53 protein-coding genes (2 of these 53 cut by a window edge) are annotated in these 56003 nt (G+C 65.7%); 34 read left to right on the plus strand and 19 right to left on the minus strand.

The window, feature by feature from the left end; all coding sequences use genetic code 11:
• Window positions 1–13, minus strand: partial view of a DUF4239 domain-containing protein gene (locus AB8841_RS25170; protein WP_370438491.1) — the 5' portion only. The gene continues 776 nt to the left of window position 1, outside the view; 13 of the gene's 789 nt are visible here — the first part of the coding sequence; it begins with the start codon at window positions 11–13; its stop codon lies off the left edge, out of view.
• 339 nt (window positions 14–352) lie between these two features.
• Here AB8841_RS25170 and AB8841_RS25175 point away from each other — a divergent pair, with 339 nt between their 5' ends.
• Entirely contained in the window at window positions 353–2302 is a 1950-nt protein-coding gene (locus AB8841_RS25175) for an APC family permease (protein WP_370438492.1), read from the plus strand.
• A 71-nt stretch (window positions 2303–2373) separates the two neighbouring features.
• Complete coding sequence (locus AB8841_RS25180; RefSeq protein ID WP_370438493.1) at window positions 2374–3876, plus strand: DHA2 family efflux MFS transporter permease subunit; 1503 nt, start codon at window positions 2374–2376, stop codon at window positions 3874–3876.
• A 180-nt stretch (window positions 3877–4056) separates the two neighbouring features.
• On the opposite strand, the gene AB8841_RS25185 is transcribed toward AB8841_RS25180, so the two are convergent.
• Window positions 4057–6288 carry a heavy metal translocating P-type ATPase gene (locus AB8841_RS25185; RefSeq protein ID WP_370439364.1) on the minus strand — a complete coding sequence of 744 codons (2232 nt, stop codon included), beginning with the start codon at window positions 6286–6288 and terminating at the stop codon, window positions 4057–4059.
• A gap of 165 nt (window positions 6289–6453) precedes the next feature.
• Between AB8841_RS25185 and AB8841_RS25190 the strand changes: the two genes are divergently transcribed.
• Complete coding sequence (locus tag AB8841_RS25190; protein WP_370438494.1) at window positions 6454–6870, plus strand: helix-turn-helix domain-containing protein; 417 nt, start codon at window positions 6454–6456, stop codon at window positions 6868–6870.
• Between the two features lie 140 nt (window positions 6871–7010).
• Here AB8841_RS25190 and AB8841_RS25195 read toward each other — a convergent pair whose 3' ends face one another.
• Window positions 7011–7688: a hypothetical protein gene (locus tag AB8841_RS25195; RefSeq protein ID WP_370438495.1), complete on the minus strand. Its 678-nt coding sequence runs from the start codon at window positions 7686–7688 to the stop codon at window positions 7011–7013.
• A gap of 272 nt (window positions 7689–7960) precedes the next feature.
• Here AB8841_RS25195 and AB8841_RS25200 point away from each other — a divergent pair, with 272 nt between their 5' ends.
• The 4 genes from AB8841_RS25200 to AB8841_RS25215 all read left to right on the plus strand — a co-directional run bounded on the left by AB8841_RS25200 (window position 7961) and on the right by AB8841_RS25215 (window position 12734).
• Window positions 7961–9883, plus strand: a complete 1923-nt coding sequence (locus AB8841_RS25200; protein WP_370438496.1) for an FUSC family protein — start codon at window positions 7961–7963, stop codon at window positions 9881–9883.
• Between the two features lie 300 nt (window positions 9884–10183).
• Entirely contained in the window at window positions 10184–11158 is a 975-nt protein-coding gene (locus AB8841_RS25205; RefSeq protein ID WP_370438497.1) for an ABC transporter substrate-binding protein, read from the plus strand.
• A complete protein-coding gene (locus tag AB8841_RS25210) occupies window positions 11158–11964 on the plus strand; it encodes an ABC transporter ATP-binding protein (protein WP_370438498.1) in 807 nt (268 codons plus the stop codon). Before AB8841_RS25205 ends, AB8841_RS25210 begins: the two co-directional genes overlap by 1 nt.
• Entirely contained in the window at window positions 11961–12734 is a 774-nt protein-coding gene (locus AB8841_RS25215) for an ABC transporter permease (protein ID WP_370438499.1), read from the plus strand. The genes AB8841_RS25210 and AB8841_RS25215 overlap by 4 nt, the downstream gene beginning before the upstream one ends.
• 84 nt (window positions 12735–12818) lie before the next feature.
• Here the strand turns inward: AB8841_RS25215 and AB8841_RS25220 are convergent, their stop codons facing one another.
• Complete coding sequence (locus tag AB8841_RS25220) at window positions 12819–13751, minus strand: DUF5996 family protein (RefSeq protein WP_370438500.1); 933 nt, start codon at window positions 13749–13751, stop codon at window positions 12819–12821.
• Between the two features lie 216 nt (window positions 13752–13967).
• The gene (locus AB8841_RS25225; protein ID WP_370438501.1) at window positions 13968–15002 is read right to left on the minus strand and encodes a hemerythrin domain-containing protein; all 1035 of its coding nucleotides are present in this window, start codon (window positions 15000–15002) and stop codon (window positions 13968–13970) included.
• A gap of 281 nt (window positions 15003–15283) precedes the next feature.
• Between AB8841_RS25225 and AB8841_RS25230 the strand changes: the two genes are divergently transcribed.
• A complete protein-coding gene (locus AB8841_RS25230; protein WP_370438502.1) occupies window positions 15284–16294 on the plus strand; it encodes a threo-3-hydroxy-L-aspartate ammonia-lyase in 1011 nt (336 codons plus the stop codon).
• 212 nt (window positions 16295–16506) lie between these two features.
• Here the strand turns inward: AB8841_RS25230 and AB8841_RS25235 are convergent, their stop codons facing one another.
• The 3 genes from AB8841_RS25235 to AB8841_RS25245 form a co-directional block, all read right to left on the minus strand.
• Window positions 16507–17193, minus strand: coding sequence for a hypothetical protein (locus AB8841_RS25235; RefSeq protein WP_370438503.1), 687 nt, complete (start codon window positions 17191–17193; stop codon window positions 16507–16509).
• Window positions 17190–17450 (minus strand): hypothetical protein, encoded by a 261-nt coding sequence (locus AB8841_RS25240; protein WP_370438504.1) that lies wholly within the window; start codon window positions 17448–17450, stop codon window positions 17190–17192. The genes AB8841_RS25235 and AB8841_RS25240 overlap by 4 nt, the downstream gene beginning before the upstream one ends.
• A gap of 296 nt (window positions 17451–17746) precedes the next feature.
• Window positions 17747–18220, minus strand: a complete 474-nt coding sequence (locus AB8841_RS25245) for a MarR family winged helix-turn-helix transcriptional regulator (RefSeq protein ID WP_370438505.1) — start codon at window positions 18218–18220, stop codon at window positions 17747–17749.
• Between the two features lie 67 nt (window positions 18221–18287).
• Between AB8841_RS25245 and AB8841_RS25250 the strand changes: the two genes are divergently transcribed.
• The 3 genes from AB8841_RS25250 to AB8841_RS25260 all read left to right on the plus strand — a co-directional run bounded on the left by AB8841_RS25250 (window position 18288) and on the right by AB8841_RS25260 (window position 19835).
• Window positions 18288–18638 carry a DUF1428 domain-containing protein gene (locus AB8841_RS25250; RefSeq protein ID WP_370439365.1) on the plus strand — a complete coding sequence of 117 codons (351 nt, stop codon included), beginning with the start codon at window positions 18288–18290 and terminating at the stop codon, window positions 18636–18638.
• 10 nt (window positions 18639–18648) lie between these two features.
• Window positions 18649–19437 carry a VOC family protein gene (locus tag AB8841_RS25255; RefSeq protein WP_370438506.1) on the plus strand — a complete coding sequence of 263 codons (789 nt, stop codon included), beginning with the start codon at window positions 18649–18651 and terminating at the stop codon, window positions 19435–19437.
• Between the two features lie 152 nt (window positions 19438–19589).
• The gene (locus tag AB8841_RS25260) at window positions 19590–19835 is read left to right on the plus strand and encodes a hypothetical protein (RefSeq protein ID WP_370438507.1); all 246 of its coding nucleotides are present in this window, start codon (window positions 19590–19592) and stop codon (window positions 19833–19835) included.
• Window positions 19836–19859: 24 nt separating this feature from the next.
• On the opposite strand, the gene AB8841_RS25265 is transcribed toward AB8841_RS25260, so the two are convergent.
• Entirely contained in the window at window positions 19860–20102 is a 243-nt protein-coding gene (locus tag AB8841_RS25265) for a DUF3297 family protein (RefSeq protein WP_370438508.1), read from the minus strand.
• A 171-nt stretch (window positions 20103–20273) separates the two neighbouring features.
• Between AB8841_RS25265 and kynA the strand changes: the two genes are divergently transcribed.
• The 4 genes from kynA (at window position 20274) to AB8841_RS25285 (ending at window position 26182) form a co-directional block, all read left to right on the plus strand.
• Window positions 20274–21098 carry a tryptophan 2,3-dioxygenase gene (gene kynA, locus AB8841_RS25270; protein ID WP_370438509.1) on the plus strand — a complete coding sequence of 275 codons (825 nt, stop codon included), beginning with the start codon at window positions 20274–20276 and terminating at the stop codon, window positions 21096–21098.
• Between the two features lie 29 nt (window positions 21099–21127).
• On the plus strand, window positions 21128–22294 hold the full coding sequence (locus AB8841_RS25275; protein ID WP_370438510.1) for an aminotransferase class V-fold PLP-dependent enzyme: 1167 nt from the start codon (window positions 21128–21130) through the stop codon (window positions 22292–22294).
• Window positions 22295–22417: 123 nt separating this feature from the next.
• Window positions 22418–25561, plus strand: coding sequence for a hypothetical protein (locus AB8841_RS25280; protein ID WP_370438511.1), 3144 nt, complete (start codon window positions 22418–22420; stop codon window positions 25559–25561).
• Window positions 25562–25690: 129 nt separating this feature from the next.
• Window positions 25691–26182 carry a hypothetical protein gene (locus AB8841_RS25285; protein ID WP_370438512.1) on the plus strand — a complete coding sequence of 164 codons (492 nt, stop codon included), beginning with the start codon at window positions 25691–25693 and terminating at the stop codon, window positions 26180–26182.
• 358 nt (window positions 26183–26540) lie between these two features.
• Here AB8841_RS25285 and AB8841_RS25290 read toward each other — a convergent pair whose 3' ends face one another.
• A complete protein-coding gene (locus AB8841_RS25290) occupies window positions 26541–27521 on the minus strand; it encodes an aldo/keto reductase (protein WP_370438513.1) in 981 nt (326 codons plus the stop codon).
• A gap of 125 nt (window positions 27522–27646) precedes the next feature.
• Window positions 27647–28825 (minus strand): NAD(P)/FAD-dependent oxidoreductase, encoded by a 1179-nt coding sequence (locus AB8841_RS25295; RefSeq protein WP_370438514.1) that lies wholly within the window; start codon window positions 28823–28825, stop codon window positions 27647–27649.
• Window positions 28826–29002: 177 nt separating this feature from the next.
• Here AB8841_RS25295 and AB8841_RS25300 point away from each other — a divergent pair, with 177 nt between their 5' ends.
• Window positions 29003–29440 (plus strand): YqaA family protein, encoded by a 438-nt coding sequence (locus tag AB8841_RS25300; protein WP_370438515.1) that lies wholly within the window; start codon window positions 29003–29005, stop codon window positions 29438–29440.
• A gap of 39 nt (window positions 29441–29479) precedes the next feature.
• Here AB8841_RS25300 and AB8841_RS25305 read toward each other — a convergent pair whose 3' ends face one another.
• Window positions 29480–29725: a hypothetical protein gene (locus AB8841_RS25305; RefSeq protein WP_370438516.1), complete on the minus strand. Its 246-nt coding sequence runs from the start codon at window positions 29723–29725 to the stop codon at window positions 29480–29482.
• A gap of 229 nt (window positions 29726–29954) precedes the next feature.
• Between AB8841_RS25305 and ilvD the strand changes: the two genes are divergently transcribed.
• The 5 genes from ilvD to AB8841_RS25330 all read left to right on the plus strand — a co-directional run bounded on the left by ilvD (window position 29955) and on the right by AB8841_RS25330 (window position 36460).
• Complete coding sequence (gene ilvD / locus AB8841_RS25310; RefSeq protein WP_370438517.1) at window positions 29955–31784, plus strand: dihydroxy-acid dehydratase; 1830 nt, start codon at window positions 29955–29957, stop codon at window positions 31782–31784.
• Between the two features lie 323 nt (window positions 31785–32107).
• Complete coding sequence (locus AB8841_RS25315; RefSeq protein WP_370438518.1) at window positions 32108–33850, plus strand: hypothetical protein; 1743 nt, start codon at window positions 32108–32110, stop codon at window positions 33848–33850.
• Between the two features lie 328 nt (window positions 33851–34178).
• Window positions 34179–34481, plus strand: coding sequence for a hypothetical protein (locus tag AB8841_RS25320; RefSeq protein ID WP_370438519.1), 303 nt, complete (start codon window positions 34179–34181; stop codon window positions 34479–34481).
• 158 nt (window positions 34482–34639) lie between these two features.
• Window positions 34640–34957, plus strand: coding sequence for a quaternary ammonium compound efflux SMR transporter SugE (gene sugE / locus AB8841_RS25325; protein WP_370438520.1), 318 nt, complete (start codon window positions 34640–34642; stop codon window positions 34955–34957).
• Window positions 34958–34972: 15 nt separating this feature from the next.
• Window positions 34973–36460 (plus strand): sensor domain-containing diguanylate cyclase, encoded by a 1488-nt coding sequence (locus AB8841_RS25330; protein WP_370438521.1) that lies wholly within the window; start codon window positions 34973–34975, stop codon window positions 36458–36460.
• A gap of 9 nt (window positions 36461–36469) precedes the next feature.
• On the opposite strand, the gene AB8841_RS25335 is transcribed toward AB8841_RS25330, so the two are convergent.
• The 3 genes from AB8841_RS25335 to AB8841_RS25345 form a co-directional block, all read right to left on the minus strand.
• Complete coding sequence (locus AB8841_RS25335) at window positions 36470–37840, minus strand: glutamate--cysteine ligase (RefSeq protein ID WP_370438522.1); 1371 nt, start codon at window positions 37838–37840, stop codon at window positions 36470–36472.
• A gap of 121 nt (window positions 37841–37961) precedes the next feature.
• A complete protein-coding gene (locus AB8841_RS25340) occupies window positions 37962–39101 on the minus strand; it encodes a carboxylate-amine ligase (protein WP_370438523.1) in 1140 nt (379 codons plus the stop codon).
• Between the two features lie 167 nt (window positions 39102–39268).
• Window positions 39269–40015, minus strand: coding sequence for a 16S rRNA (uracil(1498)-N(3))-methyltransferase (locus AB8841_RS25345; protein WP_370438524.1), 747 nt, complete (start codon window positions 40013–40015; stop codon window positions 39269–39271).
• 238 nt (window positions 40016–40253) lie between these two features.
• Here AB8841_RS25345 and AB8841_RS25350 point away from each other — a divergent pair, with 238 nt between their 5' ends.
• The 7 genes from AB8841_RS25350 (at window position 40254) to lpxK (ending at window position 45934) form a co-directional block, all read left to right on the plus strand.
• A complete protein-coding gene (locus AB8841_RS25350; protein ID WP_370438525.1) occupies window positions 40254–40718 on the plus strand; it encodes a hypothetical protein in 465 nt (154 codons plus the stop codon).
• A gap of 17 nt (window positions 40719–40735) precedes the next feature.
• Window positions 40736–41665, plus strand: coding sequence for a 4-hydroxybenzoate octaprenyltransferase (gene ubiA, locus AB8841_RS25355; RefSeq protein ID WP_370438526.1), 930 nt, complete (start codon window positions 40736–40738; stop codon window positions 41663–41665).
• Window positions 41666–41784: 119 nt separating this feature from the next.
• Window positions 41785–42588, plus strand: a complete 804-nt coding sequence (locus AB8841_RS25360; RefSeq protein WP_370438527.1) for an inositol monophosphatase — start codon at window positions 41785–41787, stop codon at window positions 42586–42588.
• Window positions 42589–42647: 59 nt separating this feature from the next.
• The gene (locus tag AB8841_RS25365; RefSeq protein WP_370438528.1) at window positions 42648–42878 is read left to right on the plus strand and encodes a DUF4170 domain-containing protein; all 231 of its coding nucleotides are present in this window, start codon (window positions 42648–42650) and stop codon (window positions 42876–42878) included.
• 16 nt (window positions 42879–42894) lie between these two features.
• Window positions 42895–43635, plus strand: coding sequence for a lysophospholipid acyltransferase family protein (locus AB8841_RS25370; RefSeq protein WP_370438529.1), 741 nt, complete (start codon window positions 42895–42897; stop codon window positions 43633–43635).
• Window positions 43632–44921, plus strand: coding sequence for a 3-deoxy-D-manno-octulosonic acid transferase (locus tag AB8841_RS25375; protein WP_370438530.1), 1290 nt, complete (start codon window positions 43632–43634; stop codon window positions 44919–44921). Before AB8841_RS25370 ends, AB8841_RS25375 begins: the two co-directional genes overlap by 4 nt.
• Window positions 44921–45934, plus strand: coding sequence for a tetraacyldisaccharide 4'-kinase (gene lpxK, locus AB8841_RS25380; RefSeq protein WP_370438531.1), 1014 nt, complete (start codon window positions 44921–44923; stop codon window positions 45932–45934). The genes AB8841_RS25375 and lpxK overlap by 1 nt, the downstream gene beginning before the upstream one ends.
• Before the next feature lie 12 nt (window positions 45935–45946).
• Here lpxK and AB8841_RS25385 read toward each other — a convergent pair whose 3' ends face one another.
• Complete coding sequence (locus AB8841_RS25385; protein WP_370438532.1) at window positions 45947–46171, minus strand: DUF2093 domain-containing protein; 225 nt, start codon at window positions 46169–46171, stop codon at window positions 45947–45949.
• A 94-nt stretch (window positions 46172–46265) separates the two neighbouring features.
• On the minus strand, window positions 46266–47840 hold the full coding sequence (gene xseA / locus AB8841_RS25390) for an exodeoxyribonuclease VII large subunit (RefSeq protein WP_370438533.1): 1575 nt from the start codon (window positions 47838–47840) through the stop codon (window positions 46266–46268).
• Window positions 47841–48149: 309 nt separating this feature from the next.
• On the opposite strand from xseA, the gene purD reads away from it, so the two are divergent.
• The 3 genes from purD (at window position 48150) to AB8841_RS25405 (ending at window position 51194) form a co-directional block, all read left to right on the plus strand.
• Window positions 48150–49427 carry a phosphoribosylamine--glycine ligase gene (purD, locus tag AB8841_RS25395; protein WP_370438534.1) on the plus strand — a complete coding sequence of 426 codons (1278 nt, stop codon included), beginning with the start codon at window positions 48150–48152 and terminating at the stop codon, window positions 49425–49427.
• A gap of 140 nt (window positions 49428–49567) precedes the next feature.
• Window positions 49568–50473, plus strand: a complete 906-nt coding sequence (locus AB8841_RS25400) for an alpha/beta fold hydrolase (RefSeq protein ID WP_370438535.1) — start codon at window positions 49568–49570, stop codon at window positions 50471–50473.
• A 34-nt stretch (window positions 50474–50507) separates the two neighbouring features.
• On the plus strand, window positions 50508–51194 hold the full coding sequence (locus AB8841_RS25405; RefSeq protein ID WP_370438536.1) for a GH25 family lysozyme: 687 nt from the start codon (window positions 50508–50510) through the stop codon (window positions 51192–51194).
• A gap of 124 nt (window positions 51195–51318) precedes the next feature.
• On the opposite strand, the gene AB8841_RS25410 is transcribed toward AB8841_RS25405, so the two are convergent.
• The gene (locus AB8841_RS25410) at window positions 51319–51795 is read right to left on the minus strand and encodes a nucleoside deaminase (RefSeq protein ID WP_370438537.1); all 477 of its coding nucleotides are present in this window, start codon (window positions 51793–51795) and stop codon (window positions 51319–51321) included.
• 40 nt (window positions 51796–51835) lie between these two features.
• On the opposite strand from AB8841_RS25410, the gene AB8841_RS25415 reads away from it, so the two are divergent.
• From AB8841_RS25415 to AB8841_RS25425, 3 genes are all read left to right on the plus strand, one after another.
• A complete protein-coding gene (locus AB8841_RS25415) occupies window positions 51836–53851 on the plus strand; it encodes a pseudouridine synthase (RefSeq protein WP_370438538.1) in 2016 nt (671 codons plus the stop codon).
• A 13-nt stretch (window positions 53852–53864) separates the two neighbouring features.
• Entirely contained in the window at window positions 53865–54422 is a 558-nt protein-coding gene (gene rsmD / locus AB8841_RS25420; protein ID WP_370438539.1) for a 16S rRNA (guanine(966)-N(2))-methyltransferase RsmD, read from the plus strand.
• Window positions 54423–54553: 131 nt separating this feature from the next.
• Window positions 54554–55594 (plus strand): zinc-dependent alcohol dehydrogenase family protein, encoded by a 1041-nt coding sequence (locus AB8841_RS25425; RefSeq protein WP_370438540.1) that lies wholly within the window; start codon window positions 54554–54556, stop codon window positions 55592–55594.
• A gap of 51 nt (window positions 55595–55645) precedes the next feature.
• Here the strand turns inward: AB8841_RS25425 and AB8841_RS25430 are convergent, their stop codons facing one another.
• A protein-coding gene (locus AB8841_RS25430) for a glucose/quinate/shikimate family membrane-bound PQQ-dependent dehydrogenase (protein ID WP_370438541.1) crosses the window boundary here: on the minus strand, window positions 55646–56003 show its 3' end. The gene runs 2126 nt beyond the window's last position; the window shows 358 of its 2484 coding nt (coding positions 2127–2484); its start codon lies beyond the right edge, outside the window; it ends in the stop codon at window positions 55646–55648.

Here is a 56003-nt window from a genome sequence, read left to right on the forward strand (position 1 = left end):
CCAGGAGGATCATGTGTCACCGCCTGCTTTCCTGCTCCCACTGTATCAGCGACCAACGCTTCCGTCTGGATAACTGCCGCAGGGAACCCGAGGAAATCCCCTGCCCTTCAGGAGGGTCCAGTGCTCTGACCAGCTGCCTCCTGAAGCGGCACGGATCCTGGCGCTCGGAGGCTTTCCTGATCTGACCAGGAAAGACCCCTTGTGGAACATCCGTCGGCGAAGGCGGGTTATTCGAGGCCCGCTCCCGGGGGCTGCCCTGATCGACCCGATGAGTTCGCCCGGAAACACGAGTCAAGCAGCGCGGCGGCAATTCAATTCCTGGCTTCTCGGGAGGCCTGCACCCAGGGCGACCATGTTCCTTAAACGTCTCATCCTTGGCCGCCCCCTTCCCAACCGCGAATACGGCGAGCGTAAGATCGGCGCCTTCGAGGGCGTGCCGACCATGGGCCTTGATGGGCTGGGCTCGTCGGCTTACGGCCCGGAGGCGGCTCTCACGGTTCTGATTCCGCTCGGGGCACTCAGCCTCGCCTATATCGGGCCGATCACAGCCGTCATCGTTGCGCTGCTGGCGATCCTGTACGTCTCCTATCGCCAGACCATTCGGGCCTATCCCAGCAACGGTGGAGCTTACACGGTCTCCAAGGAAAACCTGGGCCGAAACGCCAGCCTTCTTGCGGCTGCCGCCTTGATGATCGATTACGTGCTCAACGTGGCCGTCGGAATTTCGGCAGGCGTCGGCGCTCTCGTCTCGGCCATGCCCGCACTGTATCCCTACACGCTCTGGCTCTGCCTCGGCATTCTGACCCTCATCACGCTGGTGAATCTACGAGGCACCCTTGATGCCGGTCGGTTGTTCGCGCTGCCGACCTATACGTTCGTGATAAGCTTCATCCTGCTTCTGGGACTGGGGCTTTATCGGGTCGTCATCTCGGGCGGCGAGCCTCGGCCGGTGGTGCCGCCACCGGCTCTTGCCCCGACCACGGCCGCCGCGTCCCTGTGGTTGCTGATGCATGCCTTCGCGAGCGGCTGCACGGCCATGACTGGAGTCGAGGCTGTCAGCAACGGCGTGAGCGCCTTTCGGGAACCCAAAGTCAAGTACGCCCATCGCACCCTGACCGCCATCGTCGTCATTCTGGGGCTTCTCCTCGCGGGCATCGCCTACCTGGCCAGCTCCTATGGCATCGGTGCCATGGACCAAACCCAGAAAGGTTACCAGAGCGTGCTGTCGCAACTGGCGCAGTCGGTGGTCGGCCGTGGGATCTTCTACTCCGTGGCCATCGGCAGCCTTCTCTGCGTCCTGGCTCTCTCGGCCAATACGAGCTTCACGGACTTTCCACGGCTGTGCCGCACCATCGCCGAAGACGACTTCCTGCCCCGCCCGTTCGCGGTGGTCGGCCGGCGTCTCGTCTTCTCCGTCGGCATTCTTTACTTGGCCGTCACCGCGGGCGGCCTGCTGATCGCGTTCGGCGGCATTACCGAGCGTCTGATCCCGCTCTTCGCCATCGGGGCCTTTCTCACCTTCACTCTGTCTCAGGCCGGCATGGTCGTGCACTGGCGCCGCGAGCGGCGCAAGAATCCCTCGGCCAAGCACGAATGGCGGCTGGCGATCAACGGGCTAGGAGCGCTGGTGACCGGCCTTGCGCTTGTCGTCATCATCACTGCAAAGTTCACCGAGGGAGCCTGGATCACGCTTCTCGTGATTCCATGCGTGATTCTGCTGCTACGCTCTTTCCGGCGCTATTACGACGGAGTGAATGCGCGGATCCGCGAGGACGCGCCATTGGACCTGAGCGAAACGGCTCCGCCGATTGTGCTGGTCGTCACCGAGGAGTGGAGCCGACTGACCGATAAGGCCCTCCACTTTGCCATTCGCCTCTCGCCCGACGTGGTGGCCGTTCACATGGTCGCTCTTTCGGGCCCCGAGAGCGAAGACAAGGAGAAGACGCTGCAGCAGCAGTGGACCCGATTTGTGGAAGAGCCGGCCCGCAGAGCCGGCCTGAAACCGCCTCGCCTGCTCCTGCTGCAGGCACAGTATCGGCGCATGCACGGGCCCCTGCTCAAGCTGGTCCGCCAGATCGAGGCGGAGCATCCGGAGCGCATGGTGGCAATCCTCATTCCGGAGCTCGTAAAGCGGAGCTGGTGGCAGTACCTGCTCCATACCCATCGGGCGCGGCGTCTGCGCTCGAGGCTGCTCCAGTACGGCGGTGCGCAGGTCGTGGTGATCAACGTGCCCTGGTATTTGGAGGAGCCCCGGCTTGAGGATGCCCTCGTGGAATCCGAGGTGTCGTCAGGGCCGGCATGACGAAACCCTGCTGAAAAATGCTATGAAGGCTTCCAAGCCGATGTTTCCGTGAGGTCCTTGGAACGCCCGCGATGACAGCCCAAGATGAACGCCGCCCATCCCGCTCGGATTCCGTCAAATCCTTCGTCGTATGGACGGCTATTCTGGCGTCCAGCCTCGCTTTCATCGATGGGACCGTCGTCACGGTCGCCATGCCGCAGATGCGCGAGAACCTCGCCGCCTCGCTTTCGCAGATCCAGTGGATCACCAATGCCTACGGGCTCACGCTTTCGGCCTTCCTCCTGCTGGGCGGGGCAGCCGGGGATACTTATGGCCTGAAACGTATCTTCATGATCGGCATCGGCCTGTTCGGACTTGCGTCTCTCTGGTGCGGCCTCTCCCGATCCGCAGACGTTTTGATTGCGGCCAGAACCTTTCAGGGGATTGGCGGGGCCTTGATGATCCCCGGTTCATTGGCACTGATCAGCGTCAATTTTCCCTCAGAGGAGCGCGGAACGGCCATCGGAACCTGGGCCGCGGCATCGGGCATCGCAGCGGCGCTTGGCCCCATTCTCGGTGGCTGGCTCATCGACATTGCCCCATGGCAGTCGATTTTCTGGATCAACATTCCGGTTGCGTGTCTGGCACTTTGGATGTGCTGGAAGCATGTGCCGGACGTGCCCCCCTCGCAACCGGTCGGCATGGACTGGCTTGGGAGCGGCCTCGCGGTCGCGGGCCTCGGCACATTGGCGTTCGGCTTGACCTCTCTCAGCGCAACGAACGGCACATATGGGCTCGATCTTCTCTTCCTTGTCGTCGGCGCCGTCCTTCTCGGCATGTTCTTGATGCATGAAATGCGCGCCAAAGCGCCGATGATGCCGCTCGAACTGTTCAGGATCAGAGCATTCTCCGGCGTCAACGCTCTGACGCTCCTGTTGTACTTCGCACTCGCCGGAGCACTCTTCTTTCTTCCGTCTACGCTCATCGAGGTCCACGGCTACTCGGCGACCAAAGCCGGCTCGGTCTTCCTGCCCTTCACTCTTGTGATGGCGCTGCTCTCGCGGCTGGGAGGAACCCTTGCCGATCGGTTCGGCGTCCGGATTCTTCTGACCCTGGGCCCTGTCGTTACGGGGATGAGTTTCGGCTTCCTCGTGCTTGCCGCTATCGACGGACGGTACTGGTTCGCCATCGTTCCCGTCATGACTTTGATGGGGCTTGGAATGGGCATTACGGTCGCGCCCCTTTCGACGACGGTGATGAATTCCGTTCCCGCCGACCGGATGGGCGTGGCCTCCGGCATCAACAACGCCATCTCTCGCGTCGCCGGGCTGATCGCCGTTGCCAGCCTGGGCGCCGTCGCGATGCTCGGCTTTCGGTACATCGCCATGTCGGCCGATCCGGCCGTTGCGGAGATCTTGGCCCAGACGACGTTCGGGGCTCCTCCCCCGGATCCGATCGACGCGTCCGCTTCGGCATCAGTCACGAAACTGTATGCGCAGGCAACCCTCGCGGGATTTGGCGCCGTCGCTTCGATCTGCGCGGCGGCGGCCGTTCTCAGCGGCTATTTCGGTTTCCGCTCGACGCAATCTGCATGACGTCATGCGGATTTTCTCTGCGAACGCCGCCGCCTGAACGGGATGCGGAGAGGGGCTTCAGCCCCTCTCCGTTTCAATGCGGAAAAGTGGATCGGGTTTTCGCAAGTACGATGCGCTCTTTCCCAGAAGGGAGCATCGGGGAAATCTCAACAGAGGAAACCCACTGCCCGCGTCGGATGCTCACGTCCGCCCTCCGGCGGCGAGCAGGCGCATGGCGTTGGCGGTGACCAGCACCGTCGCGCCCGTATCGGCCAGGATTGCGGGCCACAGGCCGGTGATGCCGAGAATGGTGGTGACCAGGAACACCGCCTTGAGGCCGAGCGCGATGGTGATGTTCTGGCGGATATTGCCCATCGTGTCCCGCGACAGGCGCACCATGCGGGCAATGTCGAGCACGCGCCCATGCAGGACCGCCGCGTCGGCGGTCTCCAGGGCTACGTCCGTTCCGCCGCCCATGGCGATGCCGACATCCGCTGCGGCCAGACCCGGAGCGTCGTTGATGCCGTCGCCGATCTTGGCCACCACGTGACCGTTGGCCTGAAGCTCCCGGACGATAGCCTGTTTGTCCTGCGGCAGCAGATCGGCCCGGGGCTCGATGCCGAGCCCGGCCGCGATGGCCGTGGCCGTCCGCCGGTTGTCTCCCGTCACCATGAGCGTATCGACACCGGCCCGCTTCAGGGCTTCGAGGCCTTCCTTCGCATCCGGACGCGGCTCGTCGCGCATGGCGATCACCCCGGCGACCTGATCGCCCGCCAGCAGCACCGAGACGGACTTGCCCTCGTCGTTCAGGCCGGTGATCAGCGCCGTCTGCTCGGCCGTGAGCGCCACCGTCTCGGCCGCGGCCTTGGGCGAGCCGAGAAAGAGCGCGACCCCGCCGACGCTGCCGGTGACACCCTTGCCACCGACCGCGCCGGCATTTGCGGCCGGAGGAACCGGAACGCCGGCCTCCGCCGCCTTTGCCAGGATCGCGGCTGCAAGCGGATGGCTCGATCCGGTCTCCAGGGCGGCCGCCAGGGACAGGACCTCGCGCTCCGAGCGGGCGACCGGGACGATGTCCGTCACCTTCGGCTTGCCTTCCGTCAGCGTGCCGGTCTTGTCCAAAGCCGCCATGGTGATCGTGCCAAGCGTCTCCAGCACTGCGCCGCCCTTCATCAGAAGGCCGCGCCGGGCGCCCGCCGCCAATCCGGCCGCGATGGCCGCAGGCGTCGAGATCACCAGCGCGCAGGGGCAGCCGATCAGCAGGATCGCCAGGCCCTTGTAGACCCACTCGCCCCAGGCGGCTCCAAAGAGCAGCGGCGGCACGATGGCGACGAGCGCACCGACCATGAGGACGGCGGGTGTGTAATAGCGTGAGAAGCGATCGATAAAGCGCTCGGTCGGAGCCTTGCTCTCCTGCGCCTCCTCCACCAGACGCACGATGCGCGCGATGGTGTTGTCCCGCGCGGCCGCCGTGACGCGCACGCGCAACGCCCTGTCGCCGTTGATCGTGCCGGCAAAGACGGTCTCGCCATCGCGCTTGCGCTTGGGCACGCTCTCGCCGGTCACTGGCGCCTCGTCGACGGAACTCTCGCCCGAGACGATCTCGCCATCGGCGGGAACCCGATCGCCGGGACGAACCAGGATGACGGAGCCGACCGCGAGGGTTTCGGCCTGAACCTCCTCGGTCCTGCCGTCGCGCTCGATCAGCGCGGTCTTGGGCACCAGCTTGGTCAGCCCCTGGATGCTGGCGCGGGCGCGCCCCGCCGCGACGCCCTCCAAAAGCTCGCCGACCAGAAACAGAAAGACCACCATGGCGGCTTCCTCGGTCGCGCCAATGATCACGGCGCCGACGGCCGCGATGGTCATCAGCATCTCGATGGAGAACGGGGTGCCGAAGCGGGCCGCCACCAGAGCCCGCCGGGCGACGGGCACGAGGCCCACGGCCATGGCGGCCAGGAAGGCCCAATGCCCGGTCTGCGGCAGGAGCTGGCCGATGACATAGGCGGCCACGAGAGCCGCGCCACAGGCGATGGTCAGGAGACCGCGCCGGCTCTTCCACCACGGGCCCTCGCTCGGGCCATGATCGTGCAGATGTCCGTGCAGGCCGGCGGAAGCCTGTTCGTCGTGCCCGCGCTTGTGGTCGTGACCATGATGATGATCGTGACCCTCGTGATCGTGATCATGGCCGCAACCAGGGCCGTGCTCGTGTCCATGATCATGACCGGCCTTCGCGAATGCTCTTGCATCCGCCGGCCCTTGTCCCGTCACCTTGTATCCGAGCGTCGTGATCCTCTTGGCGAGTGCCGCTGGCACGACCGTATCATCGTGGTCGACCGTCACGGTGCCGGCCGGAATCGAGACGTTGACGTCTGCCACGCCCGGAGCGCGCCGCAAGGCCGTGTCGATCTTGGCCGCGCACGACGCGCAGTCCATCCCCGAGACCCGATAGCGGGTGCGTTGCCCCTGCGATGGCACGGTCTCCGGCTTCTCCTCATGGCCGTCGGGCAGATAGCATGCCTCACACATCACAAACCTCTTCACTTTGATTCGGCCGGAGGCTACATCCTCTAGCGGCTAGAGGTTCAAGAGGTTTCTTCGATGTCCCTGACGATCGGCGAGCTGTCGCGGCAGACAGGAGTGAAGGTGCCGACCATCCGCTATTACGAGCAGATCGGCCTGCTGGCCGAGCCGCTCCGGACGGAGGGCCAGCAGCGGCGCTACGAGACCGAGGCTGTCCGCAGGCTCAACTTCATCCGCCATGCCCGGGAACTCGGGTTCGAGGTCGAGGCCATCCGGCAGCTCCTGGACCTGACCGGCACGCCGGACCGCTCCTGCGGCGACGTCCACGAGATCACCAAGGTCCACCTGAAGGAGGTGAAAGACAAGATCGCGCGCCTCACGGCCTTGCGGGACGAACTGGAGGCCATGGTCGCGCACGATCACCGGAAGATTTCGGAATGCCGGATCATCGAGGTGCTGGCCGACCATGCGGAGTGCCTTCACGAACGGCACTGATCCTGCGTGTTTTTCAAGACGTGGATGGCCGGGGATCCCCGGATCAAGTCCGGGGACGGCCATGGGTCGCCATCCGCCCCTCACCTCGCCATCCGTGCCTGCGGCGCCCGGGATGACAGGGACGTGTCGGACCAAGAGGCTTACCGCACCGCCACCTGATCCTTGATCTTCTCGTAGACCGAGCGCCGAACGATCTTGCGCGTGACCAGATCCTCCACCGAGGCGTAGGGGCGCCCCTTGATGATGGCGCGCCCGAGGGGGCCCGCATTGCGCAAGGAGTTCAGTTCTTCGAAGGATGCGGCATTGAGATCGACGAGGTCGCTCGTAGGCTCGGGCTCGGCCGGGGCGCTCGCCACGGTTACGGCGCCCGTCATGTCCGTATCGGAAACCGCCGGTGCGGGCGCACTGGCCTGCACCGCTTGGGGCGGCGCCGGCTCAAGGCCCGAAGCCGCAGGCGCAGAAATGGATTGGTCGGTAAACAGGGAGGCCGACGCGCTCGGCTGCGGGAGAATTTCCTGTGCGGGCGTCGACGCACTCGCGTTGTCGATCGCGGCTTGAGGCAAAGTGGGCTCCGGGTTCGCGACCTGCACCGGGGCCGTCTCGTCCGGCTGGCCGGTCGACAGCGATGCGCTCACGGTTTCGAGCTGCGGGCCGAGGGATGCGGCGGCTTCCGTCTGCGGACCGCGATTTTCCACCGACATGGAGAAGGCGTAAGCACCGGTCGCCGCGAGGGTCACGACGATGAAGACCCGCGCCATTTGAAAGGCGAAGATGCCGCGTGACCGGGTGGACGGTCGGGAAAGATTGCCTATCTGCATTGTGAGACTCGCACGCTGTTCAATTCGTGAGAAGCAAAAGCAAACCTTCAGTATTCCCGTGATATGGCAGATCAGTGGCAGAAAATTCTCAGGTTATAGCGTTGAACTTGGTCAGCCCCGAGCTCGAACGAATGATGCCGGACGTCACTTGAACCTCCCGCAATCCTGAGCACGACGTACGTGACGGCCTTTGTTCCCGTACAGAGCTTGAACGAGCGCGACGGATATGCTCGGAAACGAAGCACATTGCTTATACCGATAAAGTTCACTTCATGATCTCTTCACTCGGACAGCGCCTCGGCCTGGATCGCGCTGCTCTCGCGCATGGGCTGCGTTTGGCGCTTGCCGCATGGCTGGCCTACGCCATCGCGTCTCTCCTGCATGTGGGAAACGCCTACTGGGCCGCGATGCCGATCTGGGTAGTGTCGCAATCGGCCAAGGGTCTCATGATCGAGCGCGGAGTCTTCCGTATCGGCGGAACATTGCTGGGCGCCGCGGCCGGTTTCGGCATTCTGTGGCTCGGGCTCACGCCCTATGCGTCTCTTGCCGTTCTCGGGCTCTGGGTGGCCGCGAACGCATCGCTCGTGCATCTCCTGCGCGGCGTGCACGGTTATGGCGCGCTCATGTCCGGCATGACGGCGGCGGTCGTCGTGCTGCCGTCCATTCTGCATCCGGACCATGCCGCGACCGTCGCGATGGCGCGGGTGGAATGCACGCTGATCGGCGTCGTCGTAGTGACGCTCGTCACCGGCTTCTGGACACCGAGCGCCTCCCGGCGCGACTTCTACGCGCGCGTTCGCCGCCTCGCGCACGATGCCATCGCCCTCGCACTGTCCTTCCCGGTCGACGAGGCTGATGCGCGTGAAGGCGCGATCTTGCAGGAGATGGCCGATCTGCAGGCCAATGCGAGCCTCGTGGCCGCGGGATCGATCGAGGGTTACCGCAGGCTGCACCATGTGGACGCGCTGATCGTCGCCGCCTTGGCTCTCATGGCAGCCGGGAGGACACTCAGCATGCGTCTCAATCGAAAGGGTCTTCCCCCAGGCGTGCTCGACGAGGCCGATGCGCGCAACCTCGCAGCGCGTCTGCTCGCCACTTCGCCCGAGGACCGGCAGGACCGAAAGGCGCAGCTCGCCGGCATCGGACGGGCGGATGCTTCCGTGCTGGACGCCCTCGACCGGGTCGTCCTGGCCGATCGCGCCTTCGATGCGGAGCCGGGCCGCGCGGACGCCCGGTCTTTCCGCCGCAAGGCGACCTATCTCGCGCCGCACCGGGATGGCCGGATCGCATTGGAAACCGGACTGTTCACGGGCGCGGCGACCTTCGGGGCGGGTGCGCTGGGCTACGCATCCGGCTGGTCCATGGGCGAGCTTGCCGCGCTCGGCATCTGCATCTTCTCGATGGTGCTCGGATCGCTGCCGGACCCGAAGGCCATCGCGCCGGTCATGCTCAGAGGCGTCGTGCTCGGCGTGGCCGCCGCCCTGCTCTACCGCCTGACGATCCAGCCCTCCATCGCGACCGTGCCGCAACTCGTTCTTTCGGTCGCCCCCTTCATGCTGGTCGGTGGGCTCGCCAGAGCGAGCCGAAAGACCGCAGGTCCCGCGCTCGACGCCAACATGTGCTTCATGCTGGCGAGCCAGGCCGTGCTTCCGGCGGTGACGGACCGGGTCGTGATCTTCAACGAGGCAGCGGCGCTGCTTCTGAGCGTCAGCGTCGTGACGTCGGGCTTCATGCTGCTGCCCCCGGCGGGCGAACGGCGCGCCCTTCGGGCCGCGCGCGCCATCGGGGCGGATATCATGCGCATTCTCCAAGGAAGCGATACGGCGGCCGCCCTCCGCAGACCGGTCCTGCGCCTGAGCCTGCACATCGAGAAGAGCGCCCATCTCGGCACCCGTCCGGGCTGGAGCCTGCTCGCCGCCCTCAACCTGGGAGAGGCCGTCGGCCGGCTCCGGCGACGCCTTGCGGAACCGAAAGGCGACAGGGCCTCCCGGAGGGTGCTGGAGGAGGCCCTGGCGGATCTCAAGGCAATGCTCGAGAGGCCGGGCGCCACGGCCGACCGGCTGGAGAGCCACGCGCGCACGCTCGCCGATCCGGAAGCCGCCGAGATCCTTCTGGATGCTGCCAATGCCCTGAGGGCGAGCCGGCTGCTCCTCGCCAACGCGGGCGGCGGGTCCAGCCTCTCTCCGTCATCGTGACGCGCACCTCGTCATCCCCGGCCTCGTGCCGGGGAGACACGTCTTCATGGCTCGATCGCGAAGACGGGGATGACCGGGCCAAGCCCGGTCCTGATGGGAAAGGGCCATGGCCAGGAAGGGGCGCGAAGACCGTTGACGTTCTGACCGGATCGCCGAGCGCATCGTACGAAAAAGTGGACCCGGTTTTTCGCCGGAACGATGCGCTCTTGCCAAGAAGGGCGCATCGGATGCGATCCCAAAAGTGGATTCCACTTTTGGGCCCGATGCTCTAGCCTCCCATGGTTCACGGAGGACCATGCGATGCGGCGCGGATGGCGGATCGGTCTTGCGGTCGTGGTGTCGTGGCTGGTGACGCAGTCCTCCGGCCACGCACAGGGAACGACGGCCGTTCGGGTCGGGCATTTTCCCAACATCACCCATGTCCAGGCGCTCGTCGCCCGAGCCATGGAGCGGCAGGGCCGGAACTGGTTCGCCGATCGGCTGGGCCCTGGCGTCAGGATCGAATGGTATGCCTACAATGCCGGCCCGAGCGCCATGGAGGCGATCTTCGCCAAGTCGCTGGACCTCGCCTATGTGGGACCGAACCCGGCGCTGAACGCCTATGCTCGCTCCCGAGGGAGCGAGGTGCGGGTGGTCGCGGGCGCGGTGAACGGCGGCTCGGCCCTCGTGGTGCAGGGCGACTCAAGGCTCTCGAAACCCGCCGACTTCAAGGGCAAGCGCATCGCGACGCCGCAATTCGGCAACACGCAGGACGTGGCGGCCCGTGCCTGGCTCGTGGCGGGTGGCCTCCGCATCACTCAGACGGGCGGCGACGCCCAGGTGGTGCCCACCAGCAACCCCGATCAGCTCTCCCTTTTCAAGAGCAGGCAACTCGATGCGGTGTGGACCGTCGAGCCGTGGGTGTCGCGCCTCGAATCCGAGGCCGGCGGCAAGGTGCTCGTGGAAGAGAATGACGCGATCACCACCGTGCTCGTGTCGAGTGCGGACTTCCTCGGCCGGAGCCGCGACCTCGCCCGGCGCTTCGTGGCGGCGCATCGCGAGCTCACCGAATGGATCCGGCAGAACCCGGACGAGGCGCAGCGTCTCGTCCGCGAGGAGCTGCGGGCGTCGTTCAGGATCGACATGGCGCCGGAACTCGTGGCCCGCGCCTGGCCCCGCATGCAGATCACGCCGGACGTGGCGCTGTCCGCCTTCCAGTCCTTCGTCTCCAGCGCACAGGCCGTGGGCTTCCTGCGCGACACGCCCGATCTCGGCCGCCTGATCGAGGAGCCTTGATGGAGGCGTCCCCTCACACATCGTCCGGCATCCGCCCCGCCAAGCTCGTGATCGAGGGCGTCTCGAAATGGTTCACGCCCAAGCGGCACATCGTACAGGCGCTCGACGACATCTCACTCACGGTCGCGGAGGGCGAGTTCGTCTGCCTTCTCGGCCCCTCCGGCTGCGGAAAATCCACGCTGCTCAACATCGTCGCAGGCCTCACCAGACCCGACCGGGGCCGGGTGCTCGCCGACGGCAAGCCCGTCGCGGGGCCGGGGCAGGAGCGCCTGGTGATGTTTCAGGAATCGGCCTTGTTCCCCTGGCTCGACGCCTTCGGCAACGTCATGTTCGGCCTCAAGCTCAAGCCTGATCTCACCAAGGCCGAGCGCCGCCGCATCGCGGACGAGTATCTGAACCTCGTGGGCCTCGCGAGGTTCAAGCATGCGCAGATCCATGAACTGTCCGGCGGCATGAAGCAGCGCGTGGCGCTCGCCCGCGCGCTTGCTCCCGATCCGCAGGTGCTGCTCATGGACGAGCCTTTCGCCGCGCTCGATGCAATGACGCGTGACCAGCTCTATGACGACATCCAGCGCATCTGGATGGAAAGCCGCAAGACCATCATCTTCGTCACGCACAACGTGCGCGAGGCCGTGTGTCTTGGCGACCGCATCGTGCTCATGTCGCCGTCGCCGGGGCGCATCCAGCAGATCTTCGACATCCCCCTGCCCCGTCCGCGCGACATCAACAGCCCCGAGCTCGCCGCCTACACCTCGAAGATCGCGGCCGCGCTCAAAGGCGTCACGAACGGAGCGGTATCCGAATGAAGCGTCTGGCGGTCGCCCTTCTCTTCTTCGCGGCTCTGATCGCCCTGTGGGATCTCGCGGTGCGCAGCGGGCGCTGGTCCGTGGTGCTGCTGCCCTCTCCGGCCGCCGTGGCGGAATACATCTGGTACGCGCTTCTCGACGGCACCCTCGTCGAGTCCACCTGGGTGACGTTGAAGCGCCTGCTCGTCGGCTATGCCGCCGGCGTGCTCATCGGCCTGCCGCTCGGGCTTCTGACCAGCACGTCGCAATTCCTGGAGGACACCCTGGGGGCACTGGCCCTGGGCTTCCAGACGTTGCCGAGCGTGTGCTGGGTGCCGCTCGCGCTCATCTGGTTCGGGCAGACGGAGGGCGCGATGCTGTTCGTCGTGATCATGGGCACCGTGTGGTCCGTGATCATCGCCACCGATCACGGCGCGCGCAACATCCCGCCGATCTACGCGCGGGCCGCGCGCACCATGGGCTCGGAAGGGTTTCACAAATGGACTCGCGTGATCCTGCCCGCGTCGTTGCCGTTCCTCGTCAGCGGCATGAAGCAGGGCTGGGCCTTCGCCTGGCGCTCCCTGATGGCGGCGGAGATCTACGTCACGATCCTCACCGGGTTCGGCCTCGGCCACCTGCTCCATTACGGACGCGAGCTCAACGCCATGGATCAGGTGATCGGCATCATGATCGTGATCGTGGTGATCGGCCTGCTCGTCGACCGCCTGCTGTTCTCGCCGTGGGAGCGTTTCCTGCACCGGCGCTGGGGCACGAACCTCAAGGAGGCGTGAGGCCCAAGGCGCATCGTTCCTCCCCGTCGTCATCCCTGGCCTTGTGCCGGCCATGACGAGAAGCCCGCCGTTCCGCACGATGCGCTAGATGGCCCTCACCCGTTTCGGAACTCCCAGTTCGCATTCCAGCATCTTGCGGTCCCAGCCGGCCGCATCCGCGGCGGCCGCATAGGTTGTCGAGAGAAAATCGAGCAGCAGCGCGTCGGGATCCGGCGATTTGCACAAGGTGTCGTAAGGCAGGATGAACTCGCTCAGGGTCGTGTCGAAGAACGCGCCCTCCGTAACCTTGGCGTCGCGGAAGCCCGGCGGCTCCGGATAGGCGTAGGAATAGAACGCGGCCCGCGGATAGGCATCGTTCCCCGGCCAGAAACCCGCGCTGCTCACCTCGTCGGAATAGGCCTCCCGCGTCACTGCATCCGGCAGGCCCGGAACGCCGCCGGGGTGGAGCGGCGCCCTGCGCCCCGAGAAGCGCGTGACGGCGAGATCGAAGCTGCCCCAGAAGAAATGCGACGGCGAGGCCTTGCCGAGGAACGAGCTTCGGAAGAGCTTGAAGATGCGGTCCGCCTGCACGAGCGCGCGCCAGAACCGATAGGCCGCATCCGCGTCGTAGCTCGCATGCACCTGATCCTCCGGAAAACGGATGGGATCTGGCACCTCGTTCGGCCTGTCGTTAATCGTCACATGCACGCCGATGCCGCGCATCAGGTCAAGGAGCTCTTCGTAGAAATCCGCGACGCTGCGTGGCTCCAGCGCCATGATGCCGTCATCCCCGCGGCTCGTGCGCACGAGCAGCCGATGTGTGAAGAAATCGAACTCGATCTCCACGATCTCGTGGCCCGCGGGCATCGGCGACGTGGTGAGCCCGCGTGCGCTCACATAGAGCGGCACCTGCCAGCCGTGGTTGAGCCAGGGGGTCAGCGACAGCCGGATCTTGCCGACGATCTGCGTCCAAAGCTGCAGGGTCGCGGCCGTGTCGCGCCATTGCGGATAGGGCAGTTCCGGCCAGACGTCATCCATGGGGCTTCTCCCGCGCGAACGGCTCCGACGACCAATATAGATCAGGCATTCCGGCTGTCACGGGAGCGAGGCGCCGGCGCCTCGCAGGCCATGGCGGGACGGGTATGCTTTCTGTCATGGCCGGGACGCGCCCGGCCATGACGAGAGAGTGGTTCTGACAGGAAAGCGAGCACCGGAACGATCCCAAAGGGGGATCCTCCGATCCTGTGTGATAGCCTACCGCCCGTCGCCCTTGAGGGAGCCGGTTTCGCGGTTCTCGGTCTGGCCGCCTCCGGTTCCGATCGAGCCGACCGACGAGGCGGGGCTCCCGCCCGGAACGGTTCCACCGGGCTGCAGAGGGGTCGAGAGGCCGGAGGGCGCATGGGGCGGGTTGGCCGACGAGAACCATTGCTCGTCCGTCCCCGCGCCCGAGCCGGTCGCGGCTGTGTCGCCGGATACGGACCGAGCCGCGCTCCCCGCCATGGAACCGGCTGAACCGGTCGGACGGGAGGCCCCCATTCCCTGGGGCGCTGCCCTGCCGCCAGCCATGCCCATGGAGCCGGAAGAGGCGCGCCCCTCCATGCCGCGACGGCTCAGGGAGCGGTCGACCACACCGCTGTCGAGGGGAAATGGCGGCTGCGGGCGGCGCGGCGCCGGATGCAAGGGACGATTGGCGCGTGAGCCCGCGCGCATCTGCCCGTTCCGCGACATGCTCCAGGCCAGGGCCGCACCGCCGATGGCGAGCGCACCCGCGAGAAGCCCGAAGGTGATGCCCGTGGGCATGCCGTAGCGACTCGGCATCATCGCATGCGGCATGTGCCAGCGGGAGGCCTCGTAGAATGCGATCTTCTCGCGCTCGTAGGCACGCCGCAGCGTGTCGGCTTCCTGCCGAGAGAAAATGCCGTGCGCCGCGACCAGGGCGCCATTCTCCTCCAGGCTGAAGGCGTGGTAGACTACGCCGACCAGCTCCCTGAAGTCGAGCGCCCATCGCCGGCTGTTCTTGTCGGATTGGGCGGAGAGCGCAGCGAGCCTGCGGCGGATGTCGCGATGCTCGTCGTCGAGCTCGTGCAGGTAGGTCTCCGTGCGCCCGTCACGGGCGAACGCAGGGTAGATCACGTTCTGCTTGGCCGTCATATGACGGTCCAGCTCGTCCTCGAGGTCGGCAAACAGTTCCGCGCGGCTGTTGGGACCATGAGGAGAGGCCCTCAGCACCTCCTGGCAGAGCTCCTCGATATTCGCATGTTCCGACAAGATCATCCGCCACAGGTCCATGGCGCGCCTCCTCTCGAGATGGGGTTCACCGGAGAACGGCTTGAGACGGGTGCTGTTCCGCTGGCGCATCGTGCGAAAAAGTGGCCCCGGTTTTTCGCACGATGCGCTGCTCTATAGTGGGAGCATCGGATCGATCCCAAAAGTGCAAATCCACACTTCCCGCGTCCGATGCTCTAAGGGCGCCGGACCGGTGCCTTTTCCGGAAGAGTCGGCACGGCGCGTGACAAGCCCACGCCGGGATTGGTATGGAAGGATCCGTCTTCCGCAGCAGCGACCGGATCATGAGCACCTCCATCCAGCCAACCCGCCCCTCCTCCCCCTTGCCGACCTATGACGACGTGATGACGGCGGCATGGCGCATCGCAGGGATCGCCCATCGGACGCCGGTGCTCACTTCCCGCACCGCCGACGAACGCACCGGGGCCAAACTCTTCTTCAAGGCGGAAAACCTGCAACGGGGTGGCGCGTTCAAGTTCCGCGGAGCCTACAACGCCATCGCGCGGCTGCCGGATGACGCCAAGACGCGTGGGGTGGTGGCCTTCTCCTCGGGCAATCACGCCCAGGCCATCGCCTATGCCGGCCAGCTCCAGGACGTGCCGACCGTGATCATCATGCCCAAGGATGCGCCTGCCATGAAGGTCGCCGCCACCAAGGGCTATGGGGGCGAGGTGGTGCTCTACGACCGCTACAAGGAGGACCGGGAGGAGATCGGCCGCAAGCTCTCGGCCGAACGGGGCCTCACGCTCATTCCGCCTTACGACCATGAGGACGTGATCGCGGGTCAGGGTACCGCCGCCAAGGAGCTTTTCGAGGAGGTCGGCCCCCTCGACATGCTGCTCGTCTGTGTCGGCGGCGGCGGATTGCTGGCGGGTTCCGCACTGGCTGCCCATGCGCTCTCCCCTGCCTGCCGGATCTACGGCGTGGAGCCGGAAGCCGGAAACGATGCGCAGCAATCCTTCCGTTCGGGAAGCATCGTGCGCATTCCCGTGCCCGTCACCATCGCCGACGGGGCCCAGACCACGTATATCGGCCAGAAGACCTTTCCGATCATCCGCGCCCTCGTGAGCGACATGCTGACCGTGAGCGATGACATGCTGGTGGATACCATGCGCTTCTTCGCCGAGCGCATGAAGATCGTGGTCGAGCCCACCGGCTGCCTGGCGGCGGCGGCAGCCCTTCACGGCGTCGTGCCGTGCAAGGGCAAACGCGTCGGAATCATCATCAGCGGCGGCAATGTGGACCCGAAGGCCTTTGCGGGCTTTCTCGCCGGGACGCTCGCCCGAGAGAGCTAGAGCATGGGACCCAAAAGTGAAATCCACTTTTGAGATCAATTCGATGCTCCTCCTATAGAACAGCGCATCGTTCCTGCGAAAAACCGGGGCCACTTTTCGCACGATGCGCTAAAGCGTCGGACGTGCCATCGAACTCACGTCCGATGCCTTACCCTTTGTGGTTTTGAGCATCTTTTCACGCAAAACCGGTTCCCGCTTTTGCGTTTGATGGTTTAGCGGCCCGCGCGCAGAAGGGCCGCCTTGCCGTCGTGATCTCCCGTCGTCACCGTCGGGTCGTCCTTCAGGTCGTTGTCCAGGGGGACGGACCCCGCCGCCTTGTAGGCCGTGCCGAGATCCAGCCTTCGGGCGAAATCGTCCCGCGCCTCGTTGAAGGACGCGAAGCGATGTCCCGGCCAGCGTAACGGGTCGACCCGCTCGCGGCTGAAGGCTCCCGTGAAGAGGTAGGACTGCCCCAGTTCATAAGGGCCGAAGATCCGGCCATGGTTGTTGCTGAATTCGAACACGTCGTTGGAGAAGGCGTCGTCCCAGCCCTTCGGCAATTGCGCATAGGGCTTCTCGTCGATCACGGCCTGGTAACCGGCGGAATGCCCGAGGCGGACCGGATATCCGGCCTCGGCCGCCGCAGCGAGCAGGCGCGCAGTCGCGTCCTCCCGGCTGATGGCGGCCTCGTCGATGACGATGACGTTGATGGGCTCGCGCAGAAGCTTGCCTTGATAGATCTCCCCGAGCCAATCCGACGGCGCGCCCTGTGCGGTCAGCATCCACTTGCCGATGGGGGGCAGACCCGGAGGGTCGGCGGCTGCGAGATCGGGATCCGGCGGAGGCTGGGGCCAGGACGGCTCGACCCAGGCCCCGAGCAGCGCGAGGCCGGGGATCACGATGCGAAGAACGGCCCTCATGTTTCCCCCTGCGGGGCGAAGAAGCAGATGATCGCCTTGGTGACCGGCTCCTCGCATATGTGGAAATGCCGGTCCGGCGATGGCTTGGCCTGGTCCCGGGTGATCAGGCGGCCGTCCCAGAGGCGGTAGCCCTCCTGCGTTTCGGTGACGGTCTCTCCCTTGGCGGCCAGCAGCTCCCTGCAATCGCGATCGCTGCAGCACCAAGCCGGGTACCAGCTATGGGCCAGCGCCTGAGGCCCCGCGAGAGAGGCCGCCACCGCGACTAAGGTCCAGCTCCACCTATGAGCCCAGCGTGAGGCCATGCAGGACAAGCCTTTCTCGAGGGCGCGCCTCCTTGGGGACGAGCTTGTCTTAAAGCTTGGGCAGACTGCTCCAGCGTCCAGCCCTTGGGACCGCTGCATGTCCATCGGCAGTACCAGGGCCGCACTTTCGTCACGGCCATCCGCGTCTTCGGAGCCGTTGCGCCATCAAGACGTGGATGCCCGGCTCGAGGCCGGGCATGACGGGGTTCGCCGGGCCTGAGGAGAGAGGCGCGCTTGGCCGAATGAAGGCGCTAGGCCCCTTCCCTCTGCGGCCTGGGCCGCGCGAGGCTGTTCAATGCACCGCGCAGATTGTCCGGCTCGAGATCCGACAGGCGCGCTTCGATCGCCGCGTGAAGCTCGCGCCAGACCGGCACCGCGCGGGCCAGCACCTTCTGCCCCTTGTCGGTCAGGTGGAGAAGGCGGCTGCGGCGATCGTCCGGATCCACCGTGACTGCCACGAGCCCGTCCCGTTCGAGCGGCTTCAGGGCCGCCGTCAGCGTCGTCCGGTCCATCGCCAGCAGTTGCGCGACCGGCCCGATGGCAGGCGGCTTCGGACGGTTCAGGGCATTGAGCAGCGAGAACTGCCCGGAGGTGAGGCCGAAGGGCTGAAAGGCCTCGTCGAAGAGCCGCGAGAGGGTCCGCGCGGCTCTCTGCGCATGAAGGCAGAGGCAGGCATCCCGCACGTGGAGAGTCGTTTCGAAAGGAACATCGCGGGTATTTGACATGACCCTATTATGTTGATATCAACTCACATTGTCAAGAAGCGAAAGAGGGAACCAAGGGAGCCGCATGATGAAATACGTCGACGGATTTGTCGTGGCCGTGCCGGCCGACCGGAAGGAGATCTACCGCGCATACGCCGCGAAGGCCGCGCCCCTTTTCAAGGAATTCGGCGCGACCCGCATGGTCGAGTGCTGGGGCGACGACGTGCCGGACGGCAAGCTCACCGACTTTCGCATGGCCGTGAAGGCCAAGGACGATGAGGTCGTGGTGTTCAGCTGGATCGAATACCCCTCGAAGGACGTGCGGGACGCCGCCATGACGAAGATCATGACTGATCCCCGCATGCAGGCCATGGGCGACATGCCCTTCGACGGCAAGCGCATGATCTTCGGCGGCTTCGCCCCGATCCTGGACGTTTAGGAGACGCACCATGGCCAATCAGCATGGCGATTTCGTCTGGTACGAGCTCCTCACCACCGACGCCGACGCGGCCGCCCGGTTCTACGGCGCGGTCGTCGGCTGGCGGAACCGCCGGGCGGAAGGATCGGAGTTCGACTACAGGCTCTTCGACATGAACGGCGCAGATGTCGCCGGTTTCATGACCTGCCCGCCGAGCGCCGGGGACGCGCCCATGCGCCCACGCTGGCTCGGCTATATCGGCGTTCGCGACGTCGATGCGGCGGTCCTGGACATCGTGCGGGCCGGCGGTGTCGAACATATGCCGCCGACCGACATACCGGGCGTCGGCCGTTTCGCGATGCTGGCCGACCCCCAGGGCGTCCTGTTCTATGTGATGCGCGGAGCGATGGAGGGCACGAGCACGTCGTTTGCCCAGACCAAGCCCGGCCATTGCCACTGGAACGAGCTTGCAGCAAGCGATCAGAGCGCCGCGCTCGCCTTCTACACGGGGCTGTTCGGCTGGGAGAAGGGCGACGCGATGCCGATGGGGGCCATGGGCGATTACCGGTTCATCGAGCATGGCGGCCAGACGATCGGCGCAGTGATGAATCGGATGGAGGGCGGCCCTCCCCCGGCCTGGACCTTCTATTTCGGTGTCGAGGACATCGACGCCGCCGCGCAGGCCGTATCCGGCAACGGCGGCACGATCCATTATGGACCCGCCGAGGTTCCCGGCGGCATCCATATCATCGTCGCGAGCGATCCGCAGGGCGCCATGTTCGGCCTCGTCGGCCCGCGCCGAACCCCAGCCGGAGAATGATCGCCATCGTGGTCCCCGGCCCGAGGCCGGGGACCACGGGAGGATCGCAGGGGAGCCGGATGCCCCGGTCCGAATTTTTTGCCGCGCCGCCCGAACCTCCCGCACGGATCCACATTTCCTCGTGAGACACTTACGCAGAACGAGGACAGGCCGTGACAGCGAAGAAAGCGGAAGACGACCTCGTCGATGCAGGCTCGGAATATTCATTCCCGGCCAGCGACCCGCCCTCCTATATGGGCGGCACCCTGGTCACGGGCGCACCTGCACGCGACGGATCTCCGCCACGCGAGCCGGTGAACCACGAGCTCATTGCTCCCGACGAAGCCCTTCCGGATAACGCTCCGGCGGAGGGCGGCAAGGCGCCGCCCCAGCCGGGCTCGGGCAGGAACAACCCTTGAGCAAAGGGTTGCGGGACGGCGGACTTATGCGTCGCTCTGAAGATAGGGCTCGACCTTGCCCTTGAGCTTGATCGTCATGGGATTGCCGAAGCGATCCTTGGCGCTGCCGGCGATCACGCGGACCCAGCCCTCGCTGACGCAATACTCGTCCACGTTGGTCTTCTCGGCCCCATTGAAGCGAATTCCCACGCCCTTGGCCAGCAGCTCCTCGTCGTAATAGGGGCTGTTCGGGTTCGTGGACAGGCGGTCGGGAAGCGTGTCGGACATGCGCGATGGTCTCCGTTCGAGGTCAAATCGGCCGGCAACCTAACCGCTTGCGGCCAGGATGCCAATTCTCGAACTGCCCTCCCGTGACACTGTTCCACTCCGCTCTATTTCCCTTTCGTAATCCTGAGACTGTCAGGATTTCAAACGGAACCGGTTCGGGAGGAGGACGACGTGTCGACCGAGACAGAGGGCGTTCATACGGATTTCACGCAAGCCATGAGCTATGGGGACTATCTCCAGCTCGATACCCTTCTCTCCTCCCAGAAACCCCTGACGGCGGAGCACGACGAGCTTCTCTTCATCACCATCCATCAGGTGATGGAACTGTGGCTCAAGCTTCTCAACCGCGAGCTCGACACGGCCCTTGCGCATCTGCGCGCCGACGAGCTGCAGCCCGCCTTCAAATGCACGGCGCGCATCAACCGGATCCAGGAGCAGCTGATCCAGGCCTGGACGGTGCTTTCCACCATGACGCCGTCCGATTATCTCAGCTTCAGGCCCGCGCTCGGCCGGTCCTCCGGCTTCCAGTCCTGGCAGTACCGCCTGGTGGAATTCAAGCTCGGCGCGAAGGACGAGGCGAAGATGGCGCCGCACAGGCACCGCGGCGATCTCGCGGAGCAGCTGGAAGCTGCCTATCGCGCGCCGAGCCTCTACGACGAGGCGCTGCGCCTTCTGGCGCGCCGAGGCTATCTCGTGCCTGTCGAGGTGCTGAACCGCGACGTGACGCAGCCCTATGTGGCGCATCCGGGCGTGGAGGCGGTGTGGGAAGACATCTACCGCCACTCAAGCGAGCATTTCGATCTCTACGAGCTCGCTGAAGAGCTGGTCGATCTGGAGGACGCGTTCCAGCAATGGCGCTTCAGGCACATGAAGACGGTGGAGCGCATCATCGGCATGCGCAGCGGCACCGGCGGCAGCACCGGGGTCGCCTATCTCCGCAAGGCGCTGGAGCGGTATTTCTTCCCTGAACTCTGGTCCGTACGCGGCAAGCTCTGATCGTCCAAGCCCTGATCATCGAGGCGCACATGCTCGATCTGCGTTCCCACTTCTCCCGCTTTCTCAACGCCGCGCCGGAGCGCCTGCATTTCGCGGCGCACAGCCATCACCCATGGCCCGACGTCACGCGCGAAGCGCACCTGCAGGCCTGGGACGATGCCGCGCGCCTCGTCGACGACAAATGGGAGCATGTGCTCGGCCCCGTCTTCGACGAATTCCGCGCGCATGTGGCGGGCCATCTGGCCCTTCCCGATCCGGGCACGATCGCGGTCGCGCCCAACACGCATGAATTCCTCAAACGCCTTCTCTCCTCGTGTCCGGCGGACAGGCCGGTCCGCATCCTGACCTCGGACGGCGAATTCCATTCCTTCAGCCGGCAGATCGCGCGCCTGGAGGAGGACGAGGCGGTGATCGTCACGCGCGTGCCGACGGAACCCTTCGCGACATTCGAGGATCGCTTCTGCGCGGCGGCGGGCGGCGCGTTCGACCTTGTCTTCGTCAGCCAAGTCTTCTTCAATTCGGGCTTTGCGGCCGATGCGCGAAGGCTCGTGGAGGCCGTGGGATCCGACGCCATGGCGGTGATCGACGGCTATCACGGCTTCATGGCGAGGGCGACGAACCTGAGCACCATCGCGGATCGCGCCTTCTACATGGCGGGCGGCTACAAATACGCCATGGCGGGCGAAGGCGCCTGCTTCATGCATTGCCCGCCGGGATGGGGATTGCGCCCGCGCGACACCGGCTGGTACGCGGCCTTCGGCAACCTCGCGAACGCGCAACGCGGACAGGTCGGCTACAGCGATGACGGCTGGCGCTTCATGGGCGCGACTTTCGATCCATCCGGCCTCTACCGCTTCAACGCGGTGATGCGCTGGCTCAACGACGAGGGCATCACGCCGGCCATCGTCCATGCACATGCGACGGCGCTGCAGCAGCATTTCCTGCAGCAGGTTCTGCATCTTCCGGAACTCGACGGAGCCCGCCTCGTCGTGCCCCAGGACGAGATGCGGCGCGGCAATTTCCTGACCTTCGAAACGCCCGAGGCCCAGCGCCTCTACGCTCTCCTCAAACGGCACCATGTAATCACCGATGTCCGGGGCGACCGCCTGCGGATCGGGTTCGGTCTCTACCAGACGCAGGAAGACGTGAACGAGCTCGTCAGGCGTCTCCATGAGGCCGAAGCGGCGTTCGCCTGACCGCCGGAGACGCGCCCAGGTCCGCGGCTCTCGCGACAGGTCGTCATTGAAATGTTATTCGGTGTCATATAAGAAGCTCCCGAGAAGCTGGACGTGCCGCAGCTGTTCGCGAGGAGCATCGATATGGCCAACCTGAAAATCCTCAATCTCGACGGCGAGAGGCTCGTCCGCGTTTCCAACGGAACGCCCATGCTCATCGACGCCGGCTCCGATGTGGAAGTCGTGCTCGGAGACGGGCCGCTGACGACGTTGGGCGTCGGTTTGCCCGGTTCGGAAACGACGGATTCCCTCGGTATCCTCCTCGGGGGGCCGAGCGGCGTCACGGCTCCGGATGGCATATCGCAAGGGAAGCCGATCCTCGTGGATGGTGTTCAGATCGGCACGATCAACTTTGCAGGTCCGACCACTCTCGACTTCTCTTTCGTCGCGGGGGTCACCAAAGATCAGGTCGAACAGCTCATAAAGGCCATCACCTACACGGATTCTGCGGTTGCGGGCGGATTCGCGGGAGGACATCAAATCGTTCTGAACCTGAGCGATGGCCATCGATTGGCAGCCGCCACGATCGCCATCACCGATAACGTCGTGGGTACGGACTTGGCGGACAGCTTCACCGCGACCGGTCTTACCCTGAACGCGGGCGACAGGCTTTCCGGCCTCGGCGGAGACGATACACTGACCCTGACTGGGGGCGGTGCGTTCAACCTGCATCTGATGGACGGGTTCTCCGGTATCGATACGGTTCGAGGAACGGGAGTCGATGACGAGATCGTCATCGCGGGCACTCAGCTTGGCGACGTACACAGGATAGATGGCGGAGGAGCGGCGACCCAGGACGTGCTGCGGGTCACCGGCAGCGCCGATCTTTCCGATGTCGACATTATCGGCTTCGGCGAGATCAGATTTGGGAGTGACGGCGGGACTCTCACCGTCGGCAATGCCGAACTCGCCAAGCTCGTCACCGGGTACGGCACGACCGGCGACAAGCTGACCGTGACCGGGGGGGTGCTGACGGCACAGGAGCGGCAGGCGCTGCATCTGAGAGGCGTCGACACCATCGTGGCGCGGGAGGTCGCGGGCGGGGACTTCGTGACCACGACCCATCAGGCCCCCAAGGTGACGAACTTCGACGGGAACTACATCAATGCCGCTGTCGGCGGGCCGGTCTTCATCGACGTCAACCGGGATGCCGTCCTGTCGGTGGACGACGGGCGCCTGAAGTCCATCGCCGTTCAGGTGACCGGGCCCTTCCTTCTCGGATCGGTCACGGTGGCTGCGTCGGCGAGTCTGACGTTTTCGAACACCGACGATCCCACGAAGAAAAACCTGCATTACGACGGAACGCTCATCGGCCTCGTCGAGGGCTGGGGAACCGCCTCTCTCTCGATCGGGTTCAACGCCGATTCCACCGCTTCCATGGCACAGGAGGTTCTTCGCTCGCTGACTTTTGTCAGGCCGAACAGTCCCCCCCAGGATACCTGGATCATCACCGTCACGGTGACAGACCTGGGAGAGCGGCGGAGCGAGGGTCATGTCCATGTCCTCTCCGAGGTCACGCAATCATTGACCGAAGGCATCGACAACATCGGCGGGAGCGGACTCGACGAGATTTTCGAGGCAACCTTTGAGAGCCTCAATGATGGCGACCGGATCGACGGCGGAGGAGGGCTCGACGCGCTGCAGTTGAGCGCGTCGAGCAATCGGACATTCGACTTGACCCTTCTGGACAGCCTGGCAGGCATCGAGACAATCCGCGGTTCGACCCACAGCGACATCATCAGGATCGGCGCATCCCAGCTCAACAGAGTAGGTTCCTTCAACGGCGGCGGGAATGACGGCACGTCCGGCGACGCCCTGTCCCTTGCGGCAGGAACAACCTTCGACCTGACCTGGAAAAACATCTCCGGCTTTGAGCGGATCATGCTTGAAGTCGATGGAACGCAGGTGACCACCGATCGCCTTGCGACCGCGCAGCTCATCGACGGCCGTTCCACGAAGAACGACCACCTCATCCTTGTCGGGATCGACCTCTCCGATACCGAGCGGGAGGCGTATTTCTCAAGGGGAATCGACAAGATCACCGACGGAAGCGGGCGGACGACCGAGAACCGGGCGCCGGCCCTGACCGGCGTCGACGGCGATCACATCCGGCTCTCCGCCGGCCGGAGCGTGGTCATCGACCTGGAGAGCGACGGGACGCTCGGCGCAGAGGACGACGATATCCGTCTCCTGACGGTCTCCGTGACGGAAAAGCACGGGGCCGGCGATACGGCCCTGGAGATCCGGTCGGGGAACGGCATCACTCTCAGCGCGGGGCTCGATCCCGGCAGCGACATCACGGTCGACGGCGTCACGATCGGCACGATCGCGACCGGGTCCGACCGATGGGAGATCCGCGTCGCGTTCACCGAGGCCGCGACCCACTCGCTCGTCCAGAAGCTCATCAGGGCACTGGTCTACAGGAACACGTCGACCGACAATTTCCTCGCCGACCACGATACCGTCAAACTCGTCCTGGTCGACGAGGGAGGACGGGCCTCGACCGCTGAGATCGACGTCACGATCACGCCCAACATCGTGGCCTTTCTCACCAATGGCGTCGACCATGTCGTCGGAACCGGCGAGAACGAGGTCTTTGTCGCCCCCACGAACACCATCACGGCGGGCGACACGCTCGATGGCGGCGGTGGCACAGATACCCTGGCCCTCGGAGACGGCCCGAGCGATCTGACCCTCTTCGCCACCCTCACCGGTATCGAAGCCCTGGAAGGCTCCTCGGACGACCAGACCATCACGGCCAATGCGGCGAACCTGGCCGGGATCGCCACCATCCGGGGCGGCGGCGGCGAGGATCGATTCCTGCTCATGGCCGGCGATTACGATTTCAGCGGCAAGACCATCGAAGGCGTCGAGGCGCTCTCTCTTCAAGGCAACGGCACTCTCACCTTCAACGACCGCGCAACGGCTCTCCTGGCCGGAGCGGTGGCGGGCGCGACCGCATCCGTCAACTTGACGGGAGAAGCGGTCTTCACCCCGGCCGAACGGATCCAGCTCTTCCGGCAAGACATCGCGAGCATCAAAGACGCGAGCGGAACCTATACCAACGCCGATCCGGACGGCATCTCCTTGAGCGCTGCGACAATCCGCGAAGTGGCCAGGGCCGGCACCCCGATCGGCACTCTCTCGGCGACGGATCCGAACCAGGGCGACACTTTCACCTATCGGCTGCTCGACACCGCCGGTGGTCGCTTCAAACTGGTGCGGTAAGGAGAGGCTTGGACGATCAAGGTCGCCAATCCGCTGCTGCTCGACTACGAGCAGGCGCGAACCCACACCATCCGGGTCAAGGTCACCGACCAGGAGGGCGGCTCCTTCGAGCGGAACCTGACCGTCACCGTGAGCGACCTCCGCGGCGAGCGGGCCTCGGGCTCTGCCAGGAACGACAAGCTCTACGGCAGTATCGGCAAGGACGCATTCAGCGGCGGCGGCGGCAACGATACGCTGAAGGGCGGGAGCGACAACGACACGCTGACCGGCGGCTCCGGCAACGACATGCTCTATGGCGGCTCGGGACGGGACTTCTTCGTGTTCAACACGGCCTTGAATGCCAGGACCAACAAGGACCGGATCATGGACTGGAGCAAGGCCGACGACACGATCCGGCTGGAGAATGCCATCTTCAAGGCCTTGAAGAAGACCGGCACGCTGAGCAAGAACTTCTTCAAGCTCGGCAGCAAGGCGACCGATGCCGATGACCATATCGGCTACAACAAGGCGACGGGCGACCTGTGGTACGATTCGAACGGCAACAAGGCCGGCGGCCAGGTGGTGTTCGCCCATATCGGCAAGAACAAGGCCATCGCCCATAACGATTTCATCGTCGTCTGAAGCGCCGGACGGACCGCTGATCCGTCAGTGCGGCCAGAGCGGGAAGGACGTTAGTGCATCGGACGTGAAATCGAACTCACGTCCGACGCTATAAGTTGATGGTCTTGAGCATCTTTTCACGCAAAACCGGTTCCCACTTTTCACGTCCGATGCTCTAGCGCCCCTTTCTCGTCATGCCCGGCCCAGGGCCGGGCATCCATGCCTCATGAGCCGGTGCGCCATCAAGACGTGGATGGAAGACGTGGATGGCCGCACCAAGTGCGGCCATGACGCTGAAGGGAGGGGCGTGGCATGGGAGACGGGCTGCGAGGACGACCGAGGAGCACGTCCGCAGCGGCCTTGTGCTGCGGCTCTTCCGTTACCGTCCGACGGTCTGCATGCCCGCCGCCGCGTAGCGGGTCCCGGCGGCCGCGCCGGGCGGCATGATGCGGTCGATCCGGCCCAGATCGTCCTTCGTCAGCGTGACATCGAGAGCGCCGACATTCTGCTCCAGATATTTGCGGCGCTTGGTGCCGGGGATCGGCACGATATCGCTCCCTTGGGCCAGCACCCAGGCGAGCGCGAGCTGCGCGGGCGTGCAGCCCTTTTCCCGGGCCATCGTTTCGATCTCGCTCACGAGGTCGAGATTCCTGCGGAAATTCTCGCCGATGAAGCGCGGCGAGGCGCGGCGGAAATCGTCCGGATCGAGATCGTCGACGCTCTTGATCTGCCCCGTGAGAAATCCCCGGCCGAGCGGCGAATAGGGCACGAAGCCGATGCCCAGCTCGCGCACGACGCCAAGGATCTCGTCCTCCGGGTCGCGGCTCCAGAGAGAATATTCGGTCTGCAACGCGGCGATGGGGTGGACCGCATGGGCGCGGCGGATCGTCTGGGGCGCCGCCTCCGAGAGGCCGAGATGGCGCACCTTGCCCTGACGCACGAGCTCGGCCATGGCGCCGACCGTCTCCTCGATGGGCGTGTCCGGATCGACCCTGTGCTGGTAGTATAGATCGATCACGTCGATCTTCAGTCGCCTGAGGCTCGCCTCGCAGGCCTGGCGCACGTAATCGGGCTTGCCGCTGATACCGAGGCGCTCACCGTTGGGGCCACGCACATTGCCGAATTTGGTGGCGAGCACCACCTTGTCGCGGCGATCCCGGATGGCGCGGCCCACGAGTTCCTCGTTGTGGCCGACCCCGTACATGTCCGCCGTATCGAGGAAGGTGACGCCGAGCTCGATGGCCCGGTGGATCGTGGCGATGGATTCATCCTCGTCCCGCCCGCCGTAGAACTCGGACATGCCCATGCAGCCGAGCCCGAGGGCCGAGACCTTCAATGGACCTAAGTGACGTGCCTGCATGGGAATCTCCTGATCGGGCGTGGCCGGCGCACGCGTCCGGCGAGGCTGCGTCTCCCATGAACGAGGGACGGAACCTGGGGTTCCGGAGGCTTCGCGCCACGGCGCATCCCTGTGCGGATCGCCCGTCAGGCCACCTGCCCGGCGCACCAGCCGGACGACCAGGCCCACTGGAAATTGTAGCCGCCGAGCCAACCCGTCACGTCCACCACCTCGCCGATCAGGTAGAGCCCGGGAACGGACTTGGCCTCCATCGTCCTGGAATCGAGTTCGCGCGTATCGACGCCGCCCAGCGTCACCTCGGCCGTCCGGTAGCCTTCCGAGCCCGCCGGCTTGAAGCGCCAGCGGTTCACCGCCTCGTCGATGCGGCGCAGATATTTGTCGGGGCAATCGGCAAGGTTCGCGGGCCCCTTCTCGGCTTCCACGATCAACTGCGCGAGGCGCTTCGGGAGGAAGGCGGACAGTGCCGTCTGCAGCGCCTGCCGGCCATTCTGGGCGCGGGCCGCGCGCAGCTCCTCGAACAAGTTCACACCGGGCAGCATGGAGACGACGATCTCCGCACCCTCGCGCCAATAGGACGAGATCTGCAGGATCGCAGGACCGCTCAAACCACGGTGGGTGAATAGCATGGCCTCCGTGAACGTCGTCCTGCCGCAGCCGATCACGGCGTCGACGGAAACGCCTGCGAGAGGCGTCAGCCACTCCAACATCGTCGGCTCGAGGGTGAGCGGGACGAGCGCGGGGCGGGTCTCGACGAGGTTCAATCCGAACTGGCGCGCGAGATCGTAGCCGAACCCCGTCGCGCCCATCTTCGGGATCGACTTGCCGCCCGTCGCGACCACCAGTGAGCGGCACTGCACCGCTCCGTCCGAGAGGGTGAGGCGAAAGCCGTCGGGGCTTTTCTCCGCTTGCGTTACGGATGTCTGCAGCCTCAGCGTGACGCCCGCCTGCTTCATCTCGCTGAGGAGCAGATCCACGATCTGCCGCGAGGAGCCGTCGCAAAACAGCTGGCCGAGCGTCTTCTCGTGGTAGGTGATGCCATAGCGCTCCACGAGGGCGATGAAGTCGGCTTGCGTATAACGGCGCAGGGCCGAGATGCAGAAGCCCGGGTTCTGCGAAATGTAGTTGGCGGGCGCGGCGTTGAGGTTCGTGAAATTACACCGTCCTCCGCCGGAGATACGGATCTTCTCGCCGGGCTTTGCGGCATGGTCGAGGATCAGCACGGAGCGGCCGCGCTTGCCTGCCTCGACGGCGCACATCATGCCGGCGGCACCCGCACCGACCACCACGACATCGAATTGTTCCAAGAGACTTAATTCCCGAGAGATCTTCCGCAAACGAAGGCGAGCGGCTTGGTAGTGCACTTTTGCCGGATCGTGCAAGCGGAAGAGGAGCGAGGCCGCTCCGAGGCAAGACCCCGGTTTGGGAGCCTCGGCGAAGCGTGGTAAGGCCCAAGGCCCCGCAACGGCTTTTCCCTGAACCTCATGCCGCCTCTTGCCGAATACGGCACTCTCTTCGCCGCCGCGTTCCTGTCGGCCACGATCTTCCCATTCCAGTCGGAGGCCGTGCTCCTCGGCTTTCTGGTGGCGGGCGACGGCCGCGGGTGGCTGCTCATCCTCGTCGCCAGCGTCGCCAATGTTCTCGGCTCCGTCGTGAACTGGTACCTGGGGCGTTTCCTCAGCCGCTTCGAGGGCCGGCGCTGGTTTCCGGTCAAGCGCGAGCAGATGGCCCGTGCGGAGGGCTGGTACGGCCGCTATGGGCGCTGGACCCTTCTGCTCAGCTGGGTGCCGGTGATCGGCGATCCGCTCACCATCGTGGCGGGCGTGCTGCGCGAGCCCCTGCCCGTCTTCATCCTGCTCGTGACGCTCGCCAAGACGGGCCGCTATCTGGCCGTCGGAGCGCTCAGCCTGGGCTGGACCTGAGCGGCGTCACGGCCACGTCACGGCCACGTCACGGCCACGTCACGGCCCCTGGAGGCTCAGCCAGATTTCCTCCAGCATCGCGGGGCCGAGAACGGCTCCGGACGAGGTGCGGATCACGGCCTGCTTGCCGGCCGGGGCCTCGTTGGTCATGGCCCAGTGCACCGCCTCGCGAAGGTTCTTGAACTCGGTCACGTCGCTCGCGTCGCGATGGGCGCCTCCCTTGGGCGCGACGATCGGCTCGTATTGGAGATGAGCGGGGGCATCCCAGTCGGTCTTCGGCACCATGGCGTCGTCCTGCCCGTATCTGATGACGTTGCCAGGAACAACGCAGCCCGGGCAAGGCCGGTTCAGCTTGAGAACGGCGCAAATCGAGCGCGGCCGGGCGCTTTCCAGGCGCGAAACGCCGCTCCGGCATGCGTTCTGCGCCTAAAGGCGGCAGCAAAACCGCTTGCATGTCAGGCGTTTTCAGCCGAACAAGACAGGCTTACGGATTGTGAGGACCAGAGTACACCCCATGCCAGCCTATCGCTCTCGCACCACCACCCACGGCCGCAACATGGCGGGCGCCCGCGGCCTCTGGCGGGCCACCGGCATGAAGGATTCCGACTTCGGCAAGCCGATCATCGCCGTCGTGAACTCCTTCACCCAGTTCGTGCCGGGCCACGTCCACCTGAAGGACCTGGGGCAGCTCGTCGCGCGCGAGATCGAGAAGGCAGGCGGCGTCGCCAAGGAATTCAACACCATCGCGGTGGATGACGGCATCGCCATGGGCCATGACGGCATGCTCTACTCCCTGCCCTCGCGGGAGCTGATCGCCGATTCCGTGGAATACATGGTCAACGCCCATTGCGCGGACGCCATGGTCTGCATCTCCAACTGCGACAAGATCACTCCCGGCATGCTGATGGCCGCCATGCGCCTCAACATCCCGGTGGTCTTCGTCTCCGGTGGCCCCATGGAAGCGGGCAAGGTGCAGCTCAACGGCGTGACCAAGAAGCTCGACCTCGTCGATGCCATGGTGGCGGCCGCCGACGATACGGTGGCCGACGAGGACATCCAGGCCATCGAGCGCTCGGCCTGCCCGACCTGCGGCTCGTGCTCGGGCATGTTCACGGCCAATTCCATGAACTGCCTCACCGAGGCTCTGGGCCTCTCTCTGCCCGGCAACGGCTCGACGCTCGCGACCCATGCCGACCGCCGCCGTCTCTTCGTTGAGGCCGGTCACCTGATCGTCGATCTCGCCCGCCGCTATTACGAGCAGGACGACGAAAGCGTGCTGCCGCGCTCCATCGCCTCTTTCGCGGCCTTCGAGAACGCCATGACGCTCGACATCGCCATGGGCGGATCGAGCAACACGGTGCTGCACCTGCTGGCGGCGGCCTACGAGGCCGAGGTTCCCTTCACCATGGCCGATATCGACCGCCTGTCGCGCCGCGTGCCGGTGCTCTGCAAGGTCGCGCCCGCGGTGGCCAACGTGCATATGGAAGACGTGCATCGCGCCGGCGGCATCATGTCCATCCTCGGCGAGCTCGACCGAGCAGGCCTCATCGACACCGCCGTGCCGACGGTCCATGCCGAGAGCATGAAGGCCGCCCTCGACCGCTGGGACGTGCGCCGCACCAACAGCCATGCCGTGCATGAATTCTTCAGTGCCGCTCCCGGCGGCGTGCCGACGCAAACCGCCTTCAGCCAGGAAAGCCGCTACGACAGTGTGGACACGGACCGTGCCAACGGGGTGATCCGCGACTCGGAGCATGCCTTCTCGAAGGACGGCGGCCTCGCCGTGCTCTCCGGAAACCTCGCCCTCGACGGCTGCATCGTGAAAACTGCGGGCGTCGACGAGAGCATCCTGAAATTCTCCGGTCCCGCGATCGTCTTCGAAAGCCAGGACGATGCCGTCAGCGGCATCCTCAACGGCAAGGTGAAAGCCGGCGATGTGGTCGTCATCCGCTACGAGGGTCCGCGCGGCGGCCCGGGCATGCAGGAGATGCTCTATCCGACGAGCTACCTGAAATCGAAGGGCCTGGGCAAAGCCTGTGCGCTCATCACCGACGGGCGCTTTTCCGGCGGCACCTCGGGCCTGTCCATCGGTCACGTCTCGCCGGAAGCGGCGGAGGGCGGCGCGATCGGCCTCGTGCGGGACGGCGATCGGATCGAGATCGACATCCCGAACCGCCGCATCCAGCTCGCCGTGGACGAGGCCGAGCTGGAGCGCCGCCGCGCCGAGCAGGAAACGAAGGGCTGGAAGCCCGCCGCACCCCGCAAGCGCAAGATCTCGGCGGCCCTCAAGGCCTATGCCATGCTGACCACCAGCGCCGCCAAGGGCGCGGTGCGCCAGATCTGACTTTCGACACGGATCCCCGGATCGATCCGGGGATCCGTGTCCTACTGCCCCGGCTCATCCAGAGCGCGTCGTCATGCCCGGCCCTGTGCCGGGCATTCGTGTTTTTAGAGCATCGAGACTCCCTCGGCCATTCGGCCTAACGACAAGGTTAATTTGATACGTTATACAATTATCAAGAAAGCTGCCTTAGCTTTATCGCAGCTCCGAATACCGATCGATCAAGGGACAGGCGCATAAGCAGCAGTCGGATCTTCGAATGGGAAAGCATCACCCAGCCTTCGTATTGGGGAGGCCAGGCCCTTTCCCCCGGCGGTCTGGCGGCCATGCGTCAGATCGCGGCCACCGGCGCCGGCACCGTCACGCTCATCCCGAACTTTTTCCAGGACAATAAATTCAGCAATTCGATGGGATTGAAGCTCGGCGATCCGAACAATCCCTGGGATGACGAAAGCGACACCTTCGAGCGGGTCGTGCAGACCATTCTTCAAGCCAAGGGGCTCGGCCTCAACGTGGTACTCAAGCCCCATCTCGAAACCAACGACCGCGTGTGGCGCGCGGAACTCGCGCCCAGCGACGCCAAGGCGTGGTTCGACAGCTACAAGGCCATGATGGTCGAATATGCGAGGGCGGCGCAGACGGGTGGCGCGGCGATGATCTGCATCGGCACCGAAATGGACAGCATGATCGACCCGACCAAGCAATGTAGCGACGGCAAGACCTATACCGAGAAATGGAAGGAGATCGTCGATGCCGTGCGGGTCGTCTATACGGGCAAGATCACTTACGCTGCGACATACTGGACGGTGAAGACAGTCGGGTTCTGGGACAAGGTCGATTATATCGGCGTCGACGCCTATTACCCGATGTCGACCGTGAACGATCCGACCGTCGACCAGATGGTCGAGGCCTGGACGAAGCCGCATTCCAACCCCTGGATCCGGGATACGCTGCTCGGTGGCAAGTCCATCGTCGATTACTACAAGGCCCTGTCCGACCATTACGGCAAGCAGGTGATCTTCACCGAGGTCGGGTTCCGCAGCATGGACGGGGCGAACAAGGATCCGGGTGTCTTCGGCAGCGGCGGCACCTACGACCCGCAGGAGCAGGTGGACTGTTACGCGGCTCTTTACAAAGTGATGGAGAACTACGGCGGCCGGTGGCTCGCGGGCTCCTTCCTCTGGAGCTATTACTCCTTCGAACACCCGATGGCTCCTCAGGCGGAAGGCGGAGCAGGCGTTTCGTGGACCGACTACACGACGCAGGACAAGCCCGCCAACGAGACGATCACCTATCACTATTCCAGCCCGGTCCACACCACCGGCCTCGTCTGGAACGGCACGGCGGGAGCCGACAAGCTCGACGGCGGCTACCACAACGACACGCTCAATGGGGGCGGCGGCAACGACGTGCTCTGGGGCGGTCAAGGGAACGACAGCCTCAAGGGAGGAGCGGGCAACGATATCTATTACGTGGACGCTACGGGCGATAGGGTGGTGGAAACCTCCAAGGGCGGCACCGCCGACCGGGTCTACACCGTCGTCAGCCACACGCTCGCAGCCTATGTCGAGCGGCTTTATGCGACCGGCGGCTCTTCCATTGCGCTCAAGGGCAATGCCGGCGCCAACACGATTACGGGCAATACGGGCCACAACAAGATCTCCGGCCTGTCCGGCAACGACCGGCTGATCGGTGGGTCGGGCAACGACACGCTCGATGGCGGCACCGGACGGGACGTTCTCACGGGCGGGGTCGGGCGCGACACCTTCGTGTTCAAGGACCGGCCGGGCAGCACCCGCTACGACAAGATCACCGACTACAACAAGGCCGATGACAGCTTCCAGCTCGACAACAAGTACATGGCCAAGCTGGGCGGCCCGGGTCGGTTGAGCAGCTCCAAGTTCGTGGTCGGCAAGGTGGCCAAGGATCACGACGACCACCTGATCTACGACAAGGGCACCGGCAAGCTCTACTACGATGCCGACGGCTCCGGCGGCCAGGCGCAGGTGCTCATCGCCCAGTTCACCAACAAGGTCGCGCTCACCGCCTCCGAGTTCACGATCATCTGAAACACTAGCGCATCGTGCGCGGGAGATGGGCACCGGTTCTGCGTGAAAAGATGCTCAAAACATAGACTGACAGCATCGGATACGGGTTCGATTTCACGTCCGATGCTGTACCCGGAGGACGACTGGCAGGCAGGAGAGCTGCACCTGCCCTGCTCATCTTCGACACCAGTTTGACGTCCCGCCGCCGCAGAGCCGGAACTTGGAACGCATTGGCGCCTTTCTTGCATGGCTTCTGCTTCCTATAGTCCCAACCATCTTATTCGTCCTTGACGGCATCGCATTGGGCAGGGACCAGTCAGGGACGTTTCAATCGGCCGTGAGGAGTCTTATGCGCCATTTCGTTTTCGCTGCTGTTCTTGCAGGATTGCCGGCCTCGGCCATCGCCCAGGGAGCCGCTCCCGAAGCCAAAGGCTTGCAGCTGACGGTTCGCCCCTCCGGTTACGAGGCAGAGCCGAATGACGCACAGGAACGGCAGGAAAAGCTGCTCAAGCGCCTCGAGCAGAGCAACCACATGATCCGCTCCATCTGCATCAATTGCGGCGACTCATGGAAGCATCAGCTCTACGAGCCCTTCAATCCCTATGCGTCCCTGAAGGCGTCTGCCCGCCCCTCGGACGACCCCGAGAACTGACGCCCGTCCACAGACCCGGGCCACCGGCCGTAGGCAATTCTGCAAACGTCGGCCGCTATTGAGACGCATGCGGCAGCCCTGTATACCTGGAAAGGCGCAAGGGGGGCCTCGCGTTATCATCTGGAAAGGGTGTCACCGCATGGTGACGTGAGACCTGTATGGCGTGGGTTTATCTGACACTGGCAGGCCTTTTCGAGATAGGTTGGGCCATTGGGCTCAAATATTCCGAGGGCTTCACGCGCCTCGTGCCGTCCGTCCTGACCGCCGTCAGCATGACGGCGAGCGTCCTGCTTCTCGGGATCGCCCTCAAGACCCTCCCCGTGGGAACCGGCTATGCCGTCTGGACCGGGATCGGCACGGTCGGCACGGCCCTGCTCGGCATCATTCTCCTGGGCGAGCCCGCCACGGCCATCCGCCTTGGATGCATCGGTCTGATCGTGCTCGGCATCCTCGGCCTCAAGTTCGCGGCTCCGTGAGTGGAATCGAAGCGGATGCTTTTCCCCCCTCGCGACGCGCATTCCTCGACCCGTGGCCTCAAGGTTTTCGTGGCGGTGATCTGCCTCGCCATCGTCGGACTGGAGGGCTGGAGGGACTGGACGGAGCGTCAGGAGGAATTCGTCCGGATCGAGAGCGAGATGCAGAACCTCGCCAGGTCCCTGGCCCAGCACGCCGAGGACACCTTCGACCTGGCCGATGCCATCCTGGTGGATGTCGTCGACCGCCTCGAACGTCAGGGGACGGACGCGAATAGCATGATCGGCATGCAGGAATTCTTCTCCGAGCGCATCCAGACCTTGCAGGCCCTGAAGGCTCTCACGGTCTATAGCGAGAACGGCTTCGTCCTGGGCAGTTCACTCCCGGGCCATAAGCGCGTGAACGTCACGAATACGGTGTTCTTTCAGCATCACGCCGCCTCGCCGGGCAGGAAGTGGTTCTTCGGGCCGCTCATTCGAGATCCGCTTGGCGGCGATTGGATCCTGACCATGTCGCGGCGCCTCAACAAGCCCGACGGCACCTTCGGCGGTGTCGTCCAGGTCAGCATCCCACCCCGCTACTTCGGGAATTTCTTCGGCCGCATGGATCTCGGCTCCCAGGGGGCCATCGTCATGTTCAGCACGACGGACGGGAAAATTCTTTCGCGTTATCCCTATTTCGAGAAGGCGATCGGCATCAAAACGGAAACGTCCGAATGGCTGACAGGGAGTCCGTCCGGCTCCCGCTTTTACACCTCCCCAATCGATAAGGTTCCGCGTCTTGCGGGATACCAGCGCAATCACGTCTATCCGATTGTGGTGCTCTCGGCCGTCAGTCAGCAGGAGGCCCTGAGGAATTGGACGGTGGAGCTTCAGCTTCGACTGCTCGGAGTGGCTGTTCTGATCGGCATCATCTGCCTGCTGGGCTGGCGGCTCGCGCGCGAGCTGAGCCGCCGTGAGCAGGTGGAAGCCGAGCTCGCCATTCTGGCCGCGACGGACGGCCTTACGGGCCTCGCCAATCGCCGGACCTTCGACAGCCGCCTGGAGATCGAATGGCTGCGCGCCGCGCGGGACGGCATCCCGCTCTCGCTTCTCCTGATCGATGTCGATCAGTTCAAGGCCTATAACGACCTCTACGGCCATCAGCAGGGCGACGCATGCCTGCGCAAGGTGACGGCAGTGATCGCTGGCGGCGTCAGACAGGCCGGCGATTTCGTCGCCAGATACGGCGGCGAGGAGATTGTCGTCCTGCTGCCGGACACGAACGAGGAGGACGCCCTACGGGTCGCGGAGAAGATCCGTGCGGGCGTCGAGGCGTTGGCCCTGCATCACGAGGCCAATGCCCCGACCTATACCCTGACGATCAGCATCGGCAGCGTCACGCAACGGCCTGCCACGGATCGCCCGCATGCCGGGCCGGCAGGCCTCATCGACATGGCCGACAAGGCGCTCTACCAGGCCAAGCAGAGCGGCCGCAACCGCGTTTCCGTCGCGAAGGCCGCATAGCGGCCCAGGTCAGAAGACGCATTCGCTGAAAGCAGGCCGCACCGAGCCGCCCCAAGCGCCGTGATAGCGCTCCAGCCATCGCTCGGCAGGCGTCCGGCCCGATGCGACGATCTCCTCGGCATAGGCCAGGTGCTTCGTCTCATCCTGCCCCGAGGCATCGAGCTGAGCGCGGCGCTTGAGCCCCTCATGCGAAAGAGCCAGCGCATCGCGCGCGACGTCCTGGACGGAGCGTCCGGCAATCGTAGCCTTCAGGGCAAGTTTCGGCACATCGGCGCGCAGCCGGTCACGCTCTTCCGCGCTCCAGCCCTTCACGAGCTCCCAGGCGCCATCGAGCGCCGCCTCGTCGTACAGCAAACCGGTCCAGAAAGCCGAGAGCGCCACGATCTGTTCAGGGCCGCCCACATCCGCGCCGCGCATTTCGAGATAGCGCTTCAGGCGCACTTCCGGAAACAGCGTGGAGACATGGTTCGCCCAGTCTGAGCGCGTTGCGCGCTCTCCCGGCAATTGCGCGAGCTTGCCATCGAGAAGATCGCGGAACGAGGCGCCCGCCACGTCGTGATAGGTCACATCCCGCTTGACGAAATACATCGGCACGCCGAGCGCCCAATCCACATAGCGCTCGTAGCCGAAGCCGTCCTCGAAGGCGAAGGCCATCATGCCCGTGCGGTTCCTGTCCGTGTCGAGCCAGATGCGCGAGCGCATGGAGAGATAGCCATTGGGCTTGCCCTCGGTGAAGGGCGAGTTGGCGAAGATCGCCGTCGCGACGGGCTGCAGCGCAAGCGACACGCGCAGCTTCTTCACCATGTCGGCCTCGGACGCGTAGTCCATGTTCACCTGTACGGTGGAGGTCCGATACATCATGTCGAGACCCAAGCTGCCGACTTTCGGCATGTAGTCCGTCATGATGCGGTAGCGCTTCTTGGGCATGACGGGCGTCTCGGCCCGCGTCCATAGCGGGCTCATGCCGAGCGTGAGAAATCCGATGCCGAGCGTCTCGCCGATCGCCTTCGCGTCGGCGAGGTGCTGCGCGGTCTCCTGTGCCGTCTCATGAAGCGTCCGAAGCGGAGCGCCGGACAATTCGAACTGGCCGCCGGGCTCGAGCGAAATCGCGCCGCCGCCCGTTTCATCGAACAGGCCGATGGGCTTGTCGTCTTCCATGATGGGAGACCAGCCGGTGCGCTCCTGCAGTCCTTCGAGCAGCGAGCGAATCCCCTTTGTCCCGTCATAGGGAACGGGAGAAGCATCCTCCGTGTAGAAGGGAACCTTCTCATGCTCCGTTCCCAACCGCCACGTTTCGCGGGGCTTCTCACCCTCCGCAATCCATTCCACGAGCTCAGCCCGTGCGCCGATGGGGGTCGTATCGGATACGTCCCGCGCCATACATCACCTCATCCAAAAAGCGCGTTCAAGGCGCGCCGACTCAGGGATCGTGACTAGATAGGCGGGTTAAGGCCAAGCTGCAATGAGGGGCAGCCCCACAAAGTGCGGGGCCGTCAACACCTCAATGACGGACGACCAGGTCCCCGACGGTCTCGGCGGAGAGCCAGTCGACCACGCTGGCCAGAGCGTCGCGGCTCGACAGGCCGCGCCCGAGGGCTTCCGTGTAGAGGGTAAGCTGCCGGTCGGCGCTGGTTCCCCGCGCCACGATCCAGCGCGCAAGATCCACTTCCCTCTCGCAGCCGAGCTCTTTCGCATCGTCCCGGATCATGTCCAGCACCTCGTCGAGCAGTTCGCGCACGGGCTTGGCGCTCCGGGTCCTCTCGTCGACGAAGCTGCCGTGGATGCCGTAGCGCATCGCCCGCCAGCTGTTCTCGTCGTTGATGGCGCGCGACGCGCCGGTCTGGCCGGCGTTCAGCTTGGGCTCCAGGCTCAAGTGGCGGACGAGGCAACGATAAAGAGCCGCAATCGCGATGGTGTCGTCCAGGCGGGTGCAGCTGTCGGCCACGCGCAGCTCCAGGGTCGGGTGCTTCAGCGAAGGCCGGATCACCCACCACACGTAGCTCGAATTCTCGATGGCGCGCGAGGCGACGAGCGTGTCGATGTAGCGCTGGTAGTCCTCGGCCCCGTCGAACAGGTCCGGCAGGCCGGTGCGCGGCAACTCGCGATAGGCCGCGAGGCGATAACCGAGAAGGCCCGTGCGTTGCGCCTGCCAGAACGGCGAGGAGGTCGACAGCGCCAGCAGCAGCGGCAGATAGGGTTGAATGCGGTTCATGATGTCCACGCGCGTGGCGAGGTCGGGCACCTCCACATGCACGTGCATGCCGCAAAGGACCGTGCGGCTGCCGAGCATCTGCAGGTCGTGCATCACCTTGCCGTAGCGGGGCTGAGAGCTGGGGCGCACGCGCGACCAGACGGCGAGCGGATGCGTGCCCGATGCCATGATGGACAGATTGTAGTCGCGGGCGATGGCGCCCGTCGCAGAGCGCAGGCCGGACAATTGGGAGCGCGCCTCGGCGAAATCCTTCATGGGCTTCGTCGCGATCTCGATCTGGGGCTCGAGCATCTCGGGCTGGATGCCGTCCGAGAGCTGCTCCCGGCAGGAGGCGAAGAACTCCCTGATTCTTCCCTTGGCCACGTCCCGTTTGGCGGCATCGTTCACGAAGTATTCTTCCTCGATGCCGAACTTGAAATCCCAGCTCATTTCCCGGTTTCCTCTATTTTTTTCAGGAATGACCCTTACGCGCAGGATGACCTCCCGCCCGCTCCACACTCTGCTTGAATAGGGCGTGAATGGGGCGAATCGGCTCTAAACTGCTAAGCTTGTAAAACTAGAGGCGAATTGGCCTGCCCCATCGTAAGACGGGCGCGTCAGTGCCAGTCGCCAAGGACCGACTGAACGATCGCGAGGGCTGCCACTGCGGCGGTGTCGGCTCGCAGGATTCGCGGTCCCAACGATACGCAAACACATCTTTCGTGGGCGGCGACAAGCGCTCTCTCCTGGTCGGTAAATCCCCCTTCGGGGCCCACGATAACGGCAAGGCCTGCTGGATTGTTCCCAAGCTTGGCCAGAGCTTCGACCGGATTGGAAACCGGCGCATTCTCGTCGCAGAACACAAGGACGCGATCCTTTTCCAAGGCATTGAGAAAACGCTTTAAATTCTCCTCTTCACGCACCTCCGGAATCGTCAGGATCCCGCACTGCTCCACCGCCTCGACGGCGTTGCTGCGCATGCGTTCCAGGTTGACCCGGGTGCTCTGCGTCCGCCGTGTGATGACCGGCTGGAGAATCCCTGCGCCCATCTCGACCGCCTTCTGGACCATGTAATCCAGCCGCGCATGCTTGAGGGGCGCGAAGGCATAGATCAGGTCGGGCCGGGTGGTCTGCGCCCGGGTCTGCTCCGCACAGACGAGGTCGGCGGATTTGCGTCCCTCCACGGACACTTCAGCCCGCCATTCCCCGTCCTGCCCATTGAAGATCAGGACACTCTCCCCATCCCGGAGGCGCAATACATTCAACAGATAATTGGCCTGTCCCCGGTCGAGAGCGATCCTCGCGTTCTTTTGAAGAGGCACTGAGACGAAGAGGCGGGGGGCGTTGAAATCGTAAGCGGCCATGGGATTTCTGGAGGGTTGAGGGATTCCTGGAGGGCTGAACGACGGAGCATTACCAAGTTCCCCCGTGCCTGAGGAGGGGTTGCAGGCCGCCGGTCATCTGGGATTAAGGTGTGCCATGGCACAGCTCGATGCACAGCTTGGTCTCGGGCGACCAATCGCCCCTTGGCCTGAGGGGCCGTAACCTGTTAACAGAGCACAAGTCCGCGAGACGTCGCGGGCTTCATGAAGGGTTTTTGCCATGACGCACATCCGTCCGACCTTAATGGCCGCGCTTGCCGCCGTTGGCATTTTCGCATCCGCTCCTGCCTTTGCGCAGTCGAACGCCTGTCAGGACGGTCAGAAGATCCTGGTCGAGCGCCAGGATCTGGTCAAGCAGATCAACGGCCTGACCGGCGGAGGCAAGAAGAAGCAGATCGATCCCCGCGCCGCCTGCACGGTCTTCGGCAAGCTCGTGACCAACGGGGACGCCGGCCTGAAGTGGATGACCGCGAACAAGGACTGGTGCCAGGTTCCCGATCAGGTGGTGGAGAATTTCCAGCAGGATCATAAGCGCGCCCAGTCCTTCAAGACCCAGGCCTGCGGTGCGGCCGCGAAGATGGCCGAAATGGAAAAGCGCGCCAAGCAGCAGGCCCAGCAGGGCACTCCCGGCCGCATCGGCGGCGGCCTGACCGGTACGCTGAGCGTGCCCAAGGGCGCTCTCTAATCGAGGTCGAGACCGTCATGGAGCGTCCCGGGGCGTCATCCCTTCCCGATGCCGTGCGCGGCCATTGGGCCGACCGGTGGGCCCCGCAGCGCCTGCGCCCTTATCTGCGCCTGGCGCGGATCGAGCGGCCGATCGGCTGGTGGCTGCTGCTGCTTCCCTGCTGGTGGTCCGCGGCCTTGGCGGCCCTCGTAAAGGGGCAGCCCTATCCCGACCCGCTTCATTGCCTCCTCTTCCTGATCGGCGCCGTCGCCATGCGCGGCGCGGGCTGCACCTACAACGACATCGTCGACCGGGATCTCGACCTTCGTGTGGAGCGGACCCGCCAGCGTCCCCTGCCCTCCGGTCAGGTCAGCCTCAAGGGAGCGCTCGCCTTCCTCGGGCTCCAGGGACTCATCGGGCTCCTCGTTCTCCTGCAATTCAATGGCTTCGCCATCCTCACGGGCTTCGGCTCCCTGGCGGTCGTCGCGCTTTATCCCTTCATGAAGCGGTTCTTCTGGATGCCGCAGATCGTGCTGGGGCTCGCCTTTTCCTGGGGCGCCCTGATGGGATGGGCCGCCGCCTTCGGCTCCTTGAGCCTGACCCCGGTCCTGCTCTATCTCGCCAGCATCGCCTGGGTCGTGGGATACGACACCATCTATGCCCTCCAGGATATCGAAGACGACGAGATCGCCGGCATCAAATCCTCCGCCCGCTTCTTCGGCGAGCGCGTGACACTGGGCGTCGGCATCTGCTACGGCCTGACCATCCTGCTCATGACCGCGGCCTTCGTCCAGGCCGGCGTGGGCATCGCCTCCTTCATAGGCCTCGGTCTCTTCGCCCTGCATCTCGGCTGGCAGGTGGCCCGGATCGACAGAGCCGATGGCGCGGGAGCCCTCAGGCTCTTCCGCTCCAACCGCGACGCGGGCCTGATCCTGTTCGCCACCATGATCGTCGACGCCCTTTTCTAGGCGCTCGGTTTCTGGGCCCGGCCGGGCCTTCTTTCGAATGAGGGGTGTGCCGCGAAGGAACAGAGTTTCTTCGCGATCCTCCCTGGTATCCGCCGCCCGGCCTACCCATTTTGAGAAGGATGCTTTCTCCTGTGTCCGATCCCCTGTCACCCCTGGCCGCAGCCGTACGCGATGCGGCGCGCCAGGCCGGAGCCCTCGCCCTCCCTTACTTTCGCGCGGGCGAACAGACGGCTGCGCGGCTCTGGTATAAGGGGCAGAGTTCCCCGGTCACGGAAGCGGACATCGCCCTCGACACCTTTCTGAAGGAGCACCTGACGGGCCTCTTCCCGCAGGCGGGATGGCTGTCGGAAGAGACGGCGGACAATCCCGCCCGACTGAACCGCACCCATGTCTGGGTGGTCGATCCGATCGACGGCACGCGCGCCTTCGCGTCCGGACATCCGGACTGGGCCGTGTCCATTGCCCTCGTGAAGGATGGGACGCCCGTTCTCGGCATTCTGCACGCCCCCGTTCACGATCGTCTCTACGAAGCAAGTCTCGGCGGCGGTGCCTGGTGCAACGGCGAAAGGCTCCGGCTCACCGAGACGCTTCCCGCGGATCCGATGCGCGTGGCGGGCCCCAAACCCCTGGTGGACAGGTTCGAGCGCCAGGTCGGCCCCGTCGAGCGGCTGCCCAAGGTGCCCTCTCTGGCGCTGCGCCTCGCCCGTGTGGCGGACGGCTCGATCGATGTCGGCCTCGTTTCCCACAATTCACAGGACTGGGATATCGCCGCCGCCGATCTCATCCTGCGCGAGGCTGGCGGCCTGCTGACGGATTTCGCTGGTTTGCCACCGACTTACAACCAACCTCAGCCGAAACACGGCGAGATGATTGCCGTTGCGTCACGGTTGCATCCTCGTGCTATTGGAGCCATGAGGACCTGATCAAGGTCGCCTCATGGCGTTATCCCATTCCCGCATCCATTCGGAAGAGTTCTGAAAACATGACCGATACGTCCGGCAAGCAGCTGCTCCATCTGGTTTTCGGCGGTGAGCTCACGAGCCTCGAAACCATCGATTTCAAGGATCTTACCAAGCTCGACATCGTCGGAATCTACCCGAACTACGCCACTGCCCATGCTGCCTGGAAGGCCAAGGCGCAGGCAACGGTCGACAATGCCCAGATGCGCTATTTCATCGTGCATCTGCACCGCCTTCTGGAGCCGCAGGCTTAAGGGCTTCACGGCCAAGATGGGTCTCGTCAAACGCATCGTTCGGTCGCGACCGGTCCAGGAAGCCTTGGGCTTCGTGGTCGCGAGCTATCTGAAATTCGTGCAGCGCACGAACCGGTTCGTCATGGAACCGGCGGATGCCTACGATCGGATCGGCCCCCAGATGCCCGTGATCGCCGCCATGTGGCACGGGCAGCATTTCATGATCCATTTCGCCAAGCGGCCCCAGGACCGGGCGGCGAGCCTCGTCTCCCGCTCCGGTGACGGAGAGTTCAACGCGGTCGCCCTGCGCCATCTCGGCATCAGGGCCATCCGCGGATCGGGTGCGCGCGGCCGCGATATCCGCAAGAAGGGCGGCATTCAGGCCATGCGCGCCATGCTCAAGGCGCTGGCGGGCGGTGAAATGGTGGTGATGACCGCGGACATTCCCAAGATCTCGCGGGTCTGTGGACAGGGCATCGTGACCCTGGCGCAGATGTCCGGCCGCCCCATCGTGCCGGTTGCCGTGGTCACCAGCCGCCGCATTGATTTCGACAGCTGGGACAGGGCCAGCATCGGCCTGCCCTTCGGGCGCGGCGCGATGGTGCTCGGCGAGCCGGTCCATGTCCCGCGGGATGCGGATGCGACCACGCTCGAGGCCCTTCGTCTCCGGGTGGAGCGGGAGCTCGATGCCGTTCACGAGCGCGCCTACGCCCTCGTCGGGTCGCAGGACCCCGGAGCGAAACCATCGCCGGCCTTCGCAGGGGAATCGCACGCGTGAGCACCCCGTTTCTCTTCAGGGCCTACCGCACGGCCACGGCCCTTCTCGAACCCGCCGTCCTCGGACTTCTTCTGTGGCGGCAGCGCAAGGGGCGCGAGGACCGCACGCGCCTGGGCGAGCGCCAGGGCCACCCCAGTCGTCAGAGACCCAAAGGCCATCTGATCTGGGTCCACGGCGCGAGCATCGGCGAGACCCTGTCCCTGCTGCCCGTCGTCGAGCGCCTGACCCAGCGCGGCCTTTCGGTCCTCGTGACCTCCGGAACCCGCACCTCGGCCGCCCTCATCGCACGCCGTCTGCCGCCCGGGGCGCTCCACCAGTTCATGCCTCTCGACGTGCCGCGCTACATGCGGCGCTTCCTCGATCACTGGCGGCCCGATCTCGCTCTCATCGCGGAATCCGAGATCTGGCCGAACACCGTCATGGCCCTCGACGAGCGGCATATTCCGCTCGTCCTGGTCAACGGGCGGATGTCGGACCGGTCCTTCAAGCGCTGGCAGAAATTTCCATCCGTCATCGGAGGGCTGCTGGAGCGCTTCGCCCTGTGCCTCGCCCAAAGCCAGGACGATGCGGCGCGGCTTGCCCAGCTGGGGGCGCCCCGCGTCCTCGTGACCGGCAATCTCAAATTCGACGCCTCCCCTCCTCCGGCCGATCCGCGTGTCGTCGCGCATCTGTCGGGGCTCATCGCGGGCCGTCCCGTCTGGCTCGCCGCCAGCACGCATGCGGGCGAGGAAGGCGTCATCGTCGCGGTGCACCGGGCGCTCGCCAAACGGCACCCGCAGCTGCTCACGATCATCGCGCCGCGCCATCCCCACCGCGGGCCCGAGGTAGCCGCCATCGCCACGCAGGCCGGTCTGCGCGCCGGCCGCCGCTCCGAAGGCATTCACCCCGACCGCGCCACCGACATCTATGTGGCCGACACGGTAGGGGAGATGGGCCTGTTCTACAGATTGTCCCCGATCGTCGTGATGGGCGGCTCCCTGGTCGCTCATGGAGGGCAAAACCCGATCGAGCCCGCCAAGCTCGGCGCGGCCATTCTTCACGGGCCCCATGTCCACAACTTCGACGACGTCTATGCAGCCATCGACGAGGGGCGCGGCGCCCTGATGGTGAAGGACAGCACGGCCCTGGCGCGGGCCGTCAGCGAGCTTCTGAGCAATCCCGCGCTCGCCCGCGACATGGCCCGGGCCGCCGGAGAGGCCGTACAGGCCCTCGGCGGCGCCGTGGAGCGCACCATGCAATCCATCGATCCCTTCATCGCACAGGCCAAGCTCGGGGCGCGACGCTGATGCGTGCGCCAGCCTTCTGGTGGCTGCCCCGCTCCTCCTTCATGGCGAACCTTCTGCGTCCGGCCGCGTCGGTCTACGGTGCCATTGCGGGCCACCGGATGCGGCAGCACGGCGAACGCGCCGCCCTCCCCGTCGTCTGCATCGGCAATTTCACGGCCGGAGGCGCCGGCAAGACGCCCACGGCCCTCGCCGTCGCGGAGATCCTCGACGCGGCGGGCGAAAGCCCCGCCTTCCTGTCGCGCGGATATGGCGGCAATCTTCGCGGCCCAGTGCAGGTGCAGCCGCAACACAAGGCCGGTGACGTGGGGGACGAGCCCCTTCTTCTGGCCGCCATGGCGCCTGCCATCATATCGGCGGACCGTCCGGCGGGCGCACGCCTCGCCCATGAGATCGGAGCCACGGTGCTGATCATGGATGACGGCCTGCAGAATCCGTCGCTCCGGAAGGACTGCACCATCGCGGTCGTCGATGGGGTCACGGGAATCGGCAACGGTTTGCCCCTGCCCGCAGGGCCCTTGCGCGCGCCGATGCCGGCGCAATGGCCCGCCGTCGATGCGGTGCTCGTGATCGGCACCGGCGCGGGCGGGACAAGCGTGGCGGATCTGGCGCATCACTGGGGCAAGCGTGTCTTCAGCGGCCATCTCGCTCCCGGCCGGGCGCTTGCCGACGCGCTCCGGGGTCGGAGGGTCCTGGCCTTTGCGGGCATCGGACGTCCGGAGAAATTCTTCGAAACCTTGCGCGCCTGCGGTGCGATCCTCGAGGAGACGCGCGCCTTTCCGGACCATCACCCCTACACTCTCGCCGATCTCGACGAACTTCGCCGGCAGGCTGCATCCCGCGGGCTTCAGGCCATCACGACCGAGAAGGATTTCGTGCGCATCGCCGGCCTGAACGGCCCGGGAGCCTGGACCGACCTGATGGTTCTGCCCGTGCGGCTTCACCTTCACGACGAGAACGGACTGCGCAATTTCATCCTGCGCAAGATCGGCGACAGGCGCCTGTCGCGTCCTTGAGCGACGGAAACGTCAGCCTTTCCCAGGAAGCGTCTTCCCGGTGATGCGCATCATCACCACCTCGGGCGAGGCATAAGCTTCCTGCAGCTCCACGCTCCAGTACTTCAGTTCGTCGAGGGGAATGGGCTTGCCGGTCACGGCGCAGCGCACGAACGCTCCGGGCTTTATGATCCGCAGGTTGCTGTCGAGATATTGCACGACGGCCTCACCGCCACCGCGCTCGTGCTTGTTCATCATTCCCGGCCATCGCAGGTTCGCAGACACTTTATAAGGATAAGGGCGCGAGGTGCACGGTTTTCAATGCCGACGCGCCGCAGGTTCGACGGATGCGCTAGAACAACGCGCCCTGCTCTTCCTTCGCGACGAGCTTGGGCTTCACCGGCTTCGGGCGGGAACCGATGCGCCCGCCCGTGGCCTCGACCTGACCGTCGGCGAATTCGAGCACGAGAGGCTGCCCGTCGAGCACCGCATCCGCCGTGCGCAGGGGCTGCCCCTCCGCGTCGCGCACGAGCGCGTAGCCGCGCTGGAGCACGGATTTGTAGTTCAGGCTGTCGAAGAGCTTCGACACCGCGTTCAGCCGGTCTGCCTTTCGCGTAATCTGCCCTTTGAGCGCAGGCGCCAGGCGTTCGGCCACGCGCCGCACGAGTTCGGAGGATTGCGCGATGCGCGTGCGCTCGGCGCGCAGCAGGGTCTCCCGCGAGACGACCAGACGGCGGTCGAGCTGCTTGAGGGTCTCCTTGCGCAACGTCACCAAACGGCAGACCGCGTTGTAGGGGCGCGAGCCGATTGCATCGAGCTTGGCCCGCATGCGCGCCACGTTCGCCACCGGAGAGACATGCGCGAGCTGGCGCGCGGCTTTCAACAGCCGCTCCTCGTGTCCGCGCGCATTGCGGGCGAGGGCCGGATAGAGCCTCGCCGCGGCGAGATCCAGCCGCTGGCGCTTCGGCGAGAACAGGGCCTCGGGCGTCGGCAGGGCGCGGGCCGTCGCGCGAAGATCGGAACGGCGGCGCTCGACGAGGCGCAGCATCGTCTCCGTATGGCGGCGGGCGAGGTCGTTGACGCTGGCCGCGAGCTCGACGCGCACCGGCACGACCATTTCCGCCGCGCCCGTCGGGGTCGGCGCCCGCACGTCCGCGGCGTAGTCGATGAGGGTCGTATCGGTTTCGTGCCCCACCGCCGAGACGAGCGGAATCTCGCTCTCGGCCGCGGCCCTCACGACGATCTCTTCGTTGAAGCCCCAAAGGTCCTCGATGGAGCCGCCGCCCCGTGCGACGATGAGCACATCGGGACGCGGAATCCTGCCGCCAGGATCCAGGGCATTGAAGCCGCGGATGGCGGCCGCCACCTCCGCCGCGCAGGTCTCGCCCTGCACGCGCACGGGCCAGACCAGCACATGGCGCGGGAAACGATCCTCCAGCCGATGGAGGATGTCCCGGATCACGGCACCCGTGGGCGAGGTCACGACGCCAATCACCCGGGGCAGGAACGGCAGGCGCCGCTTGCGCTCGGCCGTGAAGAGGCCTTCGGCGGTCAGCTTGCGGCGACGCTCCTCCAGCAACGCCATGAGCGCGCCGATGCCGGCGGGCTCCAGGCTGTCGACGACGATCTGGTATTTGGAAGAGCCCGGAAAGGTGGTGATGCGCCCGATGGCGATGACCTCCATCCCCTCCTCAGGGCGGATCTTGAGCTTGGCGAAGGAGCCCTTCCAGATCACCGCGTCGATGCGGGCGTTCTGATCCTTCAGGCAGAAATAGGCATGCCCCGACGAATGGGGCCCGCGATAGCCCGACACTTCACCCCGCAGGCGGACAAAACCGAACGCATCCTCAAGGGTGCGCTTGAGAGCGCCCGCGAGATCCGAAACGGACCATTCCTGGGCATTGGAGGGAGCTTTTGCTGCGAACATGAGGAGAACCTAGTCGCTCCACCCCTCCTCTGCCAAGGCCGCGGGCCGGGCCCGGAACCGGCAATCCTCATGGAATTCCCGATTGTCCACTGCCGGAACGACGCAGAGCCTTCGCCGCCGGGACCATGAGCCTGCGCCCGGAAACGGCCTCGCCAGGACGGGCGAACGGCCTTCGGGCGGCCCGCGCCTCCGGCGGCCCCGAACGATGCGCCAGCCTCAAGCGACACACCGAATGGATCCCAAAAGTGGGTTCCGCTTTCGAGTCCGATGCTCTAAGAGCCCAGACGTCTTCACAGAGGGCTTACAGCCATGAACATCCTTCTCATCGGTTCGGGCGGCCGCGAGCACGCCCTGGCGCGCTCCCTGTCGGCCAGCGCCCTCTGCCAGCGCCTTTTCATCGCTCCCGGCAATCCGGGCACCGCGAAACACGGCACCAACGTCACCCTCGACGTGACCGACCACGCGGCAGTGATCGATTTCTGCCGGGTGATGGCCATCGGCTTCGTCGTGGTGGGGCCGGAAGCTCCCCTGGTGGCCGGGCTCGTGGACGACCTGACCGCCGCCGGCATCAAGACCTTCGGGCCCAGCAAGGCGGCCGCCCAGCTCGAGGGCTCGAAGGCCTTCACCAAGGATCTGTGCGCCGAGTTCGGCATCCCCACCGCGGCCTACCGGCGCTTCACGGACGCGCAGACCGCCAAGACCTATATCCGCAGCTACGGCGTTCCCATCGTGGTGAAGGCGGACGGCCTTGCCGCCGGCAAGGGCGTGGTGGTGGCGACCTCCTTCGAGGAGGCGGAGGCCGCCATCGACATGATGATCGGCGGGGGCCTCGGTGCGGCCGGGGCCGAGGTGGTGATCGAGGCCTTCCTCGAAGGCGAGGAAGCGAGCTTCTTCGCGCTGTGCGACGGCACCAACGCAGTTCCCTTCGGCACGGCGCAGGATCACAAGCGCGTGTTCGACCGCGATGAGGGACCGAATACGGGCGGCATGGGCGCCTATTCGCCCGCGGCGGTTCTCACGCCCGAGCTGCAGGCGCGCGTCATGCGCGAGATCATCGGACCCACGCTCGAAGGCATGGCCTCGCGCGGAGCGCCCTACAAGGGCATTCTCTATGCGGGCCTTATGCTTACTGCCGAGGGGCCGCAGCTCATCGAGTACAATGCGCGCCTCGGCGATCCCGAGACCCAGGTGCTGCTGCCGCGCCTCACATCCGATCTCGCGGAGGCGTTTCTCGCCGCCTGCGACGGCAGGCTCGACACCGTGTCCCTTCACTGGTCGGACAAGGCTGCGCTCACGGTCGTCATGGCGGCGAAAGGCTATCCCGGCGCCGTCGAGAAGGGCTCCGAGATCCGGGGCATCGACAAGGCCGAAGCGCTCGACGGCGTCATCGTCTTCCACGCCGGCACGAAGCAGGACGGCGACCGGATCCTCGCCAATGGCGGGCGCGTGCTGAACGTCACCGCGCTCGGCGAAACGATCACGCAGGCGCAGGCGAAGGCCTACGAAGCCGTCTCCAGGATCGACTGGCCGGAGGGCTTCTGCCGCCGCGATATCGGCTGGCGCGCGGTGGAGCGCGAGCGGGGCTGACAAACCGCTGAGCTCCCCTGGCGCATCCTGCGGACCCGGCGGGCCGCGCTAGCAAAAAGTGGAGTCCACTTTTGGGTTCGATGCTCTAGGTTCGGAAAGACCACATCCCTGCAATCCCTGCACCAGTGAGCGGCCTTTCCATGAGCGACGATCTCTTCCCCGGTTTCGAGAGTCACTGGATCGATACGGAGATCGGACGGATCTTCGCGCGCTCGAAGGGCGATGGCCCGCCGCTGGTGCTGCTGCACGGATTTCCGCAGACGCACGCCATGTGGCACCACCTGGCGCCGACCCTCGCCGAGACGCACAGGGTCGTGTGCATGGATCTGCGCGGCTATGGCTGGTCGAAGGCGCCGAGGGGCGACGAGAGGCACGAGACCTATTCCAAGCGCGCCATGGGAGAGGACGTCATCCGCGTCATGGGAGCCTTGGGCCACGTGCGTTTTTCCGTCATCGGCCACGATCGCGGCGCGCGCGTGGGTTATCGCCTGGCGCTCGACCATCCCGGCCGCGTGGAACGCCTCGCCCTTCTCGACATCCTGCCGACCTATCACATGTGGGAGCAGATGCGCTCAGGGGCCATGCCCGAGGCGCATTGGGGCTATCTCTCGCAAGCCTATCCGAAGCCGGAAGAGGACATCGCCCGCGATCCCATCCCCTATTTCGAGGGTCTGATGAAGGCCTGGTCCGCGGCGGGCGACCTCAGCGCCTTCGATCCCCGCGCCCTCGAATCCTACCGGCAGAGCTGCAACGACCCGACCCGCATCCATGCCTTCTGCGAGGATTACAGGGCCGGCGCCACGCGCGATCTCGAAGCCGACGAGGCGGATCTCGCGGCGGGCCGGACGATCCAGTGTCCGACCTGCCTGATCTGGAGCGATTACGAGTTCGTCAGCGGCCCCGTCGGGGATGAGAAGCAGCCGCTGGAGGTCTGGCGCCAGAGCTTCGCCCCCAAGGCGCACGGCACCGGCGTCACCTCGGGCCACTTCGTGGCGGAGGAGAACCCGAGCGCGACCCTGGAGGCGCTGCAGGATTTTCTGGGATAGTCACCACGCATCGAGCGATATAGAATATCGCTCGATGCGAAAGTTCATCCGCTTCATCCTTTGCTTGGCCGTGGTGATGGCTATGGCCGCAGGGCTCGGCGCGGTTTACGTCATTCTCTACGAGCCCAGCCGCACGGTCCATCCGATGCGTGGCATCGATGTGTCCCACCATCAAAAGGAAATCGATTGGCGGAAGGTGGCACGCGATGACGTCGCCTTCGCGTTCATCAAGGCCTCGGAAGGCGGCGATTACCGCGACACGCGATTTGCCGCGAACTGGAGAGAAGCTCAGGCAGCCGGTCTGAAAGTCGGTGCTTATCACTTCTTCACCTTCTGCCGCCCCGGCCGCGATCAAGCCAGGAACTTCCTTGACGCGCTCGGGCAGGACAAAGGTTCGCTCCCGGCAGCTCTCGACCTTGAGTTTGGCGGGAATTGCGCCACGAAGCCGGAGCCCTCCGCAATCCGAGCCGAGATCGACAGCTTTCTTGCGGCGGTCGAGGAGCAGACCGGCAGGCCCGCCATTCTCTATGTCACGCCCGAATTCTGGGACGCCTACAAGGACATCCTGCCCCGAAGGCCGCTCTGGGTCCGCTCGCTTTTCAGGCGCCCCGATGACGAGCAATGGAGCGTCTGGCAATATCACAATGCAGGCAGCGTCGACGGCATCGTTGGGCAGGTCGATCTGAATGTCATTCGCGACATGGCAGTGCTCACCCGCTAACGAGCCGCAGGATTTCCTGAGGTCCTGAGAATCAATCCCGCGTCTCGTCGGAGCTCACAGGTTACGCGACTCCTTCGTCATTCCCGGCCATGGCGGAACGGGAGCGTGACGAATAAGGGAAACCCTATCGCCTCTCCTCGAAGAACGCCTTGAGCAGGGCCGCCGCCTCGCTTTCGCGAATGCCGCCATAGACCTCCGGCGCGTGGTGGCAGGTCGGCTGGTCGAAGAAGCGGACGCCGTGGTCCACCGCGCCGCCCTTCGGATCGGGCGCGGCGTAATAGACCCGCCGGATGCGCGCGAAGGAGATCGCGCCCGCGCACATGGTGCAGGGTTCGAGCGTCACGTAGAGATCGCAGCCGGAGAGCCGCTCGTCGTCCAGCGCCTCGCAGGCGCGGCGGATGGCGAGCATCTCCGCATGGGCGGACGGATCCCGCAGCTCCCGGGGGCGGTTGCCCGCCGAGGCGACGACGCGGCCGTCCTTGACGATAGCGGCCCCGACGGGCACCTCCCCGCGCGCGGCGGCGGCGCGGGCCTCCTCGAAGGCCGCGCTCATCGGATCCCCCCTCGCCGGATCGGATGGATTGCGATCGTCGTTATCCATGTCTCTCGCTTCTGTTTCTTTCCTCTGCTATCAGGCTCCCATGACCGACAGCAACGACGATAATCGCAAGGGCCGTTCCTCGGGACGCTCCGACCGTGGCCGCACCACCGGTGACCGGCCCTTCCGCAAACCCCGCGAAGGCGGCGAGCGCCCCTTCCGCGCACGGGGCGAGGACGAGCGTCCCCGCAAGCCCCGCGCCGCGGGCGACAAGCCTTTCCGCAGCCGCGACAATGACGAGCGCCCGCGCCGCCCCCGGCCGGAAGGCGACAAGCCCTTCCGCAGCCGCGACAACGACGAGCGCCCGCGCCGCCCCCGGCCGGAAGGCGACAAGCCCTTCCGAGCCCGCCGCGAGGATGGTGACCGCCCCTTCCGGGGCCGTGGCGGCGAGGATCGCCCGCGCCGCTTCGACCGTTCCGCCGAGGAGCGCCCCCACCGCAGGCGTGAGGAGCAGCGCCCGGAGGTTTCGAGCGAGGCCGCACAGGAGCCAGCCGAGGACCGCATCGCCAAGGTGATCGCCCGTGCGGGCATCGCCTCCCGGCGCGACGCGGAGGCGATGATCGCGGAAGGCCGCGTCACCCTCAACGGCCAGGTTCTGGAGAGCCCCGCCGTCAACGTGACGGCCGCCGACATGATCACCGTGGACGGGGAGCCCCTGCCCACCAAGGAGCGCACGCGCCTGTGGCTCTACCACAAGCCGCGCGGCCTCGTGACCACGGCGCGCGACCCGGAAGGGCGAGCCACCGTGTTCGACAACCTGCCCGAGGACCTGCCCCGCGTGGTGGCGGTGGGCCGGCTCGACATCAACACCGAAGGCCTGCTGCTGCTCACCAATGACGGCGGCCTCGCCCGCGTGATCGCCCATCCCGATACCGGCTGGCTGCGCCGCTACAAGGTGCGCGCCCACGGCGAGATCACGCAGGCCGATCTCGACGGGCTTCGCGACGGCATCACCATCGACGGCATTGAATACGGTCCCGTCGAGGCGCGCCTCGACCGCATGCAGGGCGACAACGTGTGGATCACGATGGGCCTGCGCGAAGGCAAGAACCGCGAGATCAAGCGCATCCTCGAACATCTCGGCATGCAGGTGAACCGCCTGATCCGCATGTCCTTCGGCCCGTTCCAGCTCGGCGATCTCGAGCAGGGCCTGGTCGAGGAAGTGAAGACGAAGGTGCTCAAGGATCAACTCGGCGACGCTCTCGCGGCCGAGGCGGGCGTCGATTTCGAAAGCCCGGTGCGCGAGCCCATCGCGCCCTTCGGCTCCCCGGCGAAGGAGCGCAAGTTCCGCGAGGATCGCGACGAGCGCCCCGCCCGCTTCGGTCGCGGCGGCGATGACCGCCCGCGCCGTGGTCCCCCGCGCGGCGACGACGAGAGGCCTTTCCGCGCACGCGGGGGCGACCGCTTCGAGCGCGAAGAGGAAGAGCCCAAGAAGCGTCCCTCGCGCCTCGACGTGAAGAAGAGCGTCTGGCGCGCGGGCGAGACCGAGGAGGATGCGCCGCGCAAGCGCGTGCCGCGACGCGGCGCCGACCCGCGCGAGGCGCGCGTCGCCAGCGCGGAGCGCCAGCGCGAGCGCGTCGGCGCCATCGCCTCGCCGGAAGGCCGCAAGGTCGTGGTGGAGCGCATGGTCCGCCAGCCGCAGGAGGAAGAGGCTCCGGCAGCCCGCGGAGGCCGCGGCGCCTCCCGTGGCGAGGAGCGTCCCCGTCGCCGCGACGACCGCGACGCGGCGCCGTCCCGCTTCAAGCGCGAGGGAGGCGCAGGCCGTCCCCGTCGCGATGACGACGAGCGTCCGCGCCGTGCGGGGGGCGAGCGCCCGTTCCGCTCCCGCGAGGGCGGCGAGGATCGTCCGCGCAAGCCCTATGGAGAGCGCCCCTTCCGGGCCCGCGACGAAGGCGGCGACGACCGCCCGCGCCGTGGTCCCCCGCGTGGCGACGGCCCCTCGCGGGGCGGACCGCGCGGCGGCGGAGGCTTCAAAGGCGGCCCTCGCGGAGCCTCCAAGGGCGGCTTCAAGAAAGGCCCCGGCGGCGGATCCAAGGGCGGCCCGCGCGGCCGTCGCTGATGAGGTTTAGATCATGAGAATCGTGGGCGGGCGCTGGCGCGGCCGCTCGCTCAAGGGGCCGAGCTCGGACGCCATCCGCCCGACTTCGGACCGCCTGCGCGAGACGCTCTTCAACATCCTTCAGCACGGCTACGACGACCCGGTGGAAGGCGCGCGCGTGCTCGACCTGTTCGCGGGCACCGGCGCCATGGGGCTCGAGGCCCTCTCGCGCGGTGCAGCCTTCGCGCTCTTCGTCGACGACGGCGCGCAGGCGCGGGGCCTCATCCGCGAGAACGTGGAAGCTTTAGGCGCCGGCGGCGCGACGCGCCTCTTCCGACGCGACGCGACACGCATGGGCGAGGCCGCGCCCAATGCTCCCTTCTCGGTCGTCTTCTGCGATCCGCCCTATGGCAAGGACCTTGCGCCCAAAGCCCTGCGCGCCTGCGCCGAAGGCGGCTGGCTGACGCCCGGCGCGCTCGTCGTGGTGGAGGAAGCGCAAGGCGTCGAGGTCAGCCTGCCGGACGGCTTCGAGGAGATCGAGCGGCGGGATTACGGAGAGACCAAGGTGCTGTTCGGGCGGTTCAGCGGGTAACCATCCCGCTGCCATCCCGGGCCTGCGAAGCAGAGCTCGGGATCCATCACCCCCGACATCGCCCTATTTGCCCCCGCACCGCACGCCCGCTATACCGCCTCTTCCCGCTCCTCGCGTATGAAAGGCCTCCCATGAAAGCCGTTCTCTTCGAGCAATTCGGCCAGCCGCCCCGCGTTCAGACCGTGCCCGATCCGGCGCCGTCGGCCGAAGGCGTGGTGATCAAGGTGGAGGCGACGGGATTGTGCCGGAGCGACTGGCACGGCTGGATGGGGCACGATCCCGACGTGGTGCTGCCCCATGTGCCGGGCCATGAACTGGCGGGCACCGTCCTCGCCACCGGGAAGCAGGTGACCCGATGGAAGAAGGGCGACCGCGTCACGGTGCCGTTCGTCGGCGGATGCGGCCATTGCTTCGAGTGCAATTCCGGCAACCATCAGGTCTGCGAGCACCAATTCCAGCCGGGCTTCACGGCTTGGGGATCCTTCGCCGAATACGTGGCGGTCGATTACGCGGACACGAACCTCGTGGCGCTCCCTGAGAGCCTCGATTTCGAAACCGCCGCGAGCCTCGGCTGCCGCTTCGTGACCTCGTTCCGGGCCATCGTCGACCAGGGGCGCGTCGGACCGGGAGACTGGGTTGCCGTGCATGGCTGCGGCGGCGTCGGGCTGTCGGCGATCATGATCGCGGCCGCCATGGGGGCGAATGTCATCGCCATCGACCTCACGCAGGAGAAGCTCGACTTCGCAAGGCAGATGGGCGCGGTCGCGACCATCAACGCCCGCGAGGTCGCCGATGTGGTCGAGGCGGTGCGGGAGATCACGAAGGGCGGCGCGCATGTCTCCATCGACGCGCTCGGCCATCCGGCCACGTGCTTCAATTCCATCGCGAACCTGCGCCGCCGCGGGCGCCATGTGCAGATCGGCCTCATGCTGGGCGATCACGCCCGGCCGCAGATCCCGATGGATCGCGTGATCGGCTGGGAGCTGGAAATCCTCGGCAGCCACGGCATGCAGGCCTTCCGCTATCAGGCCATGATGAGCATGATCGAGACGGGCAAGCTCCTGCCGCACAAGCTCGTCGGCAAGAGGATCAGCCTGGAGGACGCCCCTGCCGCCCTCATGAACATGGACCGATTCGAGGGCCTCGGCATCAGCGTCATCACGCAGTTCTAAAGACATCGCTCGCGCAGCTCGGACGTGAACCGCGTGAGCGATGCTCCAGTGCTATTGTTTGGGCAACGCGTAGGCGATCACGTAATCGCCCGCCTTCGTGCCGAGCGAACCGTGTCCGCCCGCGACGACCAGCAGATATTGCCGCCCGTCCGCGCCGGTATAGGTCATGGGCGTCGCCTGCCCGCCCGCGGGCAGACGGTCCTCCCACAACTGCCGGCCGGTCGAGACGTCGTAGCCGCGGATGAAATAGTCGATGGTGCCCGACAGGAAGGCGACGCCGCCTGCGGTCATGATCGGCCCGCCGAGATTGGGCACGCCGAGCGGCAGCGGCAGCGGAACGGGGGCGGCGTCTCGCGTGGTGCCGTTCTTGTGCTTCCAGACGATTCTGCCCGTCGTGAGATCGGCGGCC

This window comes from Microvirga sp. TS319 (genome assembly GCF_041276405.1).
Taxonomy (GTDB): Bacteria; Pseudomonadota; Alphaproteobacteria; order Rhizobiales; family Beijerinckiaceae; genus Microvirga.

What these genes read in the sequence shown, in the direction of transcription:
- AB8841_RS25175 (WP_370438492.1), top strand. Translation starts at nt 353, where the DNA reads ATGTTCCTTAAACGTCTCATCCTTGGCCGCCCCCTTCCCAACCGCGAA.
- AB8841_RS25180 (WP_370438493.1), top strand. Translation starts at nt 2,374, where the DNA reads ATGACAGCCCAAGATGAACGCCGCCCATCCCGCTCGGATTCCGTCAAA.
- AB8841_RS25185 (WP_370439364.1), bottom strand. Translation starts at nt 6,288, where the DNA reads ATGGACTGCGCGTCGTGCGCGGCCAAGATCGACACGGCCTTGCGGCGC.
- AB8841_RS25190 (WP_370438494.1), top strand. Translation starts at nt 6,454, where the DNA reads ATGTCCCTGACGATCGGCGAGCTGTCGCGGCAGACAGGAGTGAAGGTG.
- AB8841_RS25195 (WP_370438495.1), bottom strand. Translation starts at nt 7,688, where the DNA reads ATGCAGATAGGCAATCTTTCCCGACCGTCCACCCGGTCACGCGGCATC.
- AB8841_RS25200 (WP_370438496.1), top strand. Translation starts at nt 7,961, where the DNA reads ATGATCTCTTCACTCGGACAGCGCCTCGGCCTGGATCGCGCTGCTCTC.
- AB8841_RS25205 (WP_370438497.1), top strand. Translation starts at nt 10,184, where the DNA reads ATGCGGCGCGGATGGCGGATCGGTCTTGCGGTCGTGGTGTCGTGGCTG.
- AB8841_RS25210 (WP_370438498.1), top strand. Translation starts at nt 11,158, where the DNA reads ATGGAGGCGTCCCCTCACACATCGTCCGGCATCCGCCCCGCCAAGCTC.
- AB8841_RS25215 (WP_370438499.1), top strand. Translation starts at nt 11,961, where the DNA reads ATGAAGCGTCTGGCGGTCGCCCTTCTCTTCTTCGCGGCTCTGATCGCC.
- AB8841_RS25220 (WP_370438500.1), bottom strand. Translation starts at nt 13,751, where the DNA reads ATGGATGACGTCTGGCCGGAACTGCCCTATCCGCAATGGCGCGACACG.
- AB8841_RS25225 (WP_370438501.1), bottom strand. Translation starts at nt 15,002, where the DNA reads ATGGACCTGTGGCGGATGATCTTGTCGGAACATGCGAATATCGAGGAG.
- AB8841_RS25230 (WP_370438502.1), top strand. Translation starts at nt 15,284, where the DNA reads ATGAGCACCTCCATCCAGCCAACCCGCCCCTCCTCCCCCTTGCCGACC.
- AB8841_RS25235 (WP_370438503.1), bottom strand. Translation starts at nt 17,193, where the DNA reads ATGAGGGCCGTTCTTCGCATCGTGATCCCCGGCCTCGCGCTGCTCGGG.
- AB8841_RS25245 (WP_370438505.1), bottom strand. Translation starts at nt 18,220, where the DNA reads ATGTCAAATACCCGCGATGTTCCTTTCGAAACGACTCTCCACGTGCGG.
- AB8841_RS25250 (WP_370439365.1), top strand. Translation starts at nt 18,288, where the DNA reads ATGAAATACGTCGACGGATTTGTCGTGGCCGTGCCGGCCGACCGGAAG.
- AB8841_RS25255 (WP_370438506.1), top strand. Translation starts at nt 18,649, where the DNA reads ATGGCCAATCAGCATGGCGATTTCGTCTGGTACGAGCTCCTCACCACC.
- AB8841_RS25265 (WP_370438508.1), bottom strand. Translation starts at nt 20,102, where the DNA reads ATGTCCGACACGCTTCCCGACCGCCTGTCCACGAACCCGAACAGCCCC.
- AB8841_RS25275 (WP_370438510.1), top strand. Translation starts at nt 21,128, where the DNA reads ATGCTCGATCTGCGTTCCCACTTCTCCCGCTTTCTCAACGCCGCGCCG.
- AB8841_RS25280 (WP_370438511.1), top strand. Translation starts at nt 22,418, where the DNA reads ATGGCCAACCTGAAAATCCTCAATCTCGACGGCGAGAGGCTCGTCCGC.
- AB8841_RS25290 (WP_370438513.1), bottom strand. Translation starts at nt 27,521, where the DNA reads ATGCAGGCACGTCACTTAGGTCCATTGAAGGTCTCGGCCCTCGGGCTC.
- AB8841_RS25300 (WP_370438515.1), top strand. Translation starts at nt 29,003, where the DNA reads ATGCCGCCTCTTGCCGAATACGGCACTCTCTTCGCCGCCGCGTTCCTG.
- AB8841_RS25305 (WP_370438516.1), bottom strand. Translation starts at nt 29,725, where the DNA reads ATGGTGCCGAAGACCGACTGGGATGCCCCCGCTCATCTCCAATACGAG.
- ilvD (WP_370438517.1), top strand. Translation starts at nt 29,955, where the DNA reads ATGCCAGCCTATCGCTCTCGCACCACCACCCACGGCCGCAACATGGCG.
- AB8841_RS25315 (WP_370438518.1), top strand. Translation starts at nt 32,108, where the DNA reads ATGCGTCAGATCGCGGCCACCGGCGCCGGCACCGTCACGCTCATCCCG.
- AB8841_RS25320 (WP_370438519.1), top strand. Translation starts at nt 34,179, where the DNA reads ATGCGCCATTTCGTTTTCGCTGCTGTTCTTGCAGGATTGCCGGCCTCG.
- sugE (WP_370438520.1), top strand. Translation starts at nt 34,640, where the DNA reads ATGGCGTGGGTTTATCTGACACTGGCAGGCCTTTTCGAGATAGGTTGG.
- AB8841_RS25330 (WP_370438521.1), top strand. Translation starts at nt 34,973, where the DNA reads ATGCTTTTCCCCCCTCGCGACGCGCATTCCTCGACCCGTGGCCTCAAG.
- AB8841_RS25335 (WP_370438522.1), bottom strand. Translation starts at nt 37,840, where the DNA reads ATGGCGCGGGACGTATCCGATACGACCCCCATCGGCGCACGGGCTGAG.
- AB8841_RS25340 (WP_370438523.1), bottom strand. Translation starts at nt 39,101, where the DNA reads ATGAGCTGGGATTTCAAGTTCGGCATCGAGGAAGAATACTTCGTGAAC.
- AB8841_RS25345 (WP_370438524.1), bottom strand. Translation starts at nt 40,015, where the DNA reads ATGGCCGCTTACGATTTCAACGCCCCCCGCCTCTTCGTCTCAGTGCCT.
- AB8841_RS25350 (WP_370438525.1), top strand. Translation starts at nt 40,254, where the DNA reads ATGACGCACATCCGTCCGACCTTAATGGCCGCGCTTGCCGCCGTTGGC.
- ubiA (WP_370438526.1), top strand. Translation starts at nt 40,736, where the DNA reads ATGGAGCGTCCCGGGGCGTCATCCCTTCCCGATGCCGTGCGCGGCCAT.
- AB8841_RS25360 (WP_370438527.1), top strand. Translation starts at nt 41,785, where the DNA reads ATGCTTTCTCCTGTGTCCGATCCCCTGTCACCCCTGGCCGCAGCCGTA.
- AB8841_RS25365 (WP_370438528.1), top strand. Translation starts at nt 42,648, where the DNA reads ATGACCGATACGTCCGGCAAGCAGCTGCTCCATCTGGTTTTCGGCGGT.
- AB8841_RS25370 (WP_370438529.1), top strand. Translation starts at nt 42,895, where the DNA reads ATGGGTCTCGTCAAACGCATCGTTCGGTCGCGACCGGTCCAGGAAGCC.
- lpxK (WP_370438531.1), top strand. Translation starts at nt 44,921, where the DNA reads ATGCGTGCGCCAGCCTTCTGGTGGCTGCCCCGCTCCTCCTTCATGGCG.
- AB8841_RS25385 (WP_370438532.1), bottom strand. Translation starts at nt 46,171, where the DNA reads ATGATGAACAAGCACGAGCGCGGTGGCGGTGAGGCCGTCGTGCAATAT.
- xseA (WP_370438533.1), bottom strand. Translation starts at nt 47,840, where the DNA reads ATGTTCGCAGCAAAAGCTCCCTCCAATGCCCAGGAATGGTCCGTTTCG.
- purD (WP_370438534.1), top strand. Translation starts at nt 48,150, where the DNA reads ATGAACATCCTTCTCATCGGTTCGGGCGGCCGCGAGCACGCCCTGGCG.
- AB8841_RS25400 (WP_370438535.1), top strand. Translation starts at nt 49,568, where the DNA reads ATGAGCGACGATCTCTTCCCCGGTTTCGAGAGTCACTGGATCGATACG.
- AB8841_RS25405 (WP_370438536.1), top strand. Translation starts at nt 50,508, where the DNA reads ATGCGAAAGTTCATCCGCTTCATCCTTTGCTTGGCCGTGGTGATGGCT.
- AB8841_RS25410 (WP_370438537.1), bottom strand. Translation starts at nt 51,795, where the DNA reads ATGGATAACGACGATCGCAATCCATCCGATCCGGCGAGGGGGGATCCG.
- AB8841_RS25415 (WP_370438538.1), top strand. Translation starts at nt 51,836, where the DNA reads ATGACCGACAGCAACGACGATAATCGCAAGGGCCGTTCCTCGGGACGC.
- rsmD (WP_370438539.1), top strand. Translation starts at nt 53,865, where the DNA reads ATGAGAATCGTGGGCGGGCGCTGGCGCGGCCGCTCGCTCAAGGGGCCG.
- AB8841_RS25425 (WP_370438540.1), top strand. Translation starts at nt 54,554, where the DNA reads ATGAAAGCCGTTCTCTTCGAGCAATTCGGCCAGCCGCCCCGCGTTCAG.